Origin of the sequence: Filifactor villosus (assembly GCF_042652965.1) — a bacterium.
Classification (GTDB): domain Bacteria; phylum Bacillota; class Clostridia; order Peptostreptococcales; family Filifactoraceae; genus Filifactor; species Filifactor villosus.
The window spans coordinates 1-56,084 of the sequence record NZ_JBHSHL010000014.1 but is presented as its reverse complement, the minus strand read 5'-3'; the positions used below and the strand labels follow the sequence as shown (position 1 = coordinate 56,084).

The window sequence follows — 56,084 nt, the reverse complement described above, 5'->3', positions numbered from 1 at the left end:
AATTTTGTTTTCTATCCAAGTTGCATTGATTTGTTTCAAGTTTTTTATATAGTTTTCCCCGACACCAATCATATTCACACAGAAAAAAACACCTGTTTCACATCTAAGAAAATACCGAATAATTCGAAAAAATAATCTGAAATCAATGTTATACAAGGAATAACACGACAACCTCGATCTTGTACTACTATTATCCCATAAGAGGGAGAGAAGGGAAGTTTTTTTTGATTTTATTTTGGAGTTTCAGGTAGAACCTGAACTCCGATGAGAAAGTATATTGTTATACTTTACTTTATTATACGTGGAATAATAGTATCATGACGTCCTTCGTTTGAAATCACGATAATGTGAGCTATGTAAGAGGAAGCTCATCGTACTTAAAGATAACCTTCCTCTTTTAACAGTTTCTTAAAATTCCGCCGTTCCTACAGTTCTCGGGAAGGGGAGCACATCTCTTATGTTACTCATTCCCGTCAAATACATAATCATGCGTTCAAGTCCCAATCCGTATCCTGCGTGCTTGACTCCGCCGTATTTTCTCAGTTCCAGATACCACCAGTATTCCTCTTCGTTAAGACCGATAGACTTCATCCTGTCGATCAGGACATCCATCCTTTCTTCTCTTTGGGATCCACCGATGATTTCGCCGATTCCCGGTACAAGCAAGTCTGCCGCAGCGACCGTCTTATTATCATCGTTTACCCTCATATAAAATGCTTTGATATCCTTAGGATAATCCGTTACAAAAACAGGCTTCTGAAATACTTCTTCCGTCAAATACCTTTCGTGCTCCGTCTGAAGATCCAACCCCCACTCTACCGGATATTCAAACTCCTTATCCGATGCTTGGAGCAGTTCGACGGCCTCACTGTAAGTGATTCTCTTGAAATCAGAACTTGCTACATGGTTCAGACGCTCAAGTAAGCCTTTGTCGATAAAAGAGTTGAAAAACTGCATTTCTTCAGGTGCGTGCTGCATAACATAATCAATGATGTATTTGATCATCTCCTCTGCCAAATCCATATAGTCATTTAAGTCTGCAAATGCGATCTCCGGTTCAATCATCCAAAATTCCGCTGCATGACGTGCGGTATTGGAATTTTCGGAACGGAAGGTAGGGCCGAAGGTGTAGATCTTCTTGTATGCAAGGGCATAGCACTCCCCTTCCAACTGGCCGCTTACGGTAAGATTGGTCGACTTTTTGAAAAAATCTCTGCTAAAGTCCACAGTACCTTCCTGTGTCTTAGGCACATTATTCAAATCTATGGTCGTAACGTGGAACATCTCTCCTGCACCCTCAGCATCGGAGCCTGTTATGATGGGCGTATGCACATAGACAAAATCTCTTTCCTGAAAGAACTTGTGAATGGCATAGGACACCAAAGAACGTACTCGAAACACAGCCGCATAGGTATTTCCACGAGGACGCAAGTGAGCAATTGTCCTCAAATATTCAAAGGTATGACGTTTCTTTTGTAGAGGAAAATCCGAAGAGGAAGGTGCTTCCACGCAAACCTCCTTCGCCTTTAATTCAAAGGGTTGTTTTGCATCGGGAGTTTCGACCAAGAGACCTTTTACGGAAATTGCAGTTGCAATGGAAAGCTTTGCAACGTCTTTAAAATTATCCATATCTTCCTCATACACCACTTGAAGGTTTTTGAAAAAAGTGCCGTCATTCAACTCGATAAATCCGAAGTTCTTAGATCCCCTGTTGGTCCTGATCCATCCTTCTACCATAATTTCCCTGTCGCTGTAAGCCTGTGTGTTTTGAAACAGTTCCCGAATATCTACCGACTTCATCTTACCATCTCCTTTTCTTTAATCTTATTTTTTGTAAAATAAAAATACCTCATCCCTTTTCCTTGGGACGAAGTATCTCGCTATGCCACCCGACAATTTCCCATAACGCCGGGAAAGGCGTTTTTGCGTACTGAAGGATTCTTGTTCCGCAAAAAAACTCTAAGGTGTTCTTCACAAAAAGCGTCGTATCGAACTTCCACCGTCTTCGACTCGCTGAACCTACTTCTTAATGCTACTCTCCTCGTCATCGTTTTTGCTATATCTTCTTTAACATCGGGTATAAAATCACAATGTTGTCTGTTATGATAACATCTTTTTTCATTTTTTTCAATATCTTACCGAAAATATCATCGAGCCATCGGATGGATACTTCTCCGTTTATTTTTGCTACGATGTTTTCTGTAATAAATAAAGGTTACAATCACAGAAGGAAGCAAAACAAAGAGATAAATTGGAGAATTTACATTCAAAAAAAACATTGCACCCTGTACGATGAAGTTGATTACCCACATAAAGGTCAAATTCTCATTGCTTTTGATAAAGTGAGGACTGTCGTTGGATATAATCCTCGTATATTCGGAAGTCAAGGGTTTTCCCTGAAGGATACTGAATGCCCATATCAAAGCCAGATATACGCTACTTAGGACTCCGCTCAAATAATCGACCCACATCGGTGCTGTCGAAGATGTGAGAAAAACCGCCAAAAAGAATATCGGAGAGGCGATATCCAACCATGTGGCTCTCTTTTTAAACAATCGAACAACCAAAATCAGTATACTGAAAAAAACAGACAGCCTGATGTCGATTGAAATGTATTCGAGTCGATCCAACCAAAATAAAGTCCAAGGCAAAAAGGCGATGAGAAGCCAGTGCAATTCAAGTTTCATATTATAACCGAAGGTCTCTTTTATCTCATTGTAAAAGTCGTTTTCCAAATCTCCTCTTGCTTCATATTCAAAATCCTCTTGCACCTCATAAACCTCATTGTATTCTCGCAAAAAATCCGCTCCACCAAGTCCGCTGTCCTCTTCGTATATAAAGGGATTTGTTTCATTCAAAGTTCGGGAGGAGGATATACTTTCCAAACCGCTCTTTTCCGTAAAACAAGCTTCCTTGCTCAAGTGTTGATTCTCAATAAACTCTTTTAACAAATTCTCTCGCCTCTTCGCATACCAGACATCATCGGATATCTTGATCGCGTCAACGATTTCTTCCAAAAACTCGGCATCTTCGATCTCTACCGGAATCACTCCTTCTTCCAGACATCGATAAAGCTCCTCCGTGATGTCAAATCGTAGAATTTGGTTCTCTCCGTCCGAAAAGACTGTCGGTGTTTTGTCCTGCACCGTTTCCTGTTCTTTCAATAGTATTACTTTTTTGCTCATTTTTTTCACCACATTTTTTGTATTCCAGCTTTGTTCCTCCCGACAACATATAACTGTTTCTTCGGAACACTTTGACAGGATCAGCTTCCTTTGGAAACCGACTTCCTGTATCGATATAACATCCCTTCAAGATTGTCATACTCACTTACAACAATTTTATTAACATCGAACTCCTGCATGACCGTCTTCAATATCATTCCGCCTGCGACAATGATATCCGCTCTCTTGGGCTGAAGCCCGTCGATCATCATCCTCTCTTCCAAAGTCTTGGATGCCAAAACATCCAACATATCTTCCACCTGTTCAAACGAAAGATGACTATGATGTACCTTGTCACTATTGTACACCTTAAGACCTTGGACCATTGCAGAAAATGTAGTTATCGTTCCTCCTATCCCTACAACCTCTTCCAAAGGATAACGTTTTATCTCCGATTTCAGTGCGAATATCTGCTTTACGATATAGAACCGCATGGCATCAAGCTCACTTTTTTCGGGTATGCTCCCGGAAATAAATTTTTCGGTCATTCTTAAAGCACCTATGTCCAAACTCTTAGAAAACAAAATTCCCTCGCTTTGAGAACCCAGGATGAATTCAGTGCTTCCTCCACCGATATCGATCAGGAGAACATATCCTTTCTTTTGAAGAGATGATACCGCTCCACAAAAACCCAGTCCCGCCTCTTCCGATCCTTCGATTACTCTCACATCAAGACCTGTCATTTCTTTTGCACGAAGAACGAACTCCCTGCGATTTTTCGAATCCCTTAATGCCGAAGTGCCGATGACTTCTACAACTTCCACTTCCTGACTTTTCGCCAGATTTGCAAACCGCTTCAAAACATCGAGATTTCTCCGCATGGCATCTTCGTCGATATATCCGTTTTCATCCACTCCATAACCTAATCTCGTGATATCGACATATTTTTTTCGGTTGCTTAATTCCTCGCTGTCATCTGCTATCAACAACCTCATGGAGTTGGTCCCTATATCTATCGAACCTATCTTTTTCACGTTACTGCTTCCTTTCCAGATCGATATACACTCTCTCCCCCGGCATGACCATCTTCAGCTGTTCTCTAGCCTGTCTTTCTATATATTCGGGAGTCTTCGAATTTTCAAGTTCCTCCTTAAGTCTTCCTATCTCCCTATCCTTCTCTTCCATTTCCATCTCAAGCTGTTTCTTCTGTTTTTGAAGTCGATTCAATGTCATTCCCTGGTTGAAATAGAAGGTTGCGATATATAGCAGGACACCTATCAACACCGCTCCTATGATCAAGAGAAGATGATCTGTTGATTTCTTTTTCTTCGCCTTTTTGTCACTTTTCTTCTTTTTCGACAGATCGATCACCTTCACCCCGGCCTTTTCCATCTTCCTACCTTCGTTCATCTCTTTTGTTCTCATCGCGCTCTACCTTACATTCCAACAGTTCATCTATTCGGAAATAACCTCGTACAAGTTCGAGGCCTCTTCTTTTTTTGTCGTATCCTTCAAATCGGTGACCCTGACCTTCAAACTCCTTTCACCAAAGGTAATATCGAGAATATCCCCGACTTTCAGCTTCGTTGATGCCTTGGCTTCCTTTCCATTTACAAGAACGATCCCTCCATTTGTTGCATCTTTGGCGACGGTTCTTCTCTTTATAATTCTGGACACTTTCAAGTATTTATCCAACCTCATACTATCATCCTCTTCTATCTAAATTCTGTATCTGATTTTTCCAATACTACTTGTACCTTACATTATACCACATTTTATTTCAATTATACCTTTATTTGTATAAATTGCATAAAATTTGATCTCCCCCTCAAGGACTGTCTGACAAACTTTAAGGTATTTCTGAAAAACTTCAGTACAAAAGGTCAAACGAAGGAAGTGACTTACAAAGCTTGTTAAGCAGATCCAAATGATTGAAACGTCAATATAAATCAGCTGTCTAAATACTAAGAAGTTCTAATGTTATGTTTCACTACTTGGTTTTTTGTTTCAAAAACTTCATGATTCCGTTTGTTACTTTCATTTACTATAAATTACTCTTTTAGATATCCCATAAATTTGACATTTTTATTAGGGAAGTACCTCCCGGATTCCCCTTTGTTTCACGAAACGTAGGAACTCTTACAAATAAACATTTTTGGGAATGGCCTTGTTCGAGAAAAACTAATTTTCTACTACTCTTTCAAATTATGCGGTGTTTTTTAGGTTTTAATACTATTATTCTTTTGAGTTGTGGACATAAACAATTCATGACCCATAGAAGATAAAACAATTTTTCATGATCGAAAAACAGATATATCCATACTTCTATTGGAGAATAGTATAATATTAGACTTTGCGTTCAATGATGAAAAAGGCTGCGATTCCATCGCAGCCTTAACACTATAAGTATTTTTATAAAGTTACTTATTTTTTTCCTTTTTTCTTAGGGGTGTTAACTTTTTCTTTTAATCCTTTTCCGGCCTTAAAAACAGGAGCTTTAGAAGCAGGTATTTTAATGACTTCTTTCGGATTCTTCGGATTTCTTCCTTCTCTTGCCGCTCTTTCTCTGGTCTCAAAAGAACCGAATCCAACCAGTTGTACCTTCTCTCCCGCTACCAAAGACTCTTCTACGCAACTCATGAATGCGTTCAATGCCGCTTCTACATCTTTTTTCGTCAAGTTGGATTTTTCCGCCATTTTTGTAACTAATTCTGCTTTATTCACAATGTTACCTCCTTAAAAGTTGAAAAAATAAATACGGTTTTTTTGTTGTTCTCTGTCCCTTACAGAGAAAAAACAGATACGTCGGGATCACTGCAATCACACAATCGACTCATCCCCCCTAAACGTGCAACCGTATATAACAAAAGATGACTTACCTCAATGCACGCCGGCAGAATAATCTAATAACAACATTCTCCTGTATCTCCAAGCAATCTGTTTTCTTACATTCTATCAAAAAATTCGATTAAGTCAAGCGTTTAACGCGATTTTCCCAATTTTTCCTGCATTTTTATTTTATTCCAAAGCTCCAGAGCCTCTTCTTCCGTATTTATTACAATATCACCAAAAACATGAGGATGCCTTCTGATCAGCTTGCTACATATCGTTTCCACCACATCTCTTATGTCAAAGAAACCTTCCTCTTTTCCGATCTGACTCTGCATAAACACGATGAGCAGCACATCCCCAAGTTCTTCAATCAAATTATCGATATCTTCGTTGTCAATGGCTTGATTGACTTCTTCCGCCTCTTCCAAAAGACATTTCTTGAGACTCTCGTGAGTCTGTTTTTTATCCCATTGACAACCGTTCTCCCCACGCAAGGTCTCTACAATACGCTTTAAATCATAAAAGTCACGAAACTTCTTTTCTTCCTGAACAGGTACGAACAGACTTGTTAAGTGATTGAACTTCCACCCCTTCTGATCCAGCTCATAGAGAAGAAACTCTTGCTTCTTCTCCTGTCCGGGTATCATTGCCCCTTCAACGATCCATACGGGTGTTTCGTCCTCATAGACCTCCATCAACTTTAACTTGACTTCGGAGGCTGTCCAAGAATCATACACCTGCGTTACGATCAAATTTTGCCCGGGATCGACCCTCTCATGCTCAAAGTCCATCGCATTCACAAGAGAAAACCCCTTTGAAGGATCAAAGCCCAAGGAATGAAAGATCGCATCGACAAAACTCATCGAGCTTACAATAATAGCGGTTTTACCCTTCTCCTTCAATTTTTTCTCAATGAGCTCCACCGTCTTCTCGGCAACATACGGATGACCGGGAACACAGTAAATCAAGTCTCTTCGCTCGGATTCTTCCACTATAAGACTTGCTATCCGTTCATACACTTGCTCAAAGCTGTCTAAACGGTAATGCTCATCGAAAAACTCAAACTCTATCCCTTCTTCTTCCAAAATTGAGACAACAGGATGTTGTCTTGTTCTGCAGAAGATCTTTTTTCCCGTTTTCAATTCTCTATAAGCTCCGAGACTGAGTCCCTCCATACTTCCGGGTCCAAGTCCGACAATAGTTACAGACATAGCGCCTCCTTTGTATCCGTTATTTTTTCATAGATGTATTATACGACACTGAAAACACCGAGACATCGAAAAAAGACAACCGTCTTCATTTACCGGAGCATGATTCGTTTTCAGATATGTCCGGTCAAATTGGTTTATTCCCATGCGGTATTCTCCAAAAACAAATCACACTCCTTGTCCCCTCCTTGAACAAGTTCACTTTTTCTTCCATTCAAAATTAAGTACGGTAAGCAACTGTCCGTCTTCAGAGAAGATTTCGTGATAAGATCGGTTTCCTTCTAAACTATACTTGGCAACAACCCTTCCTTCAGGGCCTTTTTCCTTCTTATACACAATCGAAGCTCCGTGTATACGGAAATCGGAGAGAAAACTTCCCTCCCCGTGCAAGCTCTCTATGGCCCAATCGACATATTTCACATTATTGACATGACGGTTGACATCCACATCATAATAACGTACATCGAATAGTTTCCGTCCTTCATTCAAATTCCGAACCGGGGAAGGAAGTTCTCGTTCAGACACCTCCATCATCCACAGCTGCTCTCGGGTTTCCTCTTTGCTCCCATCTTTGAAAACCTCTAGGATCTCTTTAGGGACTTTGGTTATCCTTCTCTTTTCAAGATCGATGACGACCCATCTGGAAAATCCTCTTCCAAGTCTTATCCCCTCGGAAGTATAGATACCGAAATATCGTATAAAATACATACCTCGTCGATCGACCGAAAAGGTTCGAATTTTGATTGAAGTTGCATAGAGTTTTGTCTCTTCCATCTCTACTCGCCAATCATAGAGTACCCATGCCATGTTTCTTCTCTGGAGATAATAGGGATCTATCCCAAGAGAATCTGTGTGCTTGGTCGAAACCGTTCCCAGCACCTCAAGGAGCTGAGGAAGTTTAATATGGTAGTCCCTATCCACATCCCTAAAGTCAACGATATATTCTTCCTTATACTCTTTCACTGAAGCCTCTTTCCCTTCATCACTTCAAAAAGTTCTCTACTTTTTCATACCTTTTTAAACCCTTTATTCTACTTTCTTCCGAAACACCCGAACTTCTTGATGAACCTCTGCCATATCACGGTAAGAGTTTTTTCAACCTGGCACTTTTAATTATACCATGGTTTAAGGCCTGTCAAAAACAAAAGATTTGAACAGAGCGAAATATTCTCTCATATAAGCAGAAAGGATAATGGTCGGAGGCGTAGGAGCAGGAAGTCCATATGGTTGCAGGCCGAATCTTCCGGCTATCATAAGGCTACGGAAAATATGAAACCGATTGGTCGAAATCATCACTTTCAAACCCTGCCCTTCCATAAGAGGCTTGGCATACTTTATATTTTCAAAGGTGCTGGTCGAACGCTTCTCTACCAAAATCCTATTCCCCTCAATTCCCGCTTCCATAAGGTAGCTCTTACCCGCTTCCGCTTCTGCAATCCACTCATCTTCTCCCTGACCTCCTGTCACAATCACAAGGGTTTGGGGATGTTTCTTCAAATAAGCTGCACTTGCCTTCAAACGGGCGGTAAAGGCGGGAGAAGGAACATCCCCGTACAGTTTGGCTCCCAAGACGATAACATAATCCACCTCCACCTCTCTGTATCGAAATCCCCAAAACAGGATCGCCACCTCCACGATGACGAAAGACAAGAGTAGGCATGCTGCAAACCATTTTATTATTTTCATATCTTCCTCCCTTTACCGACACCGCTTCTACGGAAAATATTCTTCCACTTTCGACTGCAAAAAACAGTGTAGCAGCCATAAACACTGCTACACTTAAACATCTGTCTTTTGGGACTCCTTTCACAAACGGATTTTTTTATACTATCATCTAATGAAAATTTCAGATCGAATGCTTTGAAGCATTTCATTATCCAAGTTGTTTTTCGACAAAGATAAGTCTGTATATCCGACATTTCAAACGGACAATAGTATTCCTGCCGTTTCTACTGGTCCCTTAAAACCGCATTGAGCTTCTCTCTCAAGGCGGAAAGAAGTTTTTCCTGAACCTGATTTACTTCTTCGTCGGTCAAGGTCGCATTTGCTTTTCGATAGGTGATGGAATAAGCGACCGATTTCTTCCCTTCTTCAATCCTATCTCCATCATAGACGTCAAAGAGCTCAACCTTTTCAATCAGCTTCTTGCCATATTCTCGAATAAGGGTTTCGATCTCTTGAACATACAGCCCCTTATCGACCACTAGAGCAATGTCCCTCTTGACAGCAGGATATTTGGGAATCCTCTTATACTTAATGTCTTCGGCATAGAGGCTCATCATTTTCACAATGTCGAGTTCAGCCAAATATACTTTTTTCTTCAAGGAAAATGCCTGTGCAACACTCGGATGGACCTCTCCTATGATTCCGACCCTTTCCGTTCCTATAAAGATATCCGCACATTTTCCGGGATGAAAGAGGGCCGCTTCTCTGTTGGGGCGATACTGTCTGCTTTCATAACGCAGAATTTCAAAAATCCCTTCCAATCTCGACTTCAAGCTGAAGAAATCCTCTTCCTTTCCATAAGATGCTGTGACCATAGATGGCAGTTGCTTTGCTTCTTCCTCCTTGAAAAAGATATTGCCGAACTCAAAGCCCGAGAAAAACTCGTTCTTGTGCGCCATATTTGAAGATACGATGTCGAGCATATTCGGAACGAGGCTTGTCCTCATAACTGAAGTTTCTTCACCCAAGGGATTGAGCAATCTCATAAACTTGTAACACTCTTCGGACAAACCTGCTTTTTCAGGTCCTGAAGGACTGACAAAGGAATAGGTCAGGACCTCGGTCAAGCCCGACTTATATGCCGCAGACTTGATTTTGTCCTCAAATATTCTTTCTTCGCTTTTACGCGCGGGGATAACTTCTCCCCGTAGCGGTTTTGACTCTATCTTATTAAATCCGTAAATTCTCGAAACCTCTTCGACGATGTCCGCAAACTGCTCAACATCGGTTCGGTATTCCGGAGGTGTTGCAGCAAATCCGTCTTCTGTTTTTTCGACCTTGAAGTTCAGTTTTGATAAAATATCGAGGATTTCTTCCTCTGATATTTTGCAACCGATGACCTCGTTGATTTTCTCTATGGTAAAATCGACTTTGACCTCTTTACATTCGGCAGTTTGTCTATCGACACTTCCTTTGCAGACCGTCCCGTATCCCAATTTTTCAATCAAGTGACAGAGCCGATCCAAGGCTTTTTTACAACGATGAAGGTCGATGCCTTTTTCAAACCTTGCAGAAGCGTCCGTTCGAAGCCCCAGCTTTTTGGAAGAAGCACGGATGGTGTCTGCATCAAAGTGTGCACTCTCAAGAAAGATATGAGTCGTGGTATCATCGATCTCGGAATTCTGCGCTCCCATGATTCCGCCAAGTGCAATGATCTTCTCCTCATCGCGAATGGTTATGATCGAGGGATCCAAAGTTCTCTCCTCTCCGTCCAGAGTGACACTGCACTCTTCTTCCCCTGCCATCGCCACAACAATTGTGTCTCCAACCAACTTCTTTCGGTCAAAAGCATGTAGAGGCTGCCCGTATTCCAACATCACATAGTTGGTGAGGTCTACAATGTTGTTGATAGGCCTTACATCGGATTCTATCAATCTTCTTTGAATATAGTAGGGAGATTGACAGATCTTGACATCTTTGACCTCTCTTAGAAGATAGCGTCCGCAGAGCTCCGTTTTAATCTTAACATCGCCCTGCAACATCTCCCCTTCTTCTTTCACTTCCAAAGAAGGAAGCTCCACCTTTGCACCGATTGTCGCCGCTGCCTCCATGGCGATACCGAGGATGCAGTTGCAGTCCGGTCTGTTTGCAGTAAGTTCGAACTCGATGATCGCATCATCCAGAAGCATCGCGTCGTGAATATCGCTCCCAAGCTCCGCTTTCTCGGACAACACATAGATTCCTTCTCTCATTTCCTCCGGAATAAACTTGTTGTCTATACCCAGTTCCTGAGCCGAACAAAGCATCCCGTCCGACATGACCCCTCGCATGGAACCACGCTTAATCTTTTTCCCGCCCGGGAGTTTTGCATTGTGTAGGGCAACGGGCACATAGTCTCCCACCTTCAAATTGTCGGCACCTGTAACAATTTGTCTCTCCTCTTCTCCAATCGAAACTCGTACTACTACCAGTTTATCCGCATCGGGATGTTTTTCGATCGAGAGTACTTTTCCGACGATGACGTTTTTGATCTCCGCTCCGGGATAGACAATACCTTCCGTTTTTGTTCCGCTAAGCGTCATTGCCTCCGCAAATTCCTCCGTACCCATCTCTATATCAACATAATCTCTTAACCATTTTAACGGTAGCAACATGGCAATCTCTCCTTAAAACTGTTGTAAAAATCTCATATCGTTTTCATAAAGAAGCCTAATATCTTCTATTTCATACTTAAGCATCGCAACACGCTCAACACCCATTCCGAACGCAAATCCCGTGTACACATCGGGATCTATTCCACAGTTGCGAAGCACGTTGGGATGGACCATACCCGCTCCTAAGATCTCAATAAACCCTTCTCCTTTACAAATGGAACACCCTTCTCCATGACACTTGAAACAGCTTACATCAACTTCCGCACTCGGTTCGGTAAATGGAAAGTTATGCGGTCTGAACTTTGTTTTGGTCTCTTCCCCAAAGAAATGAATTGCAAACTCCTCCAAGGTATGCTTCAAGTTGGCAAAGGTAATCCCTTTTCCTACAACAAGTCCTTCCACCTGATGGAACATCGGAGAGTGCGTCGCATCCGGAGTATCCGATCGAAAACATCTGCCCGGAGAAATCATTCGGATCGGAAGATCTTCTTCCATCATTGTTCTGATTTGCACCGGAGAAGTTTGAGTTCTAAGAAGAAGAGAATCCGTAAAGTAGAAGGTATCACTGATATCCCTCGAAGGATGGTTCTTCGGTGCATTGAGTTTATCAAAGTTGTTTTCCACTGTTTCGATTTCCGGTCCTTCCTTAACCGAAAAACCCAAATTCATAAAGATGGTTTCAATTTCACATATTACCCTTGTAATCGGATGCTCTCTTCCTATAAAAGAGGGATTGACCGGCATGGTCACATCAATCGTCTCCGATTTCAGTTTTTCTTCAAGCAGCAACTTAGCCAAATACTCTTTTTTTCCCTTGAGCTTTGTTTCAATCGTCTCTCTGACGTCGTTGATAACCTTTCCCATAACCGGTCTTTCTTCCGGAGATAATTTGCCAAGTTCTTTTAAGAGAGAAGCCAACTCCTGTTTCTTCCCCAAAAACTCAATTCTCACTTTCTCCAAAGAATCCACACTTTTCGCTTCCGCGATGGCTTCCATAGCTTTGGATTGAATTTTTTCCAAACGTTCCTTCATTGTCTACCTCCATATCTTTCTAGTACTATTATCAGATTAAAATGCCCTCTGTAGAACGAATATACTCAGATACAATGCCTGATTATCGGTTTTATACTATTCTCCAATAGAAATGTAATTATATCTACTTTATGACTACGAACATCCGTGTTATCTTCTGTTGAGTACATGTTTCTGATATCCATAGCACAAATGAATAATAGTATTAGAACACAATAACCGTCCAACAAGACAGTTTAAAACGAAAATAGCATAAACAAAAAAATCCATCAAAAGATATAGGGGCGATAAACGCGGTACCACCCTATATCATTCAATGGATTTACTCGTCGATAAGTTAACGCTTTTTCTTGCGAAGCGACTACTGTTATTTCATCAGCTTGACTCGGGAGCGAATTCGAAAGCGTATCTGCAAAGGCTCTCATCCATCCTTCTTTCTGTAGAGGATACGAACTCTTTCTACTGGTCTCCGTCCTTGTCTTTTTATATAATTTACAATACTATCATATTTTTTCAAAAAATACAAATATTTTTTATTTATTTCGGATATACTCATCCATCGCTTCGGCAGCCTTCTTACCCGCTCCCATAGCAAGAATAACAGTTGCCGCTCCGGTTACGGCATCTCCTCCCGCAAAGACCCCTTCTCTGGTGGTAGCTCCGAAGTCATCGGCTATGATGCAACCTTTTTTGTTGATTTCAAGGCTTGCTGTCGTAGACGCAATAAGTGGGTTCGGGCTTGTTCCCAATGCCATGATAACGGTTTCTACGGGGAGTTCAAACTCCGAGTTCTCAATCTTGACAGGTCTTCTTCTTCCTGAAGCATCCGCTTCTCCAAGTTCGTTTTCTACACAGATCATTCCTTTTACCCATCCGCTTTCATCGCCTAAGATTTCAACAGGTGCTGTCAAAGTCTTGAAAATAATGCCTTCTTCTTTTGCGTGATGGACTTCTTCCGCCCTTGCAGGAAGCTCATGTTCCGTTCTTCTGTATACAACGGTGACTTCCGCTCCAAGTCTTTTGGCAACTCGGGCAGCGTCCATCGCTACGTTTCCTCCTCCGATAACTGCTACGCGAGCACCCACATTGATTGGAGTATCATATTTGGATTCAAAAGATTTCATCAGGTTATTTCTGGTCAGAAACTCATTTGCGGAATATACACCATTCAAGCTTTCTCCCGGAATATTCATAAACATCGGAAGTCCTGCCCCCGATCCTATAAAGACGGATTCATAGCCTTGGGCAAAAATCTCATCAATGGTTATCGTTCTTCCTATAATGGTATCATTTTCAAACTCAACACCCAAGTCCTTAAGATTTGCAACTTCGGCGGTCACAATCTCTTCGGGAAGACGAAACTCGGGGATACCGTAAACGAGTACTCCCCCGTTTAAGTGAAGGGCTTCAAACACGGTAACTGCATACCCGCGTTTTGCCATTTCGCCTGCACAGGTCAAACCTGCAGGCCCTGCTCCGATCACTGCAACCCTGTGTCCGTTACTGCGAGGCTTCTCATTGATTTTTATCTGATTGTTTCTCGCATAGTCCGCTGCAAATCTCTCAAGTTTTCCAATGGCAACCGCATCTCCTTTGTTTGTAAGGATACAGGTTTTTTCACATTGGTTCTCCTGCGGGCAAACACGTCCACATACCGCCGGCAATGCCGTATAGAGGGAAAGTACCTTGGCAGCCTGTTCAAAATTTCCTGCAGCAATCTCCTTGATAAAGCCCGGAATATCAATCGATACAGGGCAACCCGGTCTACACTGCGGATTTTTACACTGAAGGCATCTGCTCGCTTCCGCCATCGCTTCCTTCTCCGTATAACCGAGGCAGACTTCGGCGAAGTTCTTGTTTCTGATATCGGGATCCTGTTCGGAGATCGGTACCCTCGTAAATCGATCCTTGGGTTTGACATCATCTTCTTCGTGAGATTTATTCACAGCGATCTCCAAATTACAGGTATGGTCTTTTACAAGGGTCTCGGGATGATCGATGTACTGTCTTTGACGTTTCATCGCATTGTCAAAGTCCACCAGGTGACCGTCAAACTCCGGTCCCTGTACGCAGGCAAACTTAACTTCTCCGCCTACATTGACCCTACAAGCCCCGCACATACCGGTTCCGTCAACCATAATCGGATTCAATGACACAATAGTGGGAAGATTATACTTTTTCGTTGTAAGACAAACAAACTTCATCATAATCATAGGTCCGATGCATACACACTGGTCAAACTTTTCCCCTTTGTTGTAGAGCTCATCGATATAGTTTGTGACCATTCCTTTGAATCCGTAGCTTCCGTCATCGGTACATATGTATAGATTCTTACATACCTGTTTCATCTTCTCTTCAAAAATGACGAATTCTTCCGACTTTGCTCCAATCATGACATCGCAGTCCAAGCCATGCTCCTTGAACCACTTCGCTTGAGGATAAACCGGTGCCGCTCCGATCCCTCCGGCAACAAAAAGGTACCTTGTCTTCTTCAAGGTCTCGACATCTTCCTCCAAAAATTCCGATGGAATACCCAACGGTCCTACAACGTCACTGTAGGAATCTCCTTCTTCAAAAGAACATATTTTTTTTGTAGATGCTCCTGCAGCTTGAACGACAATATCGATAGTTCCTGCTTCTATATCGTAATCGGATATCGTAAGAGGTATCCTTTCGGCGTAAGCGTCGGCAATAACGATCAAAAACTGCCCCGGTTTTGCGGACGCTGCAATCTTAGGTGCATGAATACTCATAAGATAAATATTTGGCGCCAAACATTCTTTCTTTACAATTTTAAACATTTTTCTCCCCCTTATGTTTTATCAAACAAGATTTCTTTCGGAACATCGAAAATAAGCACGGCACTTCTTATGCACACGCATATCGGGAGAAAACCCCCGTGTTTTCTCCTTCAGAGCCCTACACTCATCAAAGTTCACTGAAAAATAACCTCTCTATAATAAGTCTGCCGATAAGACAGCACTTTTCTTCAAAACACCCTCTCTTCGGCAGAGATATATAGACTTTTTAAACCGCTCTATCTTTTTTTGTAAGACGTCCTGGAAAGGGCCTTAAGAGAATTCAATGCATCTCCCGTACCTTTTGCCACACAGGACACTGCATCCTCAGAAACATAGACTTCAATTCCCGTTCTTTGAGAAATCAGCTTATCCAGGCCCCAAAGAAGAGAGCCTCCTCCCGTCATGAGAATCCCTTTATCACTGATGTCGGAAGACAACTCCGGAGGTGTCTGCTCCAACACGACATGAACCGCATCGGCGATTTGAGTAACACTCTCTCTGAGCGCCTCAAGCATCTCCGCAGAACTAATCGTACGTACTTCCGGCAACCCTGAAACAAGATTCCTGCCCCGGACCTGCATCGTAATATCTTTATCGCGCGGGAAAGCCGTTCCGATCCCCTTCTTCATATCCTCGGCTGTTCTCTCTCCGATCAGCATGGAATGTTGTTTCCTCATGTATTTGATAATCGCATCGTCAAAATGGTCTCCCGCCGTCTTAATTGAGGAACTTACAACAATTCCTCCCAAGGAAATCACAGCAATATCCGTCGTTCCACCACCGATGTCTACAACCATACATCCGTTCGGTTTGGAGATATCGATTCCCGAACCTATTGCGGCGGCAATCGGTTCTTCAATCAAAAACACTTCTCTTGCTCCGGCATCGATGGTTGCATCGATCACCGCCTTTTTTTCTACCTCTGTCACCCCGGAAGGAACGCAGACCATGATCTTCGGCTTGAAGATCTTGAACACGCTTACTCCTCCGGTTACTTTCTCGATAAAATACTTGAGCATCTTTTCAGTGACTTCGTAATCCGAAATAACACCTTCCCTCAAAGGTCTTGTCGCCACAATACTACCCGGAGTTCTTCCAAGCATCATCCTGGCCTCTTCCCCTACCGCAAGAATCGAATCCGAATTTGTATCTATAGCAACTACCGAAGGTTCATTCAAAACGATCCCTTTTCCTTTGACGTAGATCAGTACCGATGCCGTTCCCAAGTCAATTCCGATATCCGGTGTAAATTTCATTGTATTCTCCCTTCAAACACCCGTTGTGTTGTTTTATTCTTCTTCCACTCTATAGACCTTTGCACCTAAGTTCGATAATTTCCCAACAATGTCAACATATCCTCGATCGATATGATAAATATTTCTAACCTTTGTCTCTCCCTTTGCAACAAGCCCGCCGATAATCAATGCGGCTCCCGCACGCAGATCCGTAGCTACAACCTCCGCCCCGATCAGACAGGATACTCCTTTGATAGTCGCTGTTTTTCCATTGATTTCAATGTTTGCACCCATTCTCATAAGCTCAGGAGCATTCATAAACCTGTTTTCAAACACGGTTTCAGTTACGGTTGATTTTCCGTCACAAAGACACAACAGAGCCATAAACAATGACTGTAAGTCTGTGGGGAATCCCGGATGGGGCATTGTTTTGATCGTAGTTGATTCAATGACCTCCGGCCCTACGACTCTGATAGCACTGTCGTATTCTTCAATATGGCAGCCGATCTCAGTCAGCTTTGCGATTGCAGGCTTTACGTGATCGGGGATGACGTTTTCAATAACCACATCTCCCCGAGTAAGAGCTGCGGCAACCATATACGTTCCCGCCTCGATCCGGTCGGGAATCACCGTATATTCGACCGGCTTGAGCGTTTCAACTCCCGTGATTCTTATCGTGTTTGTTCCCGCTCCCCTCACTTTTGCACCCATATTATTCAAATAGTTCGCCAAGTCTACAATCTCAGGCTCCTCTGCGGCGTTTTCAATCACCGTAACACCTTTTGCAAAAACCGCTGCCATCATGATATTTTCGGTTGCTCCGACAGAGGGGAAATCCAAGTAGATCTTCTCGCCGACCAAATCTCCGTTGACACTCGCTTCGACGTAGCCCTGTTCGTTATAGGTATGTTCGTGGTTTACGATCTCGGCACCCAAGGCCCTAAAGCCCTTCAGATGAAGATCGATCGGCCTGCTTCCTATCGCACAACCGCCCGGCATCGAGATCTTTGCCTTACGGTATCTCGAAAGCAGAGGACCCATGACCAAAAAAGAAGCTCTCATCTTATTTACAAGATTATAAGGCGCTTCCAGCTTCTCGATGTTTGTGGCATCTATGATCAGCTTTTCTCCTTCCATAGAGACACGAGCCCCCAAATGGCACAAAAGTTCGGACATGACCTGCACATCTTTGAGGTTCGGTACTCCATTTATGACCGAAGTCCCCTCCGCCAACAATGTGGCTGCAATAATAGGAAGCACTGCATTCTTAGAACCGCTTACTCTCACACTTCCCTTTAGAGGCGGACTTTCTTTTACAATAATATAAGACAAAACAAACATTCCTTTCCAAGATTCCTATCTTTCTAAAGTGACTAACTCTCTTTGTTCTTGCATCTAATCAATTGATAATTATAGCATAAATATCAACGTATAGGTATAGTTTAAGACAAATAAAATCATTTTATCCCTTTGTTTCCTGTAAAACATCCTTTTCCTCCAACAACTTCGACAATGCAATGCTGATAAGCTTGAAAACCGGTACTCCAATCAACATGCCGAAGATCCCGAAAAAGCCTCCTCCTACAAAAATGGCAAGCATCACATAGATCGGACGTACCCCCAACCTGTCTCCCAAAATCTTAGGACCCAGGATGTTTCCGTCAAACTGCTGTAACACAAAGATGAACAAAATGACCCATAGAGCTTTTAAAGGATCCGACAGCAGGGTAAAAAACACCGCGGGAACTGCCCCGATAAAAGGTCCCACATAGGGTATCATATTAAAAATACCTACGATCAATGCCAACAGAAAGGGATACGGAGTTCCTATAATGCTCAGCCCTATCCCACACAAAATACCTATAATCAAAGAATCCAACGACTTTCCTATAAAAAAGTCCGTAAACACCGAATTGGTAATACTTCCCCATTCGATGATTTTTTTTGCATTCTCTCTCTCAAACAAATAATACAAGAGTTTCTTTAAAGAATCTTGAAACCTCTCCTTATCATAAAGCATATAAATCGAAATAATAAGACCTACAACAAATTGAAGTACCGCCGATGTCAAATCAATGACGCGGGATACCATCTTTGTCGCAGAATGATTTAAGTAATCAAAAACCGAATCTGCAAGTTTTCTTGTCGATGTCGAAAGAAACTCATTCACATCCGTATCCGATATAAGCCTGCTCTCAAGAACACTCGAAAGTAACATTTGTAATCGGTTGTAATACCTCGGCATATTGACGATAATCTCCGTCACACTGCTAATCATCCGTGGTGTTACAATGATAACGAACAGCGAGAGCAAGCCGATTAAAAGCGTATACATAACAATCAGGGTACGAGTCCTGCTCATTCCCTTGTAAGTCTCAATCTTTTTCATAAGAGGGTTTAAAAGAAATGCCATACCGAAGGCCCAAAAAAAGGGAGTTAAAACAACATTCATCTTTATCAAAACGGAAAACAGCACTTGATAATTTTGAATGACTTTATAAATAATAATGGATATTGTAATCAGAAAGATGATATCCTGATATTTTTTTAACCTATGAAACAATCTTCATCAACTCCAAACCCTCATTCTCCTATTAATCATACCATACTTTTGTCTCATACTCAAAAACAAATCTCTTTTCTCCTCTAAAATTTACATTTTTATCACTTTTGTCCCGAAAACTCTACCTGATATCTGAGGATATCTCCCCTCGAATAATGGTTGAAACACTCTACGATCCTTCCCTCATCATTAAAATGACAGCCCGAAAACTTTAAAATATAATCTTCAGGATCTATCTTCAACAGTTTTGCAGTTTTTGAGTCCGTCTTTACAATATTCAAATACTGCCTCGTCTTGGTAATCGTGATCCCGTAGAAGTCAAAGATATCCCTGATCGAATAAACGGACAGATTTACATCTTCGATCACCGGAAGAATCTTTTTTTCAATATAACTCTCCTCGACGGAGATAGGCACTCCCTTCCTGGCGATCAGTCTCTGCACAAAGTACAGTTCCTCGTTTTTTCCCATATCAAAAACCTTAGCATAATACTCTCCGGCTCTCCTGAGGTATTTTTTCAGCACCTTTACTTCAACATCATCCCTTCGCTGCTCTACCTTACTGATAAATCCCTCCATATTTGAAATATCCCTCTGGATCTTATCTCCTTCAACGAAGGTCCCCTTGCCCTGTATCTTCTTGAGTAAACCCTCCTTCACCAAAAGTTCAATGGCGGACCTCACAGTTTTTTGATTCAAACCGTAGAGTTTTGCCAATTCAGGCTCGGAAGGAATGGCAGTTCCCGGAAGGTATTCTCCCGTCTCGATCTTATTGCGTAGAACCTCCCTCAATTGAATGTAGTAGGGAGAATCGTAACTTACACCTTGTTCTTTTTCCATGCCTACCCCCTTCCCCGCGATATCAATTCCTTACTTAAAAACGAAAAGGTCAATCTATCGTACCTACTCACCGTCTTGCAATACTCCGTCGGTTTTCCTTCGGTATCATACACGACACCCGCCGTGAAAAAAGCGGCAGTTCCTTCGGGAACCTGCAAAAAGTTTGCTTCAAACTCATCGATGTATGTAATACTGACCGATTCATTTCCATTTTTTAAACTTGTATGATAGTACTTCTCCAACACATGATAGAGGGATAACCTCTCAAAGTCAAACTCCTCAATTCCTTCAAATGCGGAATAAGGAAGGTAAATGTATTCTATCGCCAAAGGTTCATCATTGACATAGCGACATCTCACCAGAAAAAAAACCTTCTCTCCCAAAACAAGTTGAAGATGCCTGCTTATCTTCTTGTCCGCTTCGATCACTCCGGATGAAATAACCTTTGCCGTCACAGTCAAGCCCTTGCTTCTTCCCCATTCTGTTAATGATTCAAGTCCCGCCAGATTCCGTTCGTACTTTTCTTTTTTAACATAGTTTCCCGAACCTTGAACCGAATAAATCTTATCTTCCAGACCCAAATGATACAGTGATTTTCTAAGTGTTTCCCGATTCATACTCCACCTGTCGCAGAGTTCTCTTTCCGTGGGGAGTTTCTGACCGTTGCCCATCTTGTTTTGCAAAATATAGGCTTCCAGTCGTTCTCTCCCCTCCTGATGCGGCATGATCTCTTTGATTTTCATACTTTTTCGCCTCTTCATTAAAAAATAGTTCTAAGTAGACTTGTTTGTATTACAACATATTTAAAATATCTTTTACATCGACCGCTCAAATTCATTTCTCTTCATACTGTTATCCGATAGAAGTATGGTTATATCTACACTCTCAAGGATAAGAATCTGTTTTGTCATCTACAGAACGAAAAACATCGATATCAAAATGGTAAAGGCAAATGAGGGAGAAGACTGTGCACTTTAAATAAACTGCTTAAAACACTCTCACAGAAAATTCTATACCGCCTCCTACCGAACTCTTATCTATGTCGGCGATATCTCGTTTAGTCATCGATATATAATCTCATGGAAGAAAGAAAATTGTCTTACAAAACTTATCGAAAAACAAACGATACCGCACAAAGATCAACAAACACTGTGTATCTGCGTGCGGTACTCCCTTATATACTATTCTCTGATGAAAGAGTGGTCATATAGATTCCGCGACCACGAACATCCGTTTTATTTCCTGCGAAATACAGATCTTGATGTCAAGAACTCAATGGAATAATAGTATTAAATAATATTTTGTTCCGTATCGTGGTCAAAGATATGAATCCTGTTCCAATGCACCTTCAACTCGACCTCATCGCCTACTTTTTTCTTTGTTTTCGGATCTACTCTTGCAATGAGCTGTTGACCGTACTTCTGCATATAGAGGAGGGTCTCCGATCCCATCAGCTCCATAACATCGACCTTTGCCTTCAGAACGGAAAAGTTCTCCGTAAGGTCATCGACTTCAGACTCATGAAGATTCTCGGGACGAATACCGACATACACCTTACGTCCGATATAGTTCCCCTTCTTCAAGGCCTCCTGCCTGTCCCTTGTAAGGTCCAGCTCGGACATATCCTCAAGGGAAATAAACACCCTGTCCTTGCCCTCGACTACTTCTCCTTCAAATATATTCATTTGAGGGCTTCCTATAAATCTTGCCACAAAAACGTTTTTGGGATGTGCGTACATATCGCTTGGAGAATCGATCTGCTGGATCTCTCCCTCATTCATGAGGACGATCCTACTCCCCATCGTCATTGCCTCAGTTTGATCATGGGTTACATAGATGAAGGTGGTATTCAACCTGTGGTGGAGTTTTGAAATCTCCGTTCTCATCTGTACCCTAAGTTTGGCGTCCAAGTTGGACAGAGGCTCATCCATCAAAAACACCCTGGGCTCTCTTACAATCGCTCTTCCCAGAGCCACCCTCTGCCTCTGTCCGCCCGAAAGCGCCTTCGGATATCGCTTCAGAAGATGGTCGATTTCCAAAATCTTCGCCGCCTCGTTTACCCTTCGGTCGATCTCTTCCTTCGGCAACTTCCTCAATTTAAGTCCGAAGGCCATATTATCGTAAATGTTCATATGAGGATAGAGGGCATAGTTTTGAAAGACCATGGCAATATCTCTATCCTTGGGATGAACATCGTTTACCCTTCTGTCCTCGATGTACAGATCCCCCGAACTCACTTCTTCCAATCCCGCGATCATCCTGAGCACGGTCGTTTTACCGCAACCTGAGGGACCTACAAGAACAATGAACTCCTTGTCTTTTATCTCGATACTGAATTCTTTTACCGCCGTCACATTTCCGGGATAAACCTTTTTTACTTTATTTAAATGAACACTGGACACTTTTTAACTCCTCCTGCCTGAACTCTATTTTTCAAACATTGGTCATACGATTGCAAAGCCCGTTTTACCCCTTGACCCCTCCGGAAGTGATCCCTCGAATAAACTGCTTTTGAAAGACCAAGTACAGAAGGACCATCGGTAAGACCGACAGGGTCAATCCCGCCAACAACACGGTCCATTCGGTGCTCAGACTGCTTCTCAAGTTCATCATTCCCACAGGGATCGTTCTCAAGGAATCGCTCTCGATAAACACCAAGGCAAACATAAACTCGTTCCAACATGACATTGCGGTAAACAGCGAAGCCGTAGCCAAAATCGGCTTGCACATGGGAACGATAATCTTTGCGAATACCTTCCAAGTCGAACAACCATCAATGTACGCCGAGTCTTCAATTTCTCTGGGCAAAGATATCATGTAAGAACGTATCAAAAACGTTGTAAACGGAATTCTATATGCTACATAGGGTACAATCAATGCCCAGTGTGTATTATAGATATGTAGCTTCTGTAACATCTTGTAGAGCGAAACCAAACTTACTTGAGGAGAGAGCATCAGACCTCCGACAATGAAGATCAAAAGAAACTTCTGCCCCTTAAACTCAAGACGGCTGAGTGCAAAAGCACAGCAGGTGCTGATAAATAAGGTAAGTACCACTGACCACGAGGTCACATAAACACTGTTGAAAAAATACTTCCCGATCCCGTTACGCCATGCCTTAGCATAGTTTTGCCAAAGATATTCCTCAGGCAATGCCCATGTATTCAAGAACAGTCCCTGATTGTCTTTGAAACCGCTCAAGACCATCCAAATCAAAGGATATATGATCATGATCGCATAGATACTCAACAGTAAAAAAACCAACATCTTTCCCAAACCTGTTTTTCTATCCTTCAAGAACATCCTCTCCTATCCTTCCTGTTTTTCCGTTGTTTTTAACTGAAGCAGGGTTATCAGGAACGTAATGATAAAGATAACGGTGGCTATTGAAGAAGCGTAACCCATCTCGTCATTTCGAAATCCCGAGCGGTACAGAAACGATGCAAGTACTTCCGTAGCACGTCCCGGTCCTCCCGCCGTCATAACATAGACTTCGTCAAAGACCTTGAACCCTCCGATTATCGTTAATATGCTCGATAAAACGATGGTTCCCCTTACCTGCGGGACCGTGATATACCAAAACTTCTGCCACCCGTTGGCTCCGTCTATCACTGCGGATTCATAGATGCCTTCCGGTATCTTTTGGATCGCAACCAAAAACAACAGCATGATGTAGCCTATCGACTGCCACTGTGAAACGGCAATGACTGCATACATCGCAGTCTGCTTTTCCCCTATCCAGGCTCTTGTCAGAGATTTCAGCCCTACTGCAATCAAAGATTGGTTCAACAAGCCTATCGTAGGGTGGTAGATCAACTGAAACAAAAGGCCTATGACCGTGATCGAAATGACACTGGGCATAAAGTATATCGATCGAAAAAACGGCTGAAATCTACGAAAACCCTTTTCTTCCAAAACAGCTGCTATAACAAGACCCAAACCGACCTGGAAGATAATCGATACAATACAGTACAGAAGATTATTTTTGAGTGCCTGATAGAACACGGGATCTTGAAACAACCTCCTGTAATTTTCCAGACCTATATATTCTTTTTGTGAAGAGAAACTGCTCCATCGATAAAGACTGTATATAAAGTTTTCCAAAATGGGATAGTAGATAAAAACAAGTATTATAAGCAACGCGGGAAACATAAAGAAGAATGCTATCTTCTTGTTTCTATAAAGATTCATCCATCTTCCTCCTCTACTTTTCCATCCTATCATCCGCTTAAACCGACAGGTTAAATCCTCCAAAAATATATGCTCTGTCAAATTGTTTTTTAATAAGGATCATTCTCTTGCTCCTGACACTTCAAACGGAGAGTCGTATCAATAAAAGGGCAGGTAATTCGACAAGTCGGATCTTACCGAATTACCTGAAAAAATACTATTTCACTTCGTTTTTCACTTCATTTGCAACCTGTTGGACTTCCTGCATGATCTGCTCCGGGGTCTTATCTCCGTTAAACAGTTCCTGCAAGTCGGGAAGATATACATCCGATATTTTGATATTGATATCGGTATCCAACCAAAGTGCCATCCCTTCAGCCTCTTCGATCGCTTTCAATCCTTCTACAAGTTTTGAGATCGAGTTGTTTTCGTTGACCGCACCTTTGATGGGACTTGGCCAACCCAACTGAGATACAAGTTTTTCAGCGTTTTCTTTGTTGGTCAAAAACTGAAGGAACAACACCGCCTCATCGGGATGTTTCGTCTTTGCAGAAACCATAAATCCGTCCGGTGCTCCCGTAAGGAAGTTTTGGTTTCCGCTTCCCTCTTCTACAGGAGGCATGGCAAAGAAGCCCCAGTTATCTCCAAGCTTTTCCTCTACATCCAAAAACTCTTCCAACTCAATATAGGTCATAGCAACCTGACCCGCATAATACATCTCCAAAGACATATTGTGCTCAACCGAGTTGATCCCGTCATTGAAATATCCCTTATCATTGATCTCCTTGAGCATTTCAAGAGCCTTTACATATCCGGGATCCGTAAATTCTCCCGTTTCGGCGAGGTAGTCTTTCTTTCTTACATCATCGGGGACCATCTTTTGATTGAGGCCGGTGATATAATGGCAGGCTGCCCAAGGATAGATATTTCCCAGACCGATCGGAGTGACTCCGCTGTTTTTGAGTACTTCACAGTTGTTCATAAACTCCGCCCAGGTCTCAGGCACCTTCAAATTGTTCTTCTCAAAGAGTTCTTTATTGTAGACGAAGAACTTTCCGTTGATACGAAACGGAATCCCGTAATTTTTTCCGTTATCCGAGAAAGGTTCCAATCCGGCCTGCATAATACTGTCCTTCCATTCCGGTGATGCTTCCAAATACGGTGTCAGATCTAAGGTGTTTCCGGAACGAATGAATTTTTTTGCAAATTCTCCGCTCCAAGAGAAGAAGATATCGGGCTGATCATCCGTCCCCATAAGGATCCTGAGCTTATCCTTGATCGGCTCTTCTCCCACTCCTTCCATTACGATCTTGATATTGGGATTTTGCTTTTCAAATTCCGCTACGACTTCCTTGAAATAAGCGTTGTTCTCTTCTTGAGGCCACTTGTGCAAAAACTTGAGTTCCACCTGATCGGTCGCTTGAGTTTCTGACGACTGCGTCTCATCGACGGTCGTTTCTCCAGACTTGGAACAAGCACTGAACATACTTATCCCCACTGCCAATACCAACAAAGTTCCCATAAATCTCCTCATGTTCCTCTTCATACTCTCCCCATCCTTTCTTCTATTCACTTCATCTTTTTTGCATATCCAAAGGCACCTTCCCACATACAAGCTTTTGCCGCTTCCTTGGAAGCCTCTTTCAAAAACACCTGAGGAGCCTCCTTCTTTAACATCCCTGTCAAAACTCTTGAAATAAAGCTGTCTCCGGCACCCAAAGTATCTACCGGCTCAATAGGTATGACTTCCTGACGAAAAAACTCGTCTTGCGCAATACAGAACGCACCTTCCTTACCCTTTGTAACAACAACGAGCTCTACACCTTTTTTCTTGATCTCCTTCAAAAGTTTCATAACCTCTTGCGACGAATAATTGCTCCCTGAAAGAAACGCGTAATCGACATAGGGCAGAACCTCATCCAAATATTCTTCTGTAAATTCATCCGAAAAATCAAAGGACAGTTTTACCCCCGTTCTCTTTATGTCTTTCAACCTTCCTTCCAAATTGGAATAGATATCCGTATGCACAATATCAAAACTTCCGATATACTCCAGGTCCTTCTCATCTAAAGAGATGCTGTTCGACATCGTCATATCGCTTCCCGAAAAAATACGGTCATGCTCAACCAGCCGGATGTTGGAGTACGAGTTCGTCCCTTCTTTCAACTGTATCCTTGATAGCTCTACCTTTTCTTTTTTCAGACAGTCAAGAAGATGAACACCTCCTTCATCGCTTCCGATCACCCCTAAGTAAGCAGTGTCGATCCCGTACCTCTTGCACATTACGGAAACATTCACAGCATTTCCTCCCGGATACATCAACGCCTTGTCTATGTATCTATCCAAGACGTTATCTCCCAAACCCAGTAATCTTGACATCTTCAATCACTTCCATTCTAATATTCTACCAAACCTCCATAATATCTTCTGTCGTCAGGGTTATGATCCTTCGACACCGAAAGATAATAATAGAAGTACTCCAAAGGCACAAATAAAATCATCGGAGAGAGCATCGGGTGTAGATTTTTCTCATAGTCATTGATATCGAAGACCATATACGAACCATTCAGTTTTTTCACAAAATTAATTGTACGTTGTATAATACTTCTGGATGCATCGTTTCCGAGGAAGAAGACGTAAGGCACACCTTCCTCCACCACTTCCAGAGGTCCGTGTCTAAACTCCGCCGCATCGATGAACGAACCGTGAGTCCAAGTGAATTCGAGCATCGTGATGATCCCTTCTTTGTATGCCAAGGGAAGCAAAGGTCCGGAAGATACCGTATATATCATCTTCCACTCGGAGGCCTTCATCCCCTTTTGCTTGGAATCCTCCTCCACTTCCTTCATCAACCTGCTCAATACTTCCGGAATCTTCTTCATATCCTCCAGAATAATCTCCACATCCTCCTTGTGAGGTCTTGTCTTAATGAATGACAAAGAGAGATAATAGGTGATCATCAGATGGATCTCCCAAATACACTCGGACTCATAGGCGATGACAAACTCCGCCTCCTTCGCCAACTGATTACCCTCTTTTGACTTCGTAGCTGCAATCGTCATGGCTCCCCGCTCTCGAGCCAATTTCACGGAATCGCAAACCTCTGCCGTCTGACCCGATTGAGAAATCCCTACCACCAAAGTCCTCTCATTTAAAACAAAGGGCGGATGGGCAAAAAAATCCGCTCCACTGTAAGACTTGCACGGAATATCGGAATACTCTTCAAATAGTTTTTGAGCCGTCTGACAAGCACAGAGAGGAGAACCGCAGGCGACAAAGTAGACTCGTTCAATCTCCCTCTTGCACATAAGGTCGACCAGCTCATCCATATAAGGTGCTAAGTCCGTCAAAACATAGTTGACCTCTTGCGACATATTCTCCGTTACCAAAAAATCCACTTTTTTCTTATCCAGTTCTAACACGCAAACACCTCTCAAAAGAATATTAAAAATAAATATACCAATTTGAAACAAATACGGCTTTACTCCCAAATATACTATCTTATAAAAAGAGTATTTCTCTTAAAAAAAGATATACGGATCTATATTTTATAAAAAATAATATGTAAGAGTAAAGATATAGAGATCTCTTTTATTCAAAAGATAGCATTTATTCTTTATCATGTCAATATATTTTATATTTTTCGTACCAATTTAGTCATTTTTTACCATATATTTTCCTTCATTCCGGACATGAAAGATCCTCATCAACGAAGGGAAAGTACGAAGCGAATACTTCATTTTTAAAACAGAAACCCCATCCATAAGGCGAATATGCATTTGATAATACGATTTTTCCATAGAAGTATGGTTAGATCCGTTTTATTGCCACGAACATTCGTTTTCTCTTCTACGGACTGCAAATCATTGATATCCATTATTCAAAGGAGTAATGGTATTATATCGATGTTTCATTCGTTCGGAACAACTTATCAAACTTATATCACTCACGCTATTCAAGTTTCACTTTTATGCTGCTTGTTCTTTCAGAACCAAAAAGGTTCTTATCCTCTATAAAATGAAGAGTTTATACTATTCTTCGACAAAAGTTCAATCGTATCTGTTCTGTGACTAAAAAATTCATCTCCTCTTTCTATGAAGTAAAACTCCCTGCTATCCGCAAATCAATGAACCATCCTATTAAATCGGATGTTCGGTTTCTCTCTGTTTTGAAAAAGAACCTTGACAATACATCTAATTAGATGTATAATAGTCTTGCAAGCAACGCTACACACCGTTAAAAAGGAGGAGAAGCATTGAGCACTACAGAAGAAAAACTTTTAATTTCGATAAGTCGCATGAGAAACCTGCTATTTAGAGATTTGGACACGATTTTTTCTTCAAACGGATTGACGACGACCCAATTCGCAGTACTGGAAGTCCTCTATCACAAAGGAACACTTTGCGTCGGAGATATACAGCGTCTGATTTTGGGAACAAGCGGAAACATTCCTCTCGTAATTAAAAACTTGGAAAAAGAAGGTCTTGTCTTGCGGAAAAAGTCTGAGACCGATAGACGAATATCTATGATTGATTTAACCGAAAAAGGACTTCTGCTGATTAAAAAAGTATATCCCTTACAAAAACAACGGTTGTCTGAACTGTTTCAGGATGTGTCTAATAAAGAAAAAAAGGCTTTGACCCAAAGCCTGCTGGAAGTTTATCAAATTGTACTTTCCACCAAAGAGAAGATTTGAAAACAGATATAAGACTATGCTCCATTTGGAATATCAGATACACAGAATATATTATTCTCGAAAAATATTCATAGGATCATATCGTTCAAAGTACGCGTCTATCAATTACTATTGTTCTCCGATAGAAGTGTGTGGTATTTCGACCTCGAACATTGGTTTGAGCCCCAACCGATCACCTCTCGTCGATATCCATAACTCAAAGAGAATAGTAGTATGAAATAGGTATGAAGTGTAACCACAGGTTTCAATATCTATCTCTTTTTATCCAAAATAACAATTCTATCGGGAAACACCCTTCAAAGATAGAACGTGTTCCATCGTGTCACGACACTTTTATAACATAAACGTCTCCGATAATTTTGTTATCTATTTAAAACCGGTTTTAGGCTATGTCTTCAATGGTGGGGTGTCTTTGTCTATATTTTTATATTACGAGAATATTTTATTAAAAAATGAAGAGAGGAGATTTTAATGAATTTCAGAAAGATTGAACGTATTTTTAAAAATGATCACTCACACTGGGTAGGAAACGGTTTTCGGGTAAAGCAATACTTCCCCAATTCAAACAAGGAATACTTTTTTGAAAGATTTTCTCCTTTTATCCTTATGGATTACAACGAGCCCTATTTTTTCAAGGCAACTCCCTTTGAAACAGGCGTCGGAGTTCATCCGCACAGAGGATTTGAAACCGTCACTTTCGCTTTCGCAGGAAAAATTGAACACGGTGACAACAAAGGGAATACAGGAATTATAGAACCCGGAGATATCCAATGGATGACTGCAGGTTCGGGCATATTGCACAAGGAGTTCCACGAAAAAGAATTTTCAAAAAAAGACAGGGTCCTGCATATGATCCAATTGTGGGTAAACCTTCCTAAAGAACACAAAATGACAGAACCAAAATACCAAGCGATTAAAGCAACTCAAATGGGAAAACACTTCTCCGAAGATGGTAAGGCGGAACTGACGGTCTACGCCGGAAAAGTAATGAATACAAGAGGCCCCGCTTCCACTTTTTCTCCAATGAATATCTACAAAATCGACCTTGCAAAAGGAGGAAGCCTGACCCTTCAAGAACCTTCCGACTTCAACACAGGTCTGCTGGTTCTTTCCGGAGAAGTCAAGATCAATGAGGTAAATCCTGCCAAAATTTCCGATTTCGTACTATTTGAAAACAATGGAAAAGCTTTTTGTATCACAGGTGTTGAAGAACACTCCGAAGTCTTTGTCCTGAGCGGTCAACCTCTAAATGAACCTGTAGTTGCCGGTGGCCCCTTTGTAATGAACACGGAAGAAGAACTGCTTCAAGCCCATCTCGATTATAGAAACGGTGTCTTTGGAGATCTTCACTTCTAAGATGGAAACCCGGTTGAAGTGTGGATGTTTCCACACTTCGATCAGCTGATGTTTCCCGAATTCTTTTCAATAAAATCATCCAAGCTTTGAGACAATGTTTCCAAAAAAGCTTCCTCACCCCAAGTATTGATCTTCCAGAACATTGCCTGGCTTCCTCCTGATGTGATTGCGGATACGCATATGGCTTGTTCATTTCCTACTACCGTGAGGTTCAAACTGACTCGATTCCCGCCAATTGCACTGTAGCGTTCGTATACCCGAACCGCCACTCTTGTACCTCCATATTCAAAATCGCTGCCATCTTCAAAACTGGAACTCAAGCTTCCTTCCATCACGACCTTCTCACAAAACAACAATACTTCTTCAAACCTTCCTTGAAAGCACCTTTCATACTTTGCCATAATCCATTCTCCCTCCAATTCCTCCTTGCAATCCACATGTTCCTTTCACTCCGTTGGCAAAAAAACGTTTGAGCTTTCGACAATATCAACGGTATAATGACTGAGGGAGTTCCAAGTGAGGATGAGATTTATCTCAAACTTCACACACAGATTATCCTGCAAACATATTGGAACACTGATATCTGAATCCTCTCAAGAAAAAGCATCATGTAGCGTACAAACACAATCGCCGTGTGAGCGGTCATGGCCTCGTAAGACAAAGAGCGACATTCCTTGCCGAGTTTTAAGAAACTCTTACACACTTTGGAAGGAAGAACTTCTCCGTCTTTGACAACCTCAATGTCTACAGAAAGTAGGTATCGTCTCAGACCTCTCCTCTTTTTGTCGCGCTCATAGATCTTGGTTAGAGGAAGATCTTGTCCTTGGCAGCGAAAGAACATCTTAAGCTCTTTCGTACCGGGCGATCCCATCATATAGCCGATGGCTTTGACCGAATGAAGGCTGCTTTGAGAAGGAAACCGACGGTCAAACAGCACGTACTTGGCAGGAATGAAGGCTACTTGGAGATGCGAAGAAGTTCAAGCATCACTTCGGTTGCTTTTTGCATAGAGCGTTTCCTTCTCTTGTATCCGAGACTTCTCTTATCCATTTCCCGATAGGAAGGTTTCATACTGTTTTATTTTTGATTTTTATTGCTATTTCAAGCTTTGTTCACTTTTTTATGTGCGAAGTTTGAGATTCCAATTTACTTATCTCTACAGACCGGGATTTGTATTTTATCGCCATTCATGGCGAAGGATCCTCATCATGATAAAGTCACTATACTCGTTGTTATAGTAATATCCTTGCTCTTGAATACCTTCTTGCTTAAATCCAATTTTTCTATAGAATTTCAATGCGTTGGTATTCAGCCCTACCACACCAATTGCGACTCGATTCATTTCATAGTGATCAAAAGCAAGGTTCAACATAAGGCTAATAGCCTCTGTCCCATATCCTCTCTGTTGCATTTTGGGATCAGGTATGATAATCGAAAGATCAGTACAGTTCCAGGCAGGCCACATTCGCAATAATCCCGTTTCACCTATGATATTCCCCTCTAAATCTGTAATTGTATACCATATTGAGTCTTTCTTTTTATGACCAATTGTGATTCTCTCTTTCTCAGTTTCTTCATCAGTAGATTTCGTAAAGCCACATTGAAACATGACCTGTGGTTGATTATACCAATAGGTAAAGAATTTCACATCTTCGATTTTTTGCTCACGCAATATGATATTATTTCCTTTCATTTCATCAATCATACAATTTCATAGACCTCCAAGCGCTTCATTATATACATAACTTCAGATTTATTTTGCTAATTGCTAACACTATTGCCTGTTTAAATTGCCTGATTATCTGTATGAGTATTTTTCAACACAGGACTCGGGAATGATAGGTCTTATAATCTAAAGGTAATATTTTTAAATTTACACCAAATTTAGGAATTAACTCTCTCAGTATAAAATCACAAATATATTTTTATAACATCGACGAACTTACTATCCTATTACTATCAAGTATTATTTGTGTCAAAAATGTTGTCTTTTTGATTTGCGAAATCCTACAAGCCTTGATTTTCCTCATCCTTCTTGCCTATGGGCTTCATTGTCGGAAAGGGGATGACATCTCGAATCGATGCGGAATCAGTCAACAACATGATTACCCTGTCTATTCCTATTCCAAGGCCTCCCGTAGGCGGCAAGCCTACTTCAATGGCATTTAAAAAGTCTTCATCCATCTCATGTGCCTCATCGTCTCCAAGTTCTTTCTGCTTCATCTGAGCTTCAAATCGCTCCCTTTGATCGATCGGATCGTTGAGCTCTGAGAAGGCATTTGCGATCTCCCAAGTGTTTGCAAAGGCTTCGAATCTGTTTGTAAGTCTCGGATCCTTCGGATTTCTCTTGGATAAAGGGGAAATCTCCACCGGATGCCCTGTAACAAAGGTAGGTTCATGGAGGTGTTCTTCACAGAATTCCTCAAACATCAGGCTGATAATATGTCCTCTTGTCATTGTCGCAGGAGTCAGTTCAATCCCTTTCTCCTTTGCAATCGCAACAGCTTCTTCATCCGTGTCGATGTTATTGAAATCGATGCCGGAATACTCTTTGACTGCATCGATCATCGAGATCCTCTTCCATGGAGGCGTAAAATCAATGACTTTTCCTTGGTAGTTGACCACCATACTTCCGGTCGCAACCTGTGCCATATTCGCTACGATGTTTTCGGTAATTCGCATAATGTCCTGATAGTCCGCATAGGCCCAATAGAGTTCCATTGCCGTATATTCGGGATTGTGTTTGATGGACATCCCTTCGTTACGGAACATCCTTCCCATCTCATAGACTTTTTCGAACCCCCCTACGATCAGCCTCTTTAAGTAGAGTTCATTTGCAATCCTCAGATACATATCGATATCCAGAGTATTATGATGCGTGACAAACGGACGAGCATTTGCTCCTCCCGCAATTGTCCCCAAGATAGGTGTATCCATCTCGATAAACCCTTGTTCGTCAAGGTAGGCCCTCATAGCCTTGATCGCCTTATTTCGAATTAAAAACGCCTGCTTTACCTCCGGATTTACAATCAGATCTACATATCTCTGACGATATCTCAAATCGGGATCCTTTAGGCCTGCATGCTTGTCCGGGAGAGGATGAAGGGATTTTGATAAGAGTACCACTTCGCTCGCCTTAACCGAAATCTCTCCCTTCTTTGTCTTAAAGATATTTCCCGAAATACCGACGATATCTCCTATATCATAGGTAACAAAATCTTCATACGCCTCATCTCCGATCGCATCCTGTCGAACATAGACTTGGATTCTGCCTTCACTATCCTGTACCGTGATAAACGAAGCTTTTCCGTGTCCCCGGATCAACATGATCCGTCCTGCGATCTTCGTATCCGTTCCTTCAAGCTCCTCGAATTTGTCGATGATGTCCGTACTGTGATGAGTGAAATCAAACTTTTCGTGAAGGAACGGGTTCTTGCCTTTTTCCTGCAATGCTTTCAGCTTCTCAAGTCTGATCCTTGTAAATTCATTTCGGGTCAACGGATGTTGTTCCATGACAATTCCTCCTCTAATCTCTTCTCACTTCAAGTATCTTAATGGAAGCTGTCCCGTTAGGCACTTCCACATCAAAAACTTCTCCGACCTTTCTTCCCATCAAAGCCCTCCCTATCGGTGCTTCATTTGAGATCTTCGAATGAGACGGATCCGCTTCCGCCGAACCCACCACCGTATATTCTTCAATATCTCCGTCATAATCGATCTTGACCCATGATCCGATGTTCACGACATCGTGGTCCAACTTGCTCTCATCGACGATAACAGCGGTCCTCAAAATATTCTCAAGCTTGGAGATCCTCTCTTCCAACTGTGCCTGCTCATTCTTCGCCTCGTCATATTCCGCATTCTCGGAAATATCACCGAAAGACAGCGCTACCTTGATACGCTCCGCCACTTCCAATCTCTTTGTCGCCTTTAGAAACTCAAGCTCCTCTTCGATCTTCTCATAGCCCGATTGCGTGATCAACGCCTCTTCGTTATTGATAATCTCTTGCCCCATTCTTCCTCTTCCTCCCAGTTATACTTTTTTGTTGTATTTACTTATTGTAACGTGTAAGCACAAAGTTTTCAATTGATTTAGATGAATAAATTTATTTTAAAGCATTTGCTTTCTTGAATCGGTTCTCAAATAATCAAAGTACTCCTCCAAGACTTGAAGTACAGAGGTCTTATCCGTCATCTGATTTACTTGATTTCTCACCTTGGCAGCCATGGGAAGAGATTTGATGTACCAGCAGATATGCTTCCTCATCTCCTTTACAGCCTTGTCTTCTCCTTTGTAAGAGATCTCCATCTCATAGTGTTCTCTTATCGTCTTCTCGATTAACTCATAGGATCTGTCCGACTTCGCCTTCCCTTTAGCTTGTACTTCCTCGAAGATAAACGGATTCCCTTGGGCGCCCCTTCCGATCATTACGGCATCCACTCCGGAGAAATCCATCCTCTCGGTATAAGACTGATAACTTACAATATCACCGTTTCCTATTACCGGTATCGACAAGATCTCCTTGATCTTTTTAATAATCTCCCAATCCGCTTGTCCGGAATAATACTCTTCACGCGTTCGTCCGTGGATGGTCACGGCATCGGCTCCTGCACTCTGTGCCATCTTTGCAAATTCCAAGGCGTTAATAGACCGCTCATCCCAACCCTTTCGAAACTTTACCGTAATCGGCAAGGCAGCAGCCTTCTTTGCTGCGGTTATAATCTCTTCTGCCAAGGCCGGATCCTTCATCAAGGCCGAACCCTCAAAGTTTTTCACGATTTTCGGTGCCGGACACCCCATATTGATGTCAATCAATACAAACCGATCCAAATCTTCCAGAATCCGGATCGCCTTCGCTATAAATTCCTTCTCATTTCCAAAGATCTGAACAGCCACATCCTCTTCTTCCGGGTGAGTCTGTAACATCTTCCAAGTGGTTTCATCCCCGTAGCATAGTGCCTTGGCATTGATCATCTCCGTATATACCAATGAAGCACCATGCCTCTTGCACATTACACGGAACGGAAGATCCGTGATTCCGGCCATAGGAGCCAAAAAAACATTTCCCTTGCTTGTATAATTCCCTATCTTCAAAAAACTTCCTCTTTCAATTTCTACTTTCTTCCAAATATCTACTACAAAAACCTGATCTTCTCATCTATCTGCCGATATTCTTTAAATAAATCAGTCTCAGGCCCTCCAAGGTCAAATTTTTGTCGACATGATCGACCAAATCCATCTCTGAACATATCAAAGAGGCCAAACCTCCTGTAGCCACTACCGTAGCGTGTTCGCCCACTTCCCTCTTCATCATCTTGACGATATGTTCCACCAAACCCACATAACCGAAAAAGATCCCCGACTGCATCGACGAGACCGTTGTCTTGCCGATCACCGTCTTGGGTTCGATAATCTCAACCTTGGGCAACTTTGACGCTCTTGCAAACAAAGCTTCACTTGAAATCTTAACTCCGGGCGCAATCGCCCCGCCCAGATACTCCTTATTTTCATTAATAGCACAAAAAGTGGTCGCTGTCCCGAAATCTATGATGACCAGAGGAGCCGAATACTTATGAAGGGCCGCTACCGCATTGACAATCCTGTCCGCCCCGACCTCCTGAGGATTTTCGTACTTAATGTTGACTCCCGTCTTAACTCCCGGTCCCACAATGATAGGCGTACACTTACAATAACGAACCGAAAAACTCTCCAAAGCATGCATCACATCCGGAACAACCGATGAAATAATGACATTTTTTACTTCCGAAAGAGAATATCCGTTCATATCGATCAAATCTTTGATCAGTGCCCCGTATTCATCCGATGTTCGAAGCTTATCTGTACCTACCCGAAAACTAAGGACAAGTTCATCTTTTTCATAACCTCCGAACACCGTATTCGTATTTCCGACATCCACTACTAAAAGCATATTTTCCTCCCATACATCCCTTGTGTGATCCTATATCAATTTTGTCCTATATTAAGGATGGACACCTCTCCCGATCCCAAGCGGATGACCTCTCTGTCTAAGGTCAGCACTCTCAAACTTCCGTCATCCTCCACATCTTCTACCATACCTTCTTTGCGTTCATGGTTATACTCAAAACCGATCTTCTTCCCGATAAGATAGGACTCCGTTCTCAAAATACACAAGGCCTCGTCCCTCTCCCCCCGAAGAAGTTTTTCGTAAAAGTATTCCAGATACTCTATTACTTTTTGAAGAAGAGGGATCGCTTCGACCTCGTAACCTTCTTCTTCCAAAGAAACAGCGATCTTTGAAAGTTCCTCCGAGAAACGGTTCTTCAAATTCAAGCCTATCCCTATAATGAGTCGATGGTTCAACTCCATATCGCTAACCATCTCCGTCAAAATACCGCAAAGTTTGCGACCCTTTAAGATGATATCGTTGGGCCATTTGATCTTTGTCTCCACTCCAAACTCCTTCAACGCCTTATGGACGGCAACGGCAACGATCGAGGTCACAAAGGAGACCTCCGACATATCCATCCCGTTTTGGATCAACAGCGAAAAATAAAGACCTCCCGGAGCACTTTCAAACTCTTTGGTACGTCTTCCTCTTCCCTTGATCTGCTTCTTTGCCACCACTAAAGTCTTATCCGGAAGCTCATTTGTCCTGCTCTTAAGGTAATTATTGGTAGAATCTATCTCCTCAAAAAAACAACTCTCTCTTACGAAAGAATTATCCCGGAAATAATAATAAAGGCTGTCTTCGTTCAAAGATTTCGCCACCCGATTCAACCGATACCCCTTATTTGTCGCAGATTCGATATCAAATCCGTGTTTTCTCAGTTCTTTGATGTACTTCCAAACATTCGCACGGGTCATGGAGAGGACCTCTGCGATATCCTCTCCCGAGATATAATCCCCCTGCTTTGATGCTAAATGATCAATGATCTTTCTCTTCATAATCCACATCCCCGACCTTCTATATAAAGTCCTGCACTTCCTCTTTTTGTATCGGTTCCTGATATTGCCTCAACTCTTGTTTCAACACTTCGATCTCATCCTGCAAATGTCTCATCTCCAGTTTTAGGTCCGAGTTCTCCTTCTCCGCATTTGCCAACTGAACATTCATTGTATTCGTCTCCTGTTTTGCCTGCTTGATATCTCTGCTCTGACGGAAATTCTTCAAGACCGAGATCGCCAAACCTATCAAAACTCCCACGATCGTCGATATAATGATGATCAATGCCTGAGATACATGAAAAGCAAGGGTAAAGAAACGGATCGATATCGCTGCCGAGTTTTGGACTGCAAATACTGCAACCATAATAATGGCAACCATCAAAAGGATCAACTTTACATTTTTCATCTTTGCTTCCTCCTATAATTTTTAAATCATGCTATATCAATAAGAGGACAAGAACTTCTATATCGAATATTCTGTGCCCCGCCTTAAAAACATCTGTTTTTTAAATCCGTACAGTATTCTTTACTTTGTATCCAAACCCACATATTTTCGAAAACAGATATGATGTTTCTCCATTTCTTGTCTTGTCTTGGAAGAAGCGGAGTCATAGGTCGTTGCATACAAAGGAACCATTCCTATGCTCATCGCATAAGAGACCATATGATGTTCCGCACCCTTATCTCCCTTAAAGTAGATATACCTGCATCCCTCCCTTTTTTTCTCCGTCAAAAACTCCTTCATCTCTCGCAAATAACTGACATCAAACTCTCCCAGCGGATTGATGTTCATCCACGACTTCGCTATTTGGACCGGAATTTCCAGAATATGATAGATATTGTAACGAAATTTCAATTCCTCAAGTTGATGTTCTTCCAATTCTTCATCCGAAATAATAAGAATGGATTCCTGCATACTCATTTCCCCACTTTTCTGTTATTTTTATCTCTCTGTCATATAGACGGCAGCGAAAGAAAATGGAACTTTTGCCTGAAATAACCGCCCTCCGTTCTAGTTATTATATCATAGAGGAAAGTATTATTGATTATTTTTTTATATTTCTTAACAAAAATTATAGATTACTTCCAAATGTGTGATATAATCTATCTGTAAATTATGTTGTGTTCATACTATGATCCGATCAAAATGCCATCCGTGTAAACGGCATTACTGTCCGAACCGCTTGACCGGTCTTAGAGCACAGTTGTCCATTTAAAAAGAAAATAGTATAAATTCTTATTTACAATTACTTAATAGTCGAGGAGTGTATTCATGGCGATTCAAATTAATGTAGGTGATATTATTGAAGGAAAAGTTGTTCAAATAAAACCCTTCGGAGCTTTTATTCAGCTTGATGAAAGGATCAGAGGCTTGGTCCATATCTCACAAGTTTCCAATTCTTATGTTAAAGAGATTACCGATGTTATCAATGTAGGAGATAAGGTATCTGTCAAGGTCTTGACCGTTGAAGACAACGGAAATAAGATCTCACTGTCGATCAAGCAAGCTCAACCTCAAGAAAAGCGGGGAGCTGAAAATCAAAAAAAATTTGAACAGGAACCTTCTTTTTCACAAGACAATGAAAAAACGAACAGTCACTTGGAAAACCTGCTCAAAGAGTTCACTCGTCAATCAAACGAACGACATGCCGATATCAACAAAAGATTAAAGCGATAGACCTCTCATCGTCCTGTTACGATCTTCAAAGATATTTGCACCGTTACTTTTATCGTTTAAAAAAAACTTATATTGAGAGTTCTCCCGAGAGGATTTTGCGGATTTTTTCCACCCTCTTAGGGATATTCGTGATCGTGGGGCGGAAGATATTGGTACTTTCCGTCCCTGTCCATAACACGGGGATGTCTTCGTACTCTGTGGTGATCTCACCGCTTTCACTTCTCGTTACCTTCAGTCTTACCATAACGGACTCCGGTTGCTTTGCCGCCGAATAGTCGATAAACAAAAAGTTGCCGAGGCTGTAGTAGATCTTCTTTCCCTTGTAGATCTCTGTCTTTTGAAGCATATGCGGATGATGTCCGTAGATCATATCCGCTCCTTCGTCGATCATCATATGTGCCAATTCTATCTGCTTGGATGTCAGCTGCGTCGTGTTTTGACCTCCTCCGTGCAGGGAAGAAATAATAAAATCCGCCCCCGCCTCTCTTAGTTCCTTAATATTGTTTGCAACACTTTCTCTCGAAGGGTAGGAGGAATTGAATCCCATATGCCCCATCAATCCGATCACAAATCCGTCCTTTTCAAAAATTTCCACTTTATCGACTTTAACACTGCCCATCTCAGGATTGGAGCTGTTGAAATAGTTTGTTCCGAAATATTTGATCCCTTTTTCTTCCAACAAGCCCAATGTATCGTCAAACCCCCTTTGCAGATAATCTCCCATATGGTTGTTGACCACATTTACATAGTCTATCGAGTTGACCGTAAGCACATTGATATAGTCCTTGGAATAGGCCTTATAGGTGTATTTCTTTCCCGGCTGATAGGCAGTCGCATCGGTGAATACATTCTCCAGGTTTGCTATTCTGAGGTCCGCCTGACTAAGGTAGGGCTCCATCTTTTCCAGAAAGTACCTACTCCCTTTTTCTCGAAATATGCGATCAAACTTCTTTTGTTTGCCGAAGTTGCTCCCAAAACAGATATCTCCCATCATGACAATATCTATGGTAACCGGTTTTTTGACCTCTTCTTTCAGTTGTTCTTCCTCAATCTCTTCCGGAGGAAGATTTTCGTTTGCCCAATCCTCCGCCTTCTTATCTTCCTCAATTCCTTTTTCACTCATTCCTCGGCTCTGATTCTTGGGATCACCAACATCTTGTTCATAAGGAAGTTCTTGTGCAGAAACATTTTTCGACTTTGCCGCATCCGATACAAGGCTTCTTCTTTCCGTGGTACAACCGGAAACAAAGATTAGTAAAGCTGCCAACAAAAAAACAGCGACTCTCTTCTTCAAATCCTTCTCCTCCTTTTGTTTCTATACGATGTTTTCGAAAAAAGACACCGTATTTCCCAAATACAGTGTCTTTTTCATAGTTTCTTATTCATGAATAAAAAATATTTTGAACATCGGATTGGGTCGGCATCGCCGGTGGGATGTGATTCGCTTTGGCGATGCGATTCCGATATACATGGGAAAAGAACGTCTTACACCAATTCAATAATTGCCATCGGTGAGTTGTCGCCCTTTCTTGGAACGGTCTTCATAATTCTTACATAACCGCCCTGTCTGTCTTGATACTTCGGTGCAACTTCATCAAACAATTTCTTAACTGTCCCTTCATCCAACATATAAGAAAGAGCTTGTCTTCTTGCATGCAGATCGCCTCTTTTTCCAAGGGTGATCATTTTTTCCGCCATTCTCTTGGTTTCTTTTGCACGAGTTTCGGTCGTTTGAATTCTTTCATGTTTGATCAGGTCTGTTACTTGATTTCTAAGCATCAAGTTTCTATGTGCAGTTTTTCTTCCAAGTTTTCTATATACTGCCATGAGGTTCGCCTCCTTTTCGTCTATTCTTCTTCTGTTCTTAAACTGAATCCTAAATCGGAGAGTTTGCCGATGACTTCTTCTAACGATTTCTTGCCGAGGTTTCTCACCTTCATCATCTCATCTTCCGTCTTCTTGGTCAACTCTTCCACCGTATTGATGTTTGCTCTCTTCAAGCAGTTGTAGGATCTTACAGAGAGGTCCAGCTCTTCGATCGTCATCTCCAAGGCTTTTTCCTTCTTGCCTTCTTCCTTCTCCACCATCAATTCGATTTGATTTAACTTATCACTCAAGTTCAAGAACAAGTTTAAATGTTCATTCAGGATCTTCGCTCCCAGAGAGACTCCTTCCTGTACTTCTATACTTCCATCTGTCCAGATCTCCAAGATCAATTTCTCATAATCGGAACGATTTCCCACTCTTGTAGGCTCTACTTCATAATTGACTTTTTTTACCGGTGTATAGATGGAATCCATCGGTATAACACCGATCGGCATAGACTCGTCCTTGTTGTCTTCAGAGGATACATAACCTCTTCCCTTTCCTATATGAATTTCCATATAGAACTTGGTGTCTTCCGAACAGGTCGCTATCAACAGGTCTTTATTGAGGATCTCTACATCCGGAGGACACTTGATATCTCCGGCACTTACGACCCCTTCCCCTTCCTGAGATACTACCAGCACTCGCTGTTCATCATCTTGAGAGTCTATTCTCATCGCAAGTTCTTTGAGCCTTAACATGATTTCAGTTACATCTTCTTTAACTCCCGGAATCGTCGAAAATTCATGCAGAACTCCATCGATACGGATCGATTTTACAGCTACGCCGGGCAACGATGACAAGAGGATCCTTCTGAGCGCATTTCCTATTGTAATTGCAAAGCCTCTCTCAAGAGGTTCCACGACAAATTTTCCATAACTATCATTGTATTCCAAGGCATTTACACTTGGCTTTTCGATTGATATCATGTTTTCAGAAACCCTCCTTGATTATCTTCATTTATCCTTCTACCAAGGCTAAGAAATAACATTTGTTATCCTTATGTTTCCTCAATTACACTCTTCTTCTCTTGGGTGGTCTGCAACCGTTGTGCGGAATCGGTGTAACGTCTTTGATCATGGTGACCTCAAGTCCTGAAGCCTGTAGTGCACGAATCGCCGCCTCACGACCCGAACCCGGTCCTTTTACAAATACTTCTACTGATTTCAGTCCATGCTCCATCGCTGCCTTGCTTGCAGTCTCAGCTGCCATCTGCGCTGCAAACGGTGTAGATTTTCTGGAACCTTTAAAACCAAGTTGTCCTGCACTTGCCCACGAAATTACGTTTCCATGAACATCAGTCAATGTTACAATCGAGTTATTGAATGAAGATTGAATATGGGCATGCCCTTTTTCAATGTTTTTTCTTTCTCGTCTACGGATTCGCGTATTTTTCTTCTTTGCTGCTTTTGCCATGTTTCACCCTCCTTACGTTTATTTTTTCTTTCTTCCTACTGTACGTTTCGCACCTTTACGAGTTCTTGCATTCGTCTTTGTCTTCTGTCCTCTCACCGGTAATCCTTTTGCATGACGGATTCCTCTGTAGCAGCGGATATCTCTGAGACGTTTGATATTCAAAGAAATTTCTCTTCTCAAATCTCCCTCTACCGGATACTCATCGATTGCTTTACGCAGAACATTTACCTCTTCTTCCGTCAGATCTTTGATCCTCGTATCAGGGTTGATTCCGGTATCTTTCAGGATCTTGTTTGCGGTCGGTCTTCCAATCCCGAAGATGTAGGTCAATCCGATCTCAACTCTTTTTTCTCTTGGTAAGTCTATACCTGCAATACGTGCCATTCAGCTTGCACCTCCTATTAATTGCTTTGTCTTATTTAACCTTGTTTTTGCTTATGTTTCGGATTTTCACAAATCACCATTACTTTTCCCTTACGTTTGATGATTTTGCATTTTTCACACATAGGCTTTACGGATGGTCTTATCTTCATCTTGTTCCCTCCTGCTTCTTACTTCTTTCTCCAAGTGATTCTTCCTTTTGTTAAATCATAAGGGGAAAGCTCTACGGTTACTTTATCTCCCGGAAGTATTCGGATAAAATTCATTCGAAGTTTTCCGGATATATGCGCCATGATCTCATGATCGTTATCTAATTTTACCTTAAACATCGTATTGGGTAGGGCATCGATTACGGTGCCTTCCAATTCAATGACATCTTTTTTGGACATCTGCACGGTCCCCCCTCTTCAGTATCCTATTTGCTTGAGTTGTTTTCTGATATAGGCATTTTTCTCGCCGTTATCTTTCAGGTTATCTATCGGTTTCAAATCAATAAAATGATTCGTTTTTTGTAGGTGATGAACATTTTTCAGTTTCGGTTTTTCAACTTTTCTATTTTTTCCATCTACGACGAATACTCTGGTTTGATCGATCTGCTCATAGACGACCATAGGTATGCTTTTATCATGCCCGGCACGACTTATCACCACTGTGCCTTTTTCGAATACGTTCTCCATCTTCTCTCCTTTACAATAAGGTCAGGAGTTCAGGGCCGTGTTCAGTAATGGCAATCGTATGCTCGTAATGTGCCGATTTTTTACTATCCTGCGTCCTTACCGTCCAACCGTCATCTTCTATTCTGACGTGATAAGTTCCTTGGTTTATCATAGGCTCTACCGCAATAACAAGCCCTTCCGCCAACCTCGGTCCCCTGTTTGGCGGTCCATAATTAGGTACTGATGGGTCTTCATGCAATTTGGTTCCTACTCCGTGTCCGACAAACTCTCGAACAACGGAATATCCCGCCTCTTCCGCTACCTTTTGAACATGATGTGAAATATCGGAGAGCCTGTTTCCTATGACGGCATGTCTGATTCCCTCATAGAAACTTTCCCGCGTTACGGCGATCAACCTCGAATCTTCATCGCTGATCGTCCCGACACCGTGGGTCTTTGCACTGTCCCCGTGATAGCCCTTGTAATAGGCACCGATATCCACACTGATAATATCTCCCTCCAAAAGAATATCTTCTTCGGAGGGAATCCCGTGAACGATGATATCATTCTTCGAGGTACAGATGCTTTTAGGAAAACCGTTGTAGTTCAAAAACGAAGGGATGGCATCATACTTTGTTATGTTCCTGTATGCAATCTCATCCAGTTCCAAAGTGCTGATTCCGGGCCTGATTGCCTCTTTGATCAAGGCATGTGTCTCGGCTACAATCTTACCGGCATCTCTAAGCAACTGTATTTCTCTTTTCGATTTCAGACTTATCATCTATTGTTCACTTCCTAAGGCACTTTTTATTTCTTCAAAGACGGCTTCGATCTTTTGCTGTCCATTGATATTGGCAATGTTTCCTTGCTTTGTATAATACTCGATCAAAGGTTTTGTTTGATTTGTATATACTGAAATTCTGTTTCTTACAGTCTCTTCTTTATCATCATCTCTCTGGTGCAATTCCTGTCCGCAATGATCACAGATCCCTTCGGTTTTAGGCGGATTGAAGCTCACATGGTAGGTAGTCCCGTCGACCTTACACACTCTTCTGCCTACCGCTCTTTCAATCAAAACCTCCGGCTCCACCTCAATATTGATGACCTTGTCGATCTTCATATCGTTCTTCAAAAGGACCTTGTCAAGTTCTTCCGCTTGGAATATCGTTCTGGGGAAGCCGTCGAGAAGAAAGCCTTGTTTGACATCTTCCTGAGACAAGCGATCCGCCACCAATTCGACGACGAGTTCGTCGGGAACCAGCTGTCCCTTGTCCATATACTCCTTCGCCTTTTGACCTAAAGCCGTGTTCTCTTTAATGTTTTTACGAAAAATATCTCCGGTTGAGATGTGAACGGTCTTGTAATCTTTTACAATCGATTCCGCCTGTGTCCCTTTTCCTGCACCCGGAGGTCCAAGCAATATAACGTTCATTTTTTTCATCTCCTACTTTTCTTAACATACTTTATTTCAAGAATCCTTGGTACTGTCTCATTACCGACTGCGCCTTGATCTGTCTCATCGTTTCGATCGCTACCCCGACAACGATCAACAAACTCGTTCCTCCAAATTGGAAGGGAATGTTCGTCGTTCTGTAAAAGAAATTCGGCAGTGCGGCGATTAACGCCAAGAACAGTGCACCGACAAAGGTAAGTCTGTTTAGAGATTTTGAAATATACTCTTCTGTCGGTTTTCCGGGTCTGATCCCCGGAATAAATCCATTTCCGTTCTTTAAATTGTCTGCAACCTCATCGGGATGGAAGGAGATGGAAATATAGAAATAAGAGAATGCATAAACCAATACAAACTGAATGATACTATAGATATAGATCCCGGGATTTCCTCCAACGGAAAAGTACTTGTCGATAAACATCTTATATCCTTGACTTCTGAAGAAGAACCTCATCATTTCCGGCATCATCATGATCGACGAAGCGAAGATGACAGGGATAACTCCCGCCTGATTTACTTTTAGCGGAATATGAGAACTCTGTCCTCCATAAGTGTTCTTTCCGACAACACGTTTTGCATACTGTACAGGGATCTTTCGAACCCCTTCAAGAACCATAACGACACCTACGATGATCGCAACGGAAATGATCAGGAATACAATAATCTGCAAAGGATTGATTTCTCCTACGGAAGCCATTCTCATCGTAGATCTGAGAGAATGTGGATATCTTGAAATAATCCCTGCATAGATCAACATCGAGACCCCGTTTCCGATCCCCTTCTCCGTCATAATCTCGCCGAGCCACATCAGGAAGGTCGTTCCTGCTGTCAGCGTCAAAACGATGGATATGACAGTGAGAAAATTATCAGAGATCAAAGCCTCCCTAAACATTCCATATACCAATCCGAACGATTGGAGGATCGCTAAGGCTACCGACAGGTATCTGGTATATACCTGAATTTTTTTTCTTCCGTCTTCCCCTGATTTTTGCATATCTTCAAGGGTCGGAATTGCAACTGCAAGCAATTGCATAATGATCGAAGCGGTAATATAAGGTGTTACTCCGAGTGCAAACAGAGTAAACTGACTGAGCGCTCCCCCAGCCATCATATCATAGAGCGAAAGCACGTTGTTTTGTGCAAGACTGTCCTTGATTAGTTGTGTGTTCATGCCGGCTGCGGGAATGTTGGCTCCTATTCTGAATACTAATATCATCAATGCGGTGAACACGATTCTTTTTCTAAGAGCCGGTATTTTCATTGCCTTTTTCAGTGCTTCAAACAACTAAATCACCTCTGCCTTTCCTCCTGCCGCTTCTATCTTCTCAATTGCTGACTTTGTAAACTTGCTTGCTTTAATGGTGAGTTTTTTGTTGAACTCGCCATTTCCAAGGATCTTCAATCCGTCTTTCTCTATCTTGCTGATGATCTTTTTATCTTTTAATAGTTGTGCATCTACTACCGTTCCGTCCTCGAGACTGTTCAATCGTTCAATATTGATCACACTATATTTCTTTTCGAATTGAGTGTTATCGAAACCGATCTTCGGAAGTCTTCTCATAAGAGGCATCTGACCTCCCTCAAATCCCGGTCTTACACCTCCGCCTGAACGGGAACCTTGTCCTTTTTGTCCTCTTCCGGATGTTTTTCCCTGTCCTGTAGCAGTACCTCTACCAAGTCTTTTTCTAGCTTTGGTTCCTCCACCTGCCGCAGGTCTTAGATTGTGTAGTTTCATTCGTGCACCTCCTTTTTTCTTATTCTTCTACTTCTACTAGATGACTTACTGTCTTGATCATTCCTCTAACTTGAGGATTATCAGGCTTTTCCACAGTCTGATGTCTTTTTTTGAGTCCCAAAGCAACCAGGGTTTTCCTTTGATTAGGTTTGGTGCCTATCGGACTTTTTTTCAATGTTACTTTTAGCATCTTCAGTCCCTCCTAACCCAAAAGGTCTTCTACTTTCTTTCCTCTCAAGGCTGCAACTTCCTCAACCGTTCTCAAAGCTTTCAGTCCTTCCATGGTAGCATTTACCATGTTTCTCTCATTGTTTGTTCCAATGGACTTCGCACGGACATCTCTGATCCCTGCAAGTTCCAGAACGGCACGCACCGGACCTCCAGCAAGAACTCCGGTACCTTCCGGCGCCGGCATAAGAAGTACATTTCCCGCTCCGAATCTTCCCTGTACGATATGAGGGATCGTCGTTCCGACCATCGGTATCTCGATCATATTCTTCTTTGCATCCTCTTCGGCCTTACGGATCGCTTCCGGAACCTCCGTCGCTTTTCCCGTTCCGATCGCTACGTGTCCGTTGTTATCTCCAACTACTACAAGAGCCGCAAAACGGAAGTTACGTCCTCCTTTTACTACCTTTGTTACACGTCTGATATTTACTACTTTTGTTTCTATATCAAGCTGTCTTGCATCGATTCGTTTTCTTTGCATTATTGAGCTCCCCTCCTTTTTCCTAGAATTGCAAACCTGCTTCTCTTGCGCCTTCCGCTACTTCTTTTACTCTTCCGTGATAGATGTAGCCGCCGCGGTCAAATACAACCTCTTTGATCCCTTTCTCGAGGGCTCTTTTTGCAGCAAGTTCTCCGACTTTTTTCGCAGCTTCCTTATTTCCTGTATGCTCAACGCCCGCTTTGATGTCTTTATCCAAGGTAGAGGCGGATACAAGAGTTCTTCTGTTTACATCGTCTATAATTTGTACATAGATGTTGTTTGTGCTTCTATATACGTTGAATCTCGGTCTTTCAGGAGTTCCGGACAGGTTTTTGCGAACTCTTTTATGTCTTGCAATTCGTCCTACGTTTTTGTCAACTTTATGGAACACTTGATTCACTCCTTTCTAAGCTATGATGCTTTATTTCTTACCTGTTTTTCCTTCTTTACGGCGTACATTCTCACCGGAGTAACGGATTCCCTTGCCCTTGTATGGCTCAGGCTCTCTCCATGCTCTAATCTTTGCCGCGTAGTTTCCTACCAATTGCTTATTGATACCTTTTACGATAATCTCAAGCTGTGTAGGCACTTCCGTTTCAATTCCTTCGGGATCTTCCATTTCTACCGGATGAGAGTAGCCCAGGTTCAAAACAAGTTTCTTTCCTTGCTTCGCCGCTCTGTAACCAACCCCTACGATCTCCATTTTCTTTTGGTAACCTTCGGTTACTCCGACGATCATATTGTTGATCAAAGTTCTACTCAAGCCGTGCAGAGATCTATGTTTTTTGTTATCTGTAGGTCTGGATACCGTGAGTTCTCCATCGTTGATCTCGATCTTCATACTCGGATCGATCGCTTGAGAAAGAGTTCCCTTTGGTCCTTTTACCGTAACATTGTTCTTTTCGTCTATTTTAATTTCAACACCGGCCGGAACGTTTACCGGTTTAAGTCCGATTCTTGACATTTAGGCACCTCCTTACGTATTTATTTTACCAAACGTAGCAGATTACTTCTCCGCCTACGCCCATTTCTCTTGCCTGTCTGTCCGTTAAGATTCCTTTTGATGTGGATACGATCGAAATTCCAAGTCCGTTCAACACTTTCGGAACCGTGTGCTTGTCTGCATATACTCGAAGTCCCGGCTTGGAGATCCTCTTAAGTCCCAAGATCACCTTTTGGCCTTCTTTTCCATACTTCAAGGTTACTCTGATAAGACCCTGCTTTCCGTCTTCGATTACATCATATCCCTTGATATATCCTTCTTCCAAAAGGATTCTTGCTATCTCTCTCTTTATATTCGATGCAGGAATGTCTACCGTTTCATGTTTTGCCGTGATTCCGTTTCTGATACGTGTAAGCATATCTGCAATTGGATCTGTCATTGTCATGTTTGTTTGCCTCCTTTCATTATCTTAAGGATTACCAGCTCGCTTTTCTAACTCCCGGTATCTGTCCTTTGTATGCTAATTCCCTAAAGCATATACGGCAAATTCCGAATTTGCGCAACACGCTATGGGGTCTTCCACAAATACTACATCTCGTATATTCTCTTGTAGAATACTTCTGTGGACGTTGTTGTTTCACTTTCATAGATGTTTTTGCCATAGTTTCCTCCTATCACTATTTCATGAAAGGCATTCCGTACAGTCTTAGTAACTCTCTTGCTTCTTCATCCGTTTTTGCTGTTGTTACAAAGACAATATCCATACCTCTCACTGCATCTACTTTATCATAATCAATCTCGGGGAAAATAAGTTGCTCTTTGATTCCCAGTGCATAGTTTCCTCTTCCGTCAAATGAGTTTTTGGATACTCCTCTGAAGTCACGTACACGAGGTAGGGTGATATTTACCAACTTGTCAACAAAATACAACATCTTGTCTCCTCGAAGTGTGACTTTTGCTCCGATCGGCATACCTTCTCTGATCTTGAAGTTAGCAACAGATTTTTTTGCTCTCGTTGCAACCGGCTTTTGTCCTGTAATCAGCTCGATCTCCGCCATAGCGCTCTCCAACACCTTCGCGTTGTCTTTCGCTTCTCCGACACCCATGTTTACAACAACTTTTTCTATTCTGGGGATCTGCATCGGATTTGTATATCCGAACTTCTCCATCATCGCTTTGCAAATTTCATTTTTGTAGATTTCTTTTAATCTTGAAGCCATTGCCTGTTAGCCTCCTTTCTTATCGTTCTATATTTCTTCTCCGCTTTTTTTAGAGATTCTCACCTTTGTTCCGTCTTCAAGGATCTTATATCCTACACGAACACCCTTTCCGGACTTTGCATCATAGAACATAACGTTCGAATGATGGATGGGAGCTTCTTGTTCGATGATTCCGCCTTGCGGGTTCTTTTGGCTCGGTTTTGTATGTCTGAGCACCTTATTGACTCCGTCAACCAATACTCTTCCGTCTTTGACCTCAATGACCTTACCTTTTTTTCCTTTATCTTTTCCGCTGATTACTACTACAGTATCTCCGCTTTTGATCTTCATTTTATTCTGCACCTCCTTGTAGGCTTCGTTTACTACTACTTATTCTTACAGCACTTCCGGTGCCAAGGAGAGAATCTTTGTATATTGTTTATCTCTCAATTCCCTTGCAACAGGTCCGAAAATACGGGTTCCTGCCGGCGACTTATCATCTTTTATAATAACTGCGGCATTTTCATCAAACTTCAGATAAGAACCGTCCTTTCTTCTGATTCCCTGCTTCGAACGAACGATAACCGCTTTTACGACCTTTCCCTTCTTAACAACTCCGCCCGGTGTTGAAGATTTTACGGAAGCGACGATCACATCTCCTATGTTTCCCGACTTCCTTGTCGAACCTCCAAGTACACGAATGCAAAGCAATTCTTTTGCACCTGAGTTGTCTGCTACTTTTAGACGAGTTTCTTGTTGTATCATCCTCTTTGTCCTCCTTCCTGGTGAACTGCTCTTTTTCTACTCTGCAGCCTTTTCGATAATATTGACAACTCTCCATCTCTTATCCTTCGAAAGCGGACGAGTCTCCATAATTTTTACACGATCTCCGATCTTACATTCGTTGTTTTCGTCATGAGCCTTGAATTTAACCGTTCTCTTTACTGCTTTTCCATAAAGAGGATGACGTACAAACTCGACGATAGATACAACTACTGTCTTATCCATTTTATCGGATGTTACATATCCGATTCTTGTTTTTCTTAAGCTACGTTCCATGTTTTATCCTCCTTTCATCCAACGATGTTAAGCGCGTTCCTTTTCTGTTAGAATGGTCTTAATCCGTGCAATATCTCTTTTCACGTGTCTTAGTCGAACAGGATTCTCCAGTTGTCCGGTCGCCAATTGGAATCTAAGGTTGAATAATTCTTCTTTTAATTCTAATATTTTGGATGCCAATTCTTCTTTCGTCATTTCTCTTAGAGCATCAGCTTTCATTCTATTCACCAACCTTCGTTTCAATCTCTTGCTTGTTCAAATCTTCCTTTTTCATAAACTTACACTTGATCGGAAGTTTATGCATCGCCAATCTCATAGCTTCTCTTGCCTTCTCCTCGGATACTCCGTCCAATTCAAAGATGATCCTGCCGGGTTTTACTACAGCTACCCAGTATTCAGGCGAACCTTTTCCGGCACCCATACGAGTTTCAGCAGGTTTTTGTGTTACGGGCTTGTGCGGGAATATCTTTATCCACACCTTACCACCTCTACGAATAGATCTATTTAGCGCGATACGTGCCGCCTCGATTTGGTTGGATGTGATCCAAGATGGCTCCATTGCCACCAAAGCGTATTCACCGTATGCGATTTGGTTTCCTTTTGTTGCCTTTCCTGCCATCGAGCCTCTGTGTACTCTACGACGTTTTACTCTTTTCGGCATTAACATAGGTTTTTCCTCCTTCCCGTTCGGTTTTAATTAATTTCTCTCTTCGCGGTTCGGACGAGGTTTTCTCTCTTGATTTCTTCTCTCACCTTGTCCTCTTCGCTCTCCTCTTCCTTCGCCTCTTCCCTCACCTCTGCGGTTGAAGTTGTCGTCTCTTCTTCTCGGCTTTCTTCTCTGATCTTTTTGAGGCTCTTCAAGCTCTCTTTTCGGACCGTTTCTTGTAGGAAGGATCTCTCCGTTACAGATCCATACCTTTACACCCAGTTTTCCGTAAGTGGTGTCCGCTTCTGCAAATCCGTAACCGATGTCTGCACGCAGTGTATGAAGAGGTACAACACCTTCCGCATAACCTTCGGTTCTTGCCATCTCCGCACCACCGAGACGTCCGGAAGTGGAAACCTTAATTCCTTTTGCTCCCGCTCTCATCGCTCTTTGCATAGCCTGCTTCATCGCACGTCTGAACGCAATACGTCTCTCAAGCGCCATAGCGATGTTCTCCGCTACCAACTGTGCATCGGTCTCCGGTCTGGGAACCTCGCGAATATTGATGAACACCTGCTTTTCTTTTGCGATTTTTTCGACATCCGCCTTCAGTTCTTCAATGCCTTGACCGCCCTTTCCGATCACTCTTCCCGGCTGTGCAGTAAAGATATTGATACGAACGATTTTTCCCGATCTTTCTATCTCAATCTTGGAAACTCCTGCAAGATAGAGTTTCTTCTTGATAAATTCTCTGATCACGGAATCTTCCTTAATGTTTGCCGCGAAATCTTTTTTGTTTGCAAACCATCTGGAATCCCAGTCCTTATTGATTCCGACACGAAGTCCGTGAGGACTTACTTTTTGACCCATTCTGCTTTCCCTCCTATCTTTCTTTCACGATTACTTCAATATGACTTGTTCGTTTGCGAATCGCTGTCGCTCTACCTTGCGCTCTCGGACGAAATCTCTTCAATGTAGGTCCTTGGTTTGCTACGATATGAGAGATGTACAACTTGTCTCTATCCATCTCGAAGTTGTTCTCTGCATTCGCTGCAGCCGATTTTACTACCTTAGCAATAATCTGAGCACTGCTGTTCGGTGTATATCTCAAGATTGCCAATGCTTCATCTACGTTTTTACCCCTTACTAAAGAACAAACAAAACCTGCTTTTCTTGGAGATGTTCTAACGTATTTAGCAATCGCTTTTGCTTCTAATACTTTTGCTTCCATTTATTCTCCTCCTTCCTGTAAAAGGTTCTTATTTCTTAGATGATCTGTCGTCGTTCTTGTGCCCCTTGAAAGTTCTTGTCGGCACAAATTCTCCCAACTTATGTCCAACCATATCTTCTGTCAAATATACCGGAACGTGTTTTCTTCCGTCGTGTACCGCTATCGTATGACCGACGAACTCAGGAAATATCGTAGAGCTTCTGGACCATGTTTTGATCACTTGTTTCTCATTCTTTTCGTTCATCGCGACAATCTTCTTATAAAGCCCTTCGTGTACAAAAGGTCCTTTCTTTGATGATCTACTCATTTATCATCTCCTCCTTTCAAGGTTTTTATTTCTTACGTCTGGAAACGATCATGCTGTCAGACGCTTTGTTTTTCTTTCTCGTCTTGTAACCAAGTGCCGGCTTACCCCAAGGCGTAACCGGTCCGGAACGTCCGATCGGAGCTCTTCCCTCTCCTCCACCATGAGGGTGGTCGTTCGGGTTCATTACGGAACCTCTTACCGTAGGTCTGATACCCATATGACGTTTTCTTCCCGCTTTACCGATGGTTACGATCTCATGTTCAAGGTTTCCTACCTGTCCGATGGTAGCCTTGCAGTTCGCATTTACTTTTCTCATCTCTCCGGAGGGCAAACGAAGAAGTACATTCTTTCCTTCTTTCGCCATCAACTGCGCGGAAGCTCCTGCAGCTCTTACGATCTGTCCGCCTTTTCCGGCCTTGAGTTCCACGTTGTGAACGATAGTACCTACCGGCATATCCTTCATTTTCAGGCAGTTACCGATCTTGATATCGGAACCTTCGCCTGCAAATATCATATCGCCCACCTTCAACCCTTTGGGAGCCAAGATATATCTTTTTTCTCCGTCCGCATAATGCAACAATGCGATGTTCGCACTTCTGTTCGGATCGTATTCAATTCCTGCCACCTTTGCCGGAATCTGCTCCTTATCTCTCTTGAAGTCGATGACTCTATACTTTCTTTTCGCTCCGCCACCTCTGTGACGAACAGTGATCTTTCCTTGTGAGTTTCTTCCCGCATTTTTCTTCAAGGATACAAGTAGAGATTTCTCTGGCTCATGTTTTGTAATCTCATCCGACTTGAGGACTGTCAGCTCTCTTAAAGCCGGAGATGTCGCTTTATAACTCTTAATAGCCACTAATGTTCCCTCCTTATTCTATACTCCGAAGAATTCGATATCTTTGCTCGTATCTTTCAATTGAATGATGGCTTTTTTGAAGGAAGCCGTTCTTCCGACGTTTCTACCCATTCTCTTTACTTTTCCTCGGTAATTCATTGTATATACTTTTTTAACCTGTACTCCGAACACTTCTTCGGCAGCTTGTTTTATTTGGATCTTGTTGGCAGACTTTGCCACTACGAAAGTGTACTTTTTGTCTTCTGCCAATTCCATGGATTTCTCCGTGATGATGGGTCGGATTATAATATCATGTGCCAGCATTATGCGTACACCTCCTCAGCTTTTTCTACAGCGCCTTTGGTCATAACGAGGGTGTTGTGATTCAAAATATCATACACGTTCATCGTTCCGACAAAAGCTACCTGTACGTTTTTAATGTTTCTTCCGCTTCTTACGACATCAGCCTCGTGATCTCTTGTAACTACCAAAGCTTTCTTATCCGTCTTAAGCGCGGAAAGCATCTTTGCAAACTCTTTGGTCTTCCACTCGTTGAGTTTGATATCGTCAACAACGATCAGACTTCCTTCGTTCACCTTATCGGTCAACACACTCTTGAGCGCAAGTCTCTTGACCTTCTTGGGAATTGTATAGCTGTAGTCTCTCGGCTTCGGTGCAAATACAACTCCGCCGCCCTTCCATTGCGGTGCACGGATGGAACCTTGTCTTGCACGACCCGTTCCTTTTTGTCTCCAGGGTTTCGCTCCCCCTCCGCGCACTTCCGCTCTGGTCTTTGCGGACTGAGTACCTACTCTTTTGTTTGCCAAGTGATTTTTTACCACCTGATACACCGCATGCTCATTGATCGCAGCTGCAAACAAATTCTCGGACAACTCCATTTGTCCTACTTTTTCTCCGTTTATGTTAAGCACATCAACTGTTGGCATTTTCTTTCCTCCTTTCCCTTATTGTCCTATTGTCCTTTTACTGCTGTCCTGATAACAACAAGTCCTTTTTTCGGTCCGGGAACCGCTCCCTTGATCAAGAGCAAGTTCTTTTCCGCATCCACTCTTGCAACCTCAAGGTTTTGGATGGTTACACGAACGTTACCCATATGCCCGGGAAGTTTTTTACCTTTGCGAACCTTCGAAGGATCGGATGCTCCACCCATGGAACCGGGTCCTCTGTGATAGTGCGAACCGTGAGTTTCAGGTCCTCTGCTCTGCCCGTGTCTCTTGATGGTACCTTGGAATCCCTTTCCTTTGGAGATTCCTGTCACATCGATCTTCTCTCCCACCTCAAAGATATCCGCTTTGATCTCTTGAGCCAAGGAATAGTTCTCAATTCCGTCTTCCGCTTTCAATTCCCTTACATACTTCTTCAAAGCTACTCCCGACTTTGCGAAATGTCCTCTCATAGGCTTGTTTACGCGTTTTTCTTTTACTTCACCGAAGCCTACCTGAACCGCTTCATATCCGTCGGTCTCCTTTGTCTTGATCTGCGTTACCACTACCGGCCCCGCTTCTACAACAGTAACCGGGATCATAACTCCTTTTTCATCGAAGATTTGTGTCATCCCGATTTTTCTTCCTACGATACTTTTCATCGTAACTTCCTCCTATTCTTACAGCGGATTGCATTGCAATCATTCTAAGATAAGGTATATGTGATGATACCTTAACTTCATTAACACTTACAGTTTGATCTCGATGTCAACTCCTGCCGGAACATCCAGTCTTGTCAAAGAGTCGACAAATTTCGGACTCGGATTGCTGATATCGATCAATCTCTTGTGAGTTCTGATCTCAAACTGCTCTCTGGAATCCTTGTACTTATGGACCGCTCTCAAGATCGTGATGATCTGCTTTTCTGTCGGCAACGGAATCGGTCCGGACACGTTAGCACCCGCAGCTTTTGCAGCCTCGACGATTTTTTCCGCTGTCTGCTCCAACATAGCATGGTCATAAGACTTCAGACGAATTCTGATTTTTTGGTTGTTAGACATTTTTTACCCTCCTATCGTACGTTTTTCGCACGACCGACCTTCGCAAACTACCCCGGGTGTTTCGTGCTTCTTTCTCAAAAAAAGAAACATGGTCAAGTCGCCACATTCAATGATGTTGCTGCTCCGTAAAAATTCCCCGTTTCCTTGAAACGGCAACCTTTTACCTCATCGCAATGTATCTTCTGCACAAAGATACTCATATAGTTTATAAGAAAGCGGGCAAAAAAGCAAGAGTTTTTTTCTAAATTTACAACTTTTTTGTCGATGTACTCTTGCTTACAGATCCCTATGTAATACTATTCTCCAATAGAAGTGTGGCTATATCTACTTTGTGACTACGAACATCCGCCTTCTGTTGAATACAGGTTTCTAATATCGATAACTCAAATGAATAATAGTATAAAATAAGTGAATACCGAAACTTCTTCCAAGAAAGCGGCACACTAAGACACAAAATGATGGACCCCTTCGTTTCAAAAAATAAAAAACCTCTAAAACCAACACGTTCGATAATATGTCCGTCCACAAAAAACTGAATTTCGCCTTTTTTCGAATGATCCGCCACCTCTCCAAAACAACAAAAACTCAAAGACCGAAGATCGGCCGCCATTGACAGCCGATCCTCCCTTATCGGTATTACTTCTCCTCCAGATGCTTCCAGTGCGTATAATCGTTGTTCATAAGCACCTCTCCCTTGCCGTCCTTGGAGATCTGAACGTGGGTCAAGCTCGTCTGCTTGGCTATATTCTCCGACTCGGGAGTTTGACAGTTTAAAAGGGAAAAAATCACTATAAGCATTCTAAATGCTTTATTTTTTTGTCAAAT

69 protein-coding genes are annotated in these 56,084 nt (G+C 42.2%); 3 read left to right on the top strand and 66 right to left on the bottom strand.

Annotated features, from left to right (window positions below; genetic code table 11):
* Positions 1-408: 408 nt before the first annotated feature.
* From asnS to ACFO4R_RS03965, 23 genes are all read right to left on the bottom strand, one after another.
* A complete protein-coding gene (asnS, locus tag ACFO4R_RS04075) occupies positions 409-1,800 on the bottom strand; it encodes an asparagine--tRNA ligase (protein ID WP_379787752.1) in 1,392 nt (463 codons plus the stop codon).
* 347 nt (positions 1,801-2,147) lie between these two features.
* The gene (locus ACFO4R_RS04070; RefSeq protein ID WP_379787750.1) at positions 2,148-3,185 is read right to left on the bottom strand and encodes a hypothetical protein; all 1,038 of its coding nucleotides are present in this window, start codon (positions 3,183-3,185) and stop codon (positions 2,148-2,150) included.
* A gap of 80 nt (positions 3,186-3,265) precedes the next feature.
* A complete protein-coding gene (locus ACFO4R_RS04065) occupies positions 3,266-4,198 on the bottom strand; it encodes a Ppx/GppA phosphatase family protein (protein WP_379787749.1) in 933 nt (310 codons plus the stop codon).
* A gap of 1 nt (position 4,199) precedes the next feature.
* Positions 4,200-4,589, bottom strand: coding sequence for an FtsB family cell division protein (locus ACFO4R_RS04060; protein WP_379787748.1), 390 nt, complete (start codon positions 4,587-4,589; stop codon positions 4,200-4,202).
* 30 nt (positions 4,590-4,619) lie between these two features.
* Positions 4,620-4,865 (bottom strand): RNA-binding S4 domain-containing protein, encoded by a 246-nt coding sequence (locus ACFO4R_RS04055; RefSeq protein ID WP_379787747.1) that lies wholly within the window; start codon positions 4,863-4,865, stop codon positions 4,620-4,622.
* A gap of 723 nt (positions 4,866-5,588) precedes the next feature.
* Positions 5,589-5,888, bottom strand: a complete 300-nt coding sequence (locus ACFO4R_RS04050; RefSeq protein ID WP_379787746.1) for an HU family DNA-binding protein — start codon at positions 5,886-5,888, stop codon at positions 5,589-5,591.
* A 257-nt stretch (positions 5,889-6,145) separates the two neighbouring features.
* On the bottom strand, positions 6,146-7,207 hold the full coding sequence (locus ACFO4R_RS04045; RefSeq protein ID WP_379787745.1) for a MazG nucleotide pyrophosphohydrolase domain-containing protein: 1,062 nt from the start codon (positions 7,205-7,207) through the stop codon (positions 6,146-6,148).
* Positions 7,208-7,402: 195 nt separating this feature from the next.
* Positions 7,403-8,167, bottom strand: coding sequence for an acyl-[acyl-carrier-protein] thioesterase (locus tag ACFO4R_RS04040; protein ID WP_379787744.1), 765 nt, complete (start codon positions 8,165-8,167; stop codon positions 7,403-7,405).
* Positions 8,168-8,329: 162 nt separating this feature from the next.
* The gene (locus tag ACFO4R_RS04035) at positions 8,330-8,890 is read right to left on the bottom strand and encodes a YdcF family protein (RefSeq protein ID WP_379787743.1); all 561 of its coding nucleotides are present in this window, start codon (positions 8,888-8,890) and stop codon (positions 8,330-8,332) included.
* A 263-nt stretch (positions 8,891-9,153) separates the two neighbouring features.
* The gene (gene pheT / locus ACFO4R_RS04030) at positions 9,154-11,523 is read right to left on the bottom strand and encodes a phenylalanine--tRNA ligase subunit beta (protein WP_379787742.1); all 2,370 of its coding nucleotides are present in this window, start codon (positions 11,521-11,523) and stop codon (positions 9,154-9,156) included.
* Positions 11,524-11,535: 12 nt separating this feature from the next.
* Positions 11,536-12,555 carry a phenylalanine--tRNA ligase subunit alpha gene (gene pheS / locus ACFO4R_RS04025; protein WP_379787741.1) on the bottom strand — a complete coding sequence of 340 codons (1,020 nt, stop codon included), beginning with the start codon at positions 12,553-12,555 and terminating at the stop codon, positions 11,536-11,538.
* A gap of 533 nt (positions 12,556-13,088) precedes the next feature.
* On the bottom strand, positions 13,089-15,356 hold the full coding sequence (locus ACFO4R_RS04020; RefSeq protein WP_379787740.1) for a bifunctional dihydroorotate dehydrogenase B NAD binding subunit/NADPH-dependent glutamate synthase: 2,268 nt from the start codon (positions 15,354-15,356) through the stop codon (positions 13,089-13,091).
* 236 nt (positions 15,357-15,592) lie between these two features.
* Positions 15,593-16,612 (bottom strand): rod shape-determining protein MreB, encoded by a 1,020-nt coding sequence (gene mreB / locus ACFO4R_RS04015; protein WP_379787739.1) that lies wholly within the window; start codon positions 16,610-16,612, stop codon positions 15,593-15,595.
* A 33-nt stretch (positions 16,613-16,645) separates the two neighbouring features.
* Positions 16,646-17,923: a UDP-N-acetylglucosamine 1-carboxyvinyltransferase gene (gene murA, locus ACFO4R_RS04010; RefSeq protein ID WP_379787737.1), complete on the bottom strand. Its 1,278-nt coding sequence runs from the start codon at positions 17,921-17,923 to the stop codon at positions 16,646-16,648.
* Between the two features lie 130 nt (positions 17,924-18,053).
* On the bottom strand, positions 18,054-19,154 hold the full coding sequence (locus ACFO4R_RS04005; RefSeq protein ID WP_379787736.1) for an AI-2E family transporter: 1,101 nt from the start codon (positions 19,152-19,154) through the stop codon (positions 18,054-18,056).
* A gap of 101 nt (positions 19,155-19,255) precedes the next feature.
* The gene (locus tag ACFO4R_RS04000) at positions 19,256-19,993 is read right to left on the bottom strand and encodes a GntR family transcriptional regulator (RefSeq protein ID WP_379787735.1); all 738 of its coding nucleotides are present in this window, start codon (positions 19,991-19,993) and stop codon (positions 19,256-19,258) included.
* A 2-nt stretch (positions 19,994-19,995) separates the two neighbouring features.
* Positions 19,996-20,736 carry a GntR family transcriptional regulator gene (locus tag ACFO4R_RS03995; protein WP_379787734.1) on the bottom strand — a complete coding sequence of 247 codons (741 nt, stop codon included), beginning with the start codon at positions 20,734-20,736 and terminating at the stop codon, positions 19,996-19,998.
* A 546-nt stretch (positions 20,737-21,282) separates the two neighbouring features.
* Positions 21,283-22,395 carry an ABC transporter ATP-binding protein gene (locus ACFO4R_RS03990; protein ID WP_379787733.1) on the bottom strand — a complete coding sequence of 371 codons (1,113 nt, stop codon included), beginning with the start codon at positions 22,393-22,395 and terminating at the stop codon, positions 21,283-21,285.
* 64 nt (positions 22,396-22,459) lie between these two features.
* A complete protein-coding gene (locus tag ACFO4R_RS03985; protein WP_379787732.1) occupies positions 22,460-23,290 on the bottom strand; it encodes a carbohydrate ABC transporter permease in 831 nt (276 codons plus the stop codon).
* A gap of 12 nt (positions 23,291-23,302) precedes the next feature.
* Positions 23,303-24,184: a carbohydrate ABC transporter permease gene (locus ACFO4R_RS03980; protein WP_379787731.1), complete on the bottom strand. Its 882-nt coding sequence runs from the start codon at positions 24,182-24,184 to the stop codon at positions 23,303-23,305.
* Positions 24,185-24,380: 196 nt separating this feature from the next.
* The gene (locus tag ACFO4R_RS03975) at positions 24,381-25,709 is read right to left on the bottom strand and encodes an ABC transporter substrate-binding protein (protein WP_379787730.1); all 1,329 of its coding nucleotides are present in this window, start codon (positions 25,707-25,709) and stop codon (positions 24,381-24,383) included.
* Positions 25,710-25,732: 23 nt separating this feature from the next.
* Positions 25,733-26,542 carry a PfkB family carbohydrate kinase gene (locus ACFO4R_RS03970; protein WP_379787729.1) on the bottom strand — a complete coding sequence of 270 codons (810 nt, stop codon included), beginning with the start codon at positions 26,540-26,542 and terminating at the stop codon, positions 25,733-25,735.
* A gap of 17 nt (positions 26,543-26,559) precedes the next feature.
* On the bottom strand, positions 26,560-27,585 hold the full coding sequence (locus ACFO4R_RS03965) for an SIS domain-containing protein (protein WP_379787728.1): 1,026 nt from the start codon (positions 27,583-27,585) through the stop codon (positions 26,560-26,562).
* An 833-nt stretch (positions 27,586-28,418) separates the two neighbouring features.
* Between ACFO4R_RS03965 and ACFO4R_RS03960 the strand changes: the two genes are divergently transcribed.
* Together ACFO4R_RS03960 and ACFO4R_RS03955 are read left to right on the top strand one after the other, a co-directional pair.
* Entirely contained in the window at positions 28,419-28,859 is a 441-nt protein-coding gene (locus ACFO4R_RS03960) for a MarR family winged helix-turn-helix transcriptional regulator (RefSeq protein ID WP_379787727.1), read from the top strand.
* 471 nt (positions 28,860-29,330) lie between these two features.
* The gene (locus ACFO4R_RS03955) at positions 29,331-30,215 is read left to right on the top strand and encodes a pirin family protein (RefSeq protein ID WP_379787726.1); all 885 of its coding nucleotides are present in this window, start codon (positions 29,331-29,333) and stop codon (positions 30,213-30,215) included.
* A gap of 41 nt (positions 30,216-30,256) precedes the next feature.
* On the opposite strand, the gene ACFO4R_RS03950 is transcribed toward ACFO4R_RS03955, so the two are convergent.
* The 10 genes from ACFO4R_RS03950 to ACFO4R_RS03905 all read right to left on the bottom strand — a co-directional run bounded on the left by ACFO4R_RS03950 (position 30,257) and on the right by ACFO4R_RS03905 (position 38,059).
* On the bottom strand, positions 30,257-30,616 hold the full coding sequence (locus tag ACFO4R_RS03950; protein WP_379787725.1) for a DUF6054 family protein: 360 nt from the start codon (positions 30,614-30,616) through the stop codon (positions 30,257-30,259).
* Positions 30,617-30,756: 140 nt separating this feature from the next.
* Positions 30,757-31,056, bottom strand: a complete 300-nt coding sequence (locus ACFO4R_RS03945) for a hypothetical protein (protein WP_379787724.1) — start codon at positions 31,054-31,056, stop codon at positions 30,757-30,759.
* A 336-nt stretch (positions 31,057-31,392) separates the two neighbouring features.
* Complete coding sequence (locus ACFO4R_RS03940) at positions 31,393-31,920, bottom strand: GNAT family N-acetyltransferase (protein ID WP_379787723.1); 528 nt, start codon at positions 31,918-31,920, stop codon at positions 31,393-31,395.
* Between the two features lie 302 nt (positions 31,921-32,222).
* Positions 32,223-33,728: a lysine--tRNA ligase gene (lysS, locus tag ACFO4R_RS03935; protein ID WP_379787722.1), complete on the bottom strand. Its 1,506-nt coding sequence runs from the start codon at positions 33,726-33,728 to the stop codon at positions 32,223-32,225.
* Positions 33,729-33,741: 13 nt separating this feature from the next.
* A complete protein-coding gene (gene greA, locus ACFO4R_RS03930; RefSeq protein WP_379787721.1) occupies positions 33,742-34,230 on the bottom strand; it encodes a transcription elongation factor GreA in 489 nt (162 codons plus the stop codon).
* Between the two features lie 96 nt (positions 34,231-34,326).
* A complete protein-coding gene (gene dusB, locus ACFO4R_RS03925) occupies positions 34,327-35,310 on the bottom strand; it encodes a tRNA dihydrouridine synthase DusB (RefSeq protein WP_379787720.1) in 984 nt (327 codons plus the stop codon).
* A gap of 64 nt (positions 35,311-35,374) precedes the next feature.
* Entirely contained in the window at positions 35,375-36,145 is a 771-nt protein-coding gene (locus ACFO4R_RS03920; protein ID WP_379787719.1) for a type III pantothenate kinase, read from the bottom strand.
* Positions 36,146-36,180: 35 nt separating this feature from the next.
* The gene (locus ACFO4R_RS03915) at positions 36,181-37,143 is read right to left on the bottom strand and encodes a biotin--[acetyl-CoA-carboxylase] ligase (protein WP_379787718.1); all 963 of its coding nucleotides are present in this window, start codon (positions 37,141-37,143) and stop codon (positions 36,181-36,183) included.
* Between the two features lie 19 nt (positions 37,144-37,162).
* Entirely contained in the window at positions 37,163-37,549 is a 387-nt protein-coding gene (locus ACFO4R_RS03910) for a LapA family protein (RefSeq protein ID WP_379787717.1), read from the bottom strand.
* A 120-nt stretch (positions 37,550-37,669) separates the two neighbouring features.
* Positions 37,670-38,059, bottom strand: coding sequence for a hypothetical protein (locus ACFO4R_RS03905; protein ID WP_379787716.1), 390 nt, complete (start codon positions 38,057-38,059; stop codon positions 37,670-37,672).
* A gap of 357 nt (positions 38,060-38,416) precedes the next feature.
* Here ACFO4R_RS03905 and ACFO4R_RS03900 point away from each other — a divergent pair, with 357 nt between their 5' ends.
* Positions 38,417-38,821, top strand: coding sequence for a S1 RNA-binding domain-containing protein (locus ACFO4R_RS03900; RefSeq protein WP_379787714.1), 405 nt, complete (start codon positions 38,417-38,419; stop codon positions 38,819-38,821).
* A gap of 67 nt (positions 38,822-38,888) precedes the next feature.
* Here ACFO4R_RS03900 and ACFO4R_RS03895 read toward each other — a convergent pair whose 3' ends face one another.
* The 33 genes from ACFO4R_RS03895 to ACFO4R_RS03735 all read right to left on the bottom strand — a co-directional run bounded on the left by ACFO4R_RS03895 (position 38,889) and on the right by ACFO4R_RS03735 (position 56,057).
* Positions 38,889-40,115: a CapA family protein gene (locus ACFO4R_RS03895; protein ID WP_379787712.1), complete on the bottom strand. Its 1,227-nt coding sequence runs from the start codon at positions 40,113-40,115 to the stop codon at positions 38,889-38,891.
* A gap of 191 nt (positions 40,116-40,306) precedes the next feature.
* Positions 40,307-40,648 carry a 50S ribosomal protein L17 gene (gene rplQ / locus ACFO4R_RS03890; protein ID WP_379787711.1) on the bottom strand — a complete coding sequence of 114 codons (342 nt, stop codon included), beginning with the start codon at positions 40,646-40,648 and terminating at the stop codon, positions 40,307-40,309.
* Between the two features lie 20 nt (positions 40,649-40,668).
* The gene (locus tag ACFO4R_RS03885; protein WP_379787710.1) at positions 40,669-41,616 is read right to left on the bottom strand and encodes a DNA-directed RNA polymerase subunit alpha; all 948 of its coding nucleotides are present in this window, start codon (positions 41,614-41,616) and stop codon (positions 40,669-40,671) included.
* Between the two features lie 85 nt (positions 41,617-41,701).
* Positions 41,702-42,103 carry a 30S ribosomal protein S11 gene (rpsK, locus tag ACFO4R_RS03880; RefSeq protein ID WP_379787709.1) on the bottom strand — a complete coding sequence of 134 codons (402 nt, stop codon included), beginning with the start codon at positions 42,101-42,103 and terminating at the stop codon, positions 41,702-41,704.
* An 18-nt stretch (positions 42,104-42,121) separates the two neighbouring features.
* Positions 42,122-42,487, bottom strand: a complete 366-nt coding sequence (rpsM, locus tag ACFO4R_RS03875) for a 30S ribosomal protein S13 (RefSeq protein ID WP_379787708.1) — start codon at positions 42,485-42,487, stop codon at positions 42,122-42,124.
* A gap of 35 nt (positions 42,488-42,522) precedes the next feature.
* Positions 42,523-42,636, bottom strand: coding sequence for a 50S ribosomal protein L36 (rpmJ, locus tag ACFO4R_RS03870; RefSeq protein ID WP_379787706.1), 114 nt, complete (start codon positions 42,634-42,636; stop codon positions 42,523-42,525).
* A gap of 18 nt (positions 42,637-42,654) precedes the next feature.
* Complete coding sequence (gene infA, locus ACFO4R_RS03865; protein ID WP_379787705.1) at positions 42,655-42,873, bottom strand: translation initiation factor IF-1; 219 nt, start codon at positions 42,871-42,873, stop codon at positions 42,655-42,657.
* 18 nt (positions 42,874-42,891) lie between these two features.
* Positions 42,892-43,161, bottom strand: coding sequence for a KOW domain-containing protein (locus ACFO4R_RS03860; RefSeq protein WP_379787704.1), 270 nt, complete (start codon positions 43,159-43,161; stop codon positions 42,892-42,894).
* Positions 43,162-43,171: 10 nt separating this feature from the next.
* On the bottom strand, positions 43,172-43,921 hold the full coding sequence (map, locus tag ACFO4R_RS03855; protein WP_379787703.1) for a type I methionyl aminopeptidase: 750 nt from the start codon (positions 43,919-43,921) through the stop codon (positions 43,172-43,174).
* Complete coding sequence (locus ACFO4R_RS03850) at positions 43,922-44,572, bottom strand: adenylate kinase (RefSeq protein ID WP_379787702.1); 651 nt, start codon at positions 44,570-44,572, stop codon at positions 43,922-43,924.
* A 31-nt stretch (positions 44,573-44,603) separates the two neighbouring features.
* Positions 44,604-45,875 (bottom strand): preprotein translocase subunit SecY, encoded by a 1,272-nt coding sequence (secY, locus tag ACFO4R_RS03845; protein WP_379787701.1) that lies wholly within the window; start codon positions 45,873-45,875, stop codon positions 44,604-44,606.
* The gene (rplO, locus tag ACFO4R_RS03840) at positions 45,876-46,325 is read right to left on the bottom strand and encodes a 50S ribosomal protein L15 (RefSeq protein WP_379787700.1); all 450 of its coding nucleotides are present in this window, start codon (positions 46,323-46,325) and stop codon (positions 45,876-45,878) included.
* Positions 46,326-46,344: 19 nt separating this feature from the next.
* Positions 46,345-46,515 (bottom strand): 50S ribosomal protein L30, encoded by a 171-nt coding sequence (rpmD, locus tag ACFO4R_RS03835; RefSeq protein ID WP_379787699.1) that lies wholly within the window; start codon positions 46,513-46,515, stop codon positions 46,345-46,347.
* A gap of 12 nt (positions 46,516-46,527) precedes the next feature.
* Positions 46,528-47,034, bottom strand: a complete 507-nt coding sequence (rpsE, locus tag ACFO4R_RS03830) for a 30S ribosomal protein S5 (RefSeq protein WP_379787698.1) — start codon at positions 47,032-47,034, stop codon at positions 46,528-46,530.
* A gap of 22 nt (positions 47,035-47,056) precedes the next feature.
* Positions 47,057-47,425, bottom strand: a complete 369-nt coding sequence (gene rplR, locus ACFO4R_RS03825; RefSeq protein ID WP_379787697.1) for a 50S ribosomal protein L18 — start codon at positions 47,423-47,425, stop codon at positions 47,057-47,059.
* A gap of 30 nt (positions 47,426-47,455) precedes the next feature.
* On the bottom strand, positions 47,456-47,998 hold the full coding sequence (rplF, locus tag ACFO4R_RS03820) for a 50S ribosomal protein L6 (protein WP_379787696.1): 543 nt from the start codon (positions 47,996-47,998) through the stop codon (positions 47,456-47,458).
* A gap of 25 nt (positions 47,999-48,023) precedes the next feature.
* Complete coding sequence (gene rpsH, locus ACFO4R_RS03815) at positions 48,024-48,422, bottom strand: 30S ribosomal protein S8 (protein WP_379787695.1); 399 nt, start codon at positions 48,420-48,422, stop codon at positions 48,024-48,026.
* A gap of 31 nt (positions 48,423-48,453) precedes the next feature.
* The gene (locus ACFO4R_RS03810; RefSeq protein ID WP_379787694.1) at positions 48,454-48,639 is read right to left on the bottom strand and encodes a type Z 30S ribosomal protein S14; all 186 of its coding nucleotides are present in this window, start codon (positions 48,637-48,639) and stop codon (positions 48,454-48,456) included.
* A gap of 15 nt (positions 48,640-48,654) precedes the next feature.
* Positions 48,655-49,197 carry a 50S ribosomal protein L5 gene (gene rplE / locus ACFO4R_RS03805; RefSeq protein WP_379787693.1) on the bottom strand — a complete coding sequence of 181 codons (543 nt, stop codon included), beginning with the start codon at positions 49,195-49,197 and terminating at the stop codon, positions 48,655-48,657.
* Between the two features lie 27 nt (positions 49,198-49,224).
* Positions 49,225-49,527, bottom strand: a complete 303-nt coding sequence (gene rplX, locus ACFO4R_RS03800; RefSeq protein WP_379787692.1) for a 50S ribosomal protein L24 — start codon at positions 49,525-49,527, stop codon at positions 49,225-49,227.
* 45 nt (positions 49,528-49,572) lie between these two features.
* Positions 49,573-49,941, bottom strand: a complete 369-nt coding sequence (gene rplN / locus ACFO4R_RS03795; RefSeq protein WP_379787691.1) for a 50S ribosomal protein L14 — start codon at positions 49,939-49,941, stop codon at positions 49,573-49,575.
* A gap of 36 nt (positions 49,942-49,977) precedes the next feature.
* Complete coding sequence (gene rpsQ, locus ACFO4R_RS03790) at positions 49,978-50,235, bottom strand: 30S ribosomal protein S17 (protein WP_379787690.1); 258 nt, start codon at positions 50,233-50,235, stop codon at positions 49,978-49,980.
* A gap of 27 nt (positions 50,236-50,262) precedes the next feature.
* Complete coding sequence (rpmC, locus tag ACFO4R_RS03785) at positions 50,263-50,454, bottom strand: 50S ribosomal protein L29 (protein WP_379787689.1); 192 nt, start codon at positions 50,452-50,454, stop codon at positions 50,263-50,265.
* 1 nt (position 50,455) lies between these two features.
* Positions 50,456-50,902, bottom strand: coding sequence for a 50S ribosomal protein L16 (gene rplP / locus ACFO4R_RS03780; protein WP_379787688.1), 447 nt, complete (start codon positions 50,900-50,902; stop codon positions 50,456-50,458).
* 30 nt (positions 50,903-50,932) lie between these two features.
* Positions 50,933-51,751: a 30S ribosomal protein S3 gene (rpsC, locus tag ACFO4R_RS03775; protein WP_379787687.1), complete on the bottom strand. Its 819-nt coding sequence runs from the start codon at positions 51,749-51,751 to the stop codon at positions 50,933-50,935.
* 13 nt (positions 51,752-51,764) lie between these two features.
* Positions 51,765-52,112, bottom strand: a complete 348-nt coding sequence (gene rplV / locus ACFO4R_RS03770; protein WP_379787686.1) for a 50S ribosomal protein L22 — start codon at positions 52,110-52,112, stop codon at positions 51,765-51,767.
* 28 nt (positions 52,113-52,140) lie between these two features.
* Positions 52,141-52,419 (bottom strand): 30S ribosomal protein S19, encoded by a 279-nt coding sequence (gene rpsS, locus ACFO4R_RS03765; RefSeq protein ID WP_379787685.1) that lies wholly within the window; start codon positions 52,417-52,419, stop codon positions 52,141-52,143.
* A gap of 25 nt (positions 52,420-52,444) precedes the next feature.
* Complete coding sequence (gene rplB, locus ACFO4R_RS03760; protein ID WP_379787684.1) at positions 52,445-53,275, bottom strand: 50S ribosomal protein L2; 831 nt, start codon at positions 53,273-53,275, stop codon at positions 52,445-52,447.
* Between the two features lie 18 nt (positions 53,276-53,293).
* Positions 53,294-53,578, bottom strand: coding sequence for a 50S ribosomal protein L23 (gene rplW, locus ACFO4R_RS03755; protein WP_379787683.1), 285 nt, complete (start codon positions 53,576-53,578; stop codon positions 53,294-53,296).
* Positions 53,578-54,201: a 50S ribosomal protein L4 gene (rplD, locus tag ACFO4R_RS03750; protein ID WP_379787682.1), complete on the bottom strand. Its 624-nt coding sequence runs from the start codon at positions 54,199-54,201 to the stop codon at positions 53,578-53,580. Before rplD ends, rplW begins: the two co-directional genes overlap by 1 nt.
* Before the next feature lie 26 nt (positions 54,202-54,227).
* Positions 54,228-54,860: a 50S ribosomal protein L3 gene (rplC, locus tag ACFO4R_RS03745; protein ID WP_379787681.1), complete on the bottom strand. Its 633-nt coding sequence runs from the start codon at positions 54,858-54,860 to the stop codon at positions 54,228-54,230.
* A gap of 87 nt (positions 54,861-54,947) precedes the next feature.
* Entirely contained in the window at positions 54,948-55,259 is a 312-nt protein-coding gene (rpsJ, locus tag ACFO4R_RS03740; RefSeq protein WP_379787680.1) for a 30S ribosomal protein S10, read from the bottom strand.
* Positions 55,260-55,895: 636 nt separating this feature from the next.
* Positions 55,896-56,057 carry a hypothetical protein gene (locus ACFO4R_RS03735; protein WP_379787679.1) on the bottom strand — a complete coding sequence of 54 codons (162 nt, stop codon included), beginning with the start codon at positions 56,055-56,057 and terminating at the stop codon, positions 55,896-55,898.
* Between the last annotated feature and the right edge of the window lie 27 nt (positions 56,058-56,084).

Excerpts from the sequence above, each read along its gene's own strand:
- asnS (WP_379787752.1), bottom strand. The coding sequence starts at position 1,800 with ATGAAGTCGGTAGATATTCGGGAACTGTTTCAAAACACACAGGCTTAC.
- ACFO4R_RS04070 (WP_379787750.1), bottom strand. The coding sequence starts at position 3,185 with ATGAGCAAAAAAGTAATACTATTGAAAGAACAGGAAACGGTGCAGGAC.
- ACFO4R_RS04060 (WP_379787748.1), bottom strand. The coding sequence starts at position 4,589 with ATGAGAACAAAAGAGATGAACGAAGGTAGGAAGATGGAAAAGGCCGGG.
- ACFO4R_RS04055 (WP_379787747.1), bottom strand. The coding sequence starts at position 4,865 with ATGAGGTTGGATAAATACTTGAAAGTGTCCAGAATTATAAAGAGAAGA.
- ACFO4R_RS04045 (WP_379787745.1), bottom strand. The coding sequence starts at position 7,207 with ATGTCTGTAACTATTGTCGGACTTGGACCCGGAAGTATGGAGGGACTC.
- ACFO4R_RS04035 (WP_379787743.1), bottom strand. The coding sequence starts at position 8,890 with ATGAAAATAATAAAATGGTTTGCAGCATGCCTACTCTTGTCTTTCGTC.
- pheT (WP_379787742.1), bottom strand. The coding sequence starts at position 11,523 with ATGTTGCTACCGTTAAAATGGTTAAGAGATTATGTTGATATAGAGATG.
- pheS (WP_379787741.1), bottom strand. The coding sequence starts at position 12,555 with ATGAAGGAACGTTTGGAAAAAATTCAATCCAAAGCTATGGAAGCCATC.
- ACFO4R_RS04020 (WP_379787740.1), bottom strand. The coding sequence starts at position 15,356 with ATGTTTAAAATTGTAAAGAAAGAATGTTTGGCGCCAAATATTTATCTT.
- mreB (WP_379787739.1), bottom strand. The coding sequence starts at position 16,612 with ATGAAATTTACACCGGATATCGGAATTGACTTGGGAACGGCATCGGTA.
- ACFO4R_RS04000 (WP_379787735.1), bottom strand. The coding sequence starts at position 19,993 with ATGGAAAAAGAACAAGGTGTAAGTTACGATTCTCCCTACTACATTCAA.
- ACFO4R_RS03995 (WP_379787734.1), bottom strand. The coding sequence starts at position 20,736 with ATGAAAATCAAAGAGATCATGCCGCATCAGGAGGGGAGAGAACGACTG.
- ACFO4R_RS03980 (WP_379787731.1), bottom strand. The coding sequence starts at position 24,184 with ATGAATCTTTATAGAAACAAGAAGATAGCATTCTTCTTTATGTTTCCC.
- ACFO4R_RS03975 (WP_379787730.1), bottom strand. The coding sequence starts at position 25,709 with ATGAAGAGGAACATGAGGAGATTTATGGGAACTTTGTTGGTATTGGCA.
- ACFO4R_RS03970 (WP_379787729.1), bottom strand. The coding sequence starts at position 26,542 with ATGTCAAGATTACTGGGTTTGGGAGATAACGTCTTGGATAGATACATA.
- ACFO4R_RS03955 (WP_379787726.1), top strand. The coding sequence starts at position 29,331 with ATGAATTTCAGAAAGATTGAACGTATTTTTAAAAATGATCACTCACAC.
- ACFO4R_RS03950 (WP_379787725.1), bottom strand. The coding sequence starts at position 30,616 with ATGGCAAAGTATGAAAGGTGCTTTCAAGGAAGGTTTGAAGAAGTATTG.
- ACFO4R_RS03945 (WP_379787724.1), bottom strand. The coding sequence starts at position 31,056 with ATGTTCTTTCGCTGCCAAGGACAAGATCTTCCTCTAACCAAGATCTAT.
- ACFO4R_RS03940 (WP_379787723.1), bottom strand. The coding sequence starts at position 31,920 with ATGATTGATGAAATGAAAGGAAATAATATCATATTGCGTGAGCAAAAA.
- lysS (WP_379787722.1), bottom strand. The coding sequence starts at position 33,728 with ATGGAACAACATCCGTTGACCCGAAATGAATTTACAAGGATCAGACTT.
- greA (WP_379787721.1), bottom strand. The coding sequence starts at position 34,230 with ATGGGGCAAGAGATTATCAATAACGAAGAGGCGTTGATCACGCAATCG.
- ACFO4R_RS03920 (WP_379787719.1), bottom strand. The coding sequence starts at position 36,145 with ATGCTTTTAGTAGTGGATGTCGGAAATACGAATACGGTGTTCGGAGGT.
- ACFO4R_RS03915 (WP_379787718.1), bottom strand. The coding sequence starts at position 37,143 with ATGAAGAGAAAGATCATTGATCATTTAGCATCAAAGCAGGGGGATTAT.
- ACFO4R_RS03910 (WP_379787717.1), bottom strand. The coding sequence starts at position 37,549 with ATGAAAAATGTAAAGTTGATCCTTTTGATGGTTGCCATTATTATGGTT.
- ACFO4R_RS03905 (WP_379787716.1), bottom strand. The coding sequence starts at position 38,059 with ATGCAGGAATCCATTCTTATTATTTCGGATGAAGAATTGGAAGAACAT.
- ACFO4R_RS03900 (WP_379787714.1), top strand. The coding sequence starts at position 38,417 with ATGGCGATTCAAATTAATGTAGGTGATATTATTGAAGGAAAAGTTGTT.
- rplQ (WP_379787711.1), bottom strand. The coding sequence starts at position 40,648 with ATGGCAGTATATAGAAAACTTGGAAGAAAAACTGCACATAGAAACTTG.
- ACFO4R_RS03885 (WP_379787710.1), bottom strand. The coding sequence starts at position 41,616 with ATGATATCAATCGAAAAGCCAAGTGTAAATGCCTTGGAATACAATGAT.
- rpsK (WP_379787709.1), bottom strand. The coding sequence starts at position 42,103 with ATGGCAAAAGCAGCAAAGAAGAAAAATACGCGAATCCGTAGACGAGAA.
- rpsM (WP_379787708.1), bottom strand. The coding sequence starts at position 42,487 with ATGGCACGTATTGCAGGTATAGACTTACCAAGAGAAAAAAGAGTTGAG.
- rpmJ (WP_379787706.1), bottom strand. The coding sequence starts at position 42,636 with ATGAAGATAAGACCATCCGTAAAGCCTATGTGTGAAAAATGCAAAATC.
- infA (WP_379787705.1), bottom strand. The coding sequence starts at position 42,873 with ATGTCCAAAAAAGATGTCATTGAATTGGAAGGCACCGTAATCGATGCC.
- ACFO4R_RS03860 (WP_379787704.1), bottom strand. The coding sequence starts at position 43,161 with ATGGAGAACGTATTCGAAAAAGGCACAGTGGTGATAAGTCGTGCCGGG.
- map (WP_379787703.1), bottom strand. The coding sequence starts at position 43,921 with ATGATAAGTCTGAAATCGAAAAGAGAAATACAGTTGCTTAGAGATGCC.
- ACFO4R_RS03850 (WP_379787702.1), bottom strand. The coding sequence starts at position 44,572 with ATGAACGTTATATTGCTTGGACCTCCGGGTGCAGGAAAAGGGACACAG.
- rplO (WP_379787700.1), bottom strand. The coding sequence starts at position 46,325 with ATGAAACTACACAATCTAAGACCTGCGGCAGGTGGAGGAACCAAAGCT.
- rpmD (WP_379787699.1), bottom strand. The coding sequence starts at position 46,515 with ATGCTAAAAGTAACATTGAAAAAAAGTCCGATAGGCACCAAACCTAAT.
- rpsE (WP_379787698.1), bottom strand. The coding sequence starts at position 47,034 with ATGCAAAGAAAACGAATCGATGCAAGACAGCTTGATATAGAAACAAAA.
- rplF (WP_379787696.1), bottom strand. The coding sequence starts at position 47,998 with ATGTCAAGAATCGGACTTAAACCGGTAAACGTTCCGGCCGGTGTTGAA.
- rpsH (WP_379787695.1), bottom strand. The coding sequence starts at position 48,422 with ATGACAATGACAGATCCAATTGCAGATATGCTTACACGTATCAGAAAC.
- ACFO4R_RS03810 (WP_379787694.1), bottom strand. The coding sequence starts at position 48,639 with ATGGCAAAAACATCTATGAAAGTGAAACAACAACGTCCACAGAAGTAT.
- rplE (WP_379787693.1), bottom strand. The coding sequence starts at position 49,197 with ATGGCTTCAAGATTAAAAGAAATCTACAAAAATGAAATTTGCAAAGCG.
- rplX (WP_379787692.1), bottom strand. The coding sequence starts at position 49,527 with ATGAAGATCAAAAGCGGAGATACTGTAGTAGTAATCAGCGGAAAAGAT.
- rplN (WP_379787691.1), bottom strand. The coding sequence starts at position 49,941 with ATGATACAACAAGAAACTCGTCTAAAAGTAGCAGACAACTCAGGTGCA.
- rpsQ (WP_379787690.1), bottom strand. The coding sequence starts at position 50,235 with ATGGAACGTAGCTTAAGAAAAACAAGAATCGGATATGTAACATCCGAT.
- rpmC (WP_379787689.1), bottom strand. The coding sequence starts at position 50,454 with ATGAAAGCTGATGCTCTAAGAGAAATGACGAAAGAAGAATTGGCATCC.
- rplP (WP_379787688.1), bottom strand. The coding sequence starts at position 50,902 with ATGTTAATGCCGAAAAGAGTAAAACGTCGTAGAGTACACAGAGGCTCG.
- rpsC (WP_379787687.1), bottom strand. The coding sequence starts at position 51,751 with ATGGGTCAAAAAGTAAGTCCTCACGGACTTCGTGTCGGAATCAATAAG.
- rplV (WP_379787686.1), bottom strand. The coding sequence starts at position 52,112 with ATGGAAGCAAAAGTATTAGAAGCAAAAGCGATTGCTAAATACGTTAGA.
- rpsS (WP_379787685.1), bottom strand. The coding sequence starts at position 52,419 with ATGAGTAGATCATCAAAGAAAGGACCTTTTGTACACGAAGGGCTTTAT.
- rplW (WP_379787683.1), bottom strand. The coding sequence starts at position 53,578 with ATGCTGGCACATGATATTATAATCCGACCCATCATCACGGAGAAATCC.
- rplD (WP_379787682.1), bottom strand. The coding sequence starts at position 54,201 with ATGCCAACAGTTGATGTGCTTAACATAAACGGAGAAAAAGTAGGACAA.
- rplC (WP_379787681.1), bottom strand. The coding sequence starts at position 54,860 with ATGAAAAGTATCGTAGGAAGAAAAATCGGGATGACACAAATCTTCGAT.
- rpsJ (WP_379787680.1), bottom strand. The coding sequence starts at position 55,259 with ATGTCTAACAACCAAAAAATCAGAATTCGTCTGAAGTCTTATGACCAT.
- ACFO4R_RS03735 (WP_379787679.1), bottom strand. The coding sequence starts at position 56,057 with ATGCTTATAGTGATTTTTTCCCTTTTAAACTGTCAAACTCCCGAGTCG.